Consider the following 57,671-nt stretch of genomic DNA (forward strand, 5'->3'; position numbering starts at 1 on the left):
CTCAGGCGATGTCGCCAGATTCAGTTTGCGTGCTGGTATTGCGTTGTTTGCACGTCTTGTTTTGCACTTGTTGGTTAACATTCACTTGTTAAACATCATGGCCGTCATCACGAAGTCCAGCCCCCACACCATCAACGAGGCGATCACCACGGTACGGGTGGTGGCGCGCGAGACGTCTTCCGGCGTCGGGTCCGCATGGTAGCCCTGGAACAGGGCCGTGAACGTCACCGCCACACCGAACACCAGGCTCTTGATGACGCCGTTGAGGACGTCGGCGCGCACATCGACGTTGGCCTGCATCTGCGACCAGAAGGCGCCTTCGTCGACGCCGATCAGCTGCACGCCGACCAGGTAACCGCCGAGCACCCCGACGGCGCTGAAAATCGTCGCCAGGATTGGCATGGCAATCACGCCGGCCCAGAAACGCGGGGCCAGCACGCGCTGAATCGGGTTAATCGCCATCATTTCCATGGCAGACAATTGTTCACCAGCCTTCATCAAGCCAATTTGCGCCGTCAGCGAGGTGCCGGCACGACCGGCAAACAGCAGCGCCGTCACCACCGGCCCCAGTTCGCGCACCAGCGCCAGCGCCACCACCTGGCCCAGCTTTTGTTCGGCGCCGTACGGCGTCAGGGTGATATAGCCCTGCAGACCGAGCACCATGCCGACGAACAGGCCGGAAACGGTGATCAAGACCAGCGAATAGTTCCCAATGAAGTGGACCTGTTCGGAAATCAGGCCGGGCCGCTTCATGGCGCCCGGCGACACCGCCAGCAGGCCGCAGAACGAGCGGGCGGCAAAGCCGACGCTGGCGACCGTTTCGCGCGCGTACGCGCCAACGCGGGCGAGCCCGTTGCCGACGAAGGCGGCGATCATGCGCGGGCTCCCAGACCGAGGTCGTCGTCGAGCGATTTGCCGGGATAATCGAAGGGCACCGGACCGTCCGGGGCGGCGTTGACAAACTGCATGACGTACGGGTCGGTCGAGACGCGCATCTCGGCCGGGGTGCCGCGCGCCACGATTTTGCCGGCGGACATAAAATAGACGTAATCGGCGATGGCGAAGCACTCCTGGACATCATGCGACACGAGGATCGAGGTCGAGCCCAGCGCATCATTGAGTTTGCGGATCAGGTTGGCGGTGACGCCCATCGAAATGGGGTCGAGGCCGGCGAACGGCTCGTCATACATGATCAGCTCGGGATCGAGGGCGATGGCGCGCGCCACTGCAACGCGGCGCGCCATACCGCCGGAAATTTCCGATGGCTTTAACTTGTGGGCGTTGCGCAAGCCGACCGCGTTCAGTTTGAGCAGCACCAGGTCGCGGATCAATTCTTCCGGCAGATCGGTGTGTTCGCGCAGCGGGAAGGCGACGTTGTCAAACACGTTCAGGTCGGTGAACAGGGCGCCGAACTGGAACAGCATGCCCATCTTGCGACGCAGCCGGTACAAGGCGTCGGTCTCGAGTTCGTGCACGATCTCGCCGCCGACTGCCACGCTGCCCTTGCGCGGACGGATTTGCCCGCCGATCAGGCGCAGCACGGTCGTCTTGCCACAGCCGGAACCGCCCATGACGGCGATCACCTTCCCACGGGGAAAGTCCATGTGCAGGTCAGACAGGATGACGCGCTCTCCATAGGCAAATTGGAGATCGCGGATTTCGACGAGGTTGCTCACAGGCATATTCGGTATTTGGCAATGGCGTATTGTAGTGCAGAAAGGTCAATCCTTGCTGACCCGGGGTCAACTCAAGCCTGGCTCAGTGGCACAGAATACAACACTACTGAACGACGGGTCAGATAATTTGCTGCGCAAGTCGCTGTTTATATTGATTATTTGTCCAGCCCTGCCCTCCAGCGCTGCCGTATGCCAATGCTACACGTATGTATGTAAATGCGCGAAGCGCGCCCTTTGGTGGCGTCAGACTGTACTTTACAGAAAATTCGCGGCGCCTCAGCGCAGGCTGGACGCCGGCCGCAGCGGCAGGGCCACCGTGAACACCACTTGCGGATTGTCGTAACGGTAGGCGAGCACGCCACCATGGCCGTGCACGATCTGATGGGCGATATACAGACCGAGGCCCATGCCGCGGCGGTTGCGCGAATTGTTCAGCGAGGTGTGCTTGAATGGGTCGAACAATTTTTTGGCGAGCGCCGGCGCGATCGGCACGCCGTGGTTGCGCACCGTCAGCACCGCCTGTTCGCCGATGGTGTGCAGGCTGACCTGGATCGGTTTGCCCAGCTCACCGTGATGGCGGGCATTGCTCAATAAATTGGCCAGCACCTGCACCAGGCGGTCGGCATCGGCCAGCGCCGGCACCGGCGCCGGGATGTCGAGTTCGAAGTGCGCCCCCGGGTGGGCGGCGCCCACTTCGTCCACCAGTTCCGACACCACCTCGTGCAAGGCGACGCTGGTCGGATTGATCCCCAGGCCGATGCCGCCGTTTATGCGACTCATGTCGAGCACATGGCCGATCAGGCGTTGCATGCGGTTGCTCGACGACTGGATGCGCCGCCCCAGCGGCGCCGGCGGCGAACCCCGCTCAAGCAGGACGCCTGCCATGGCAATGGCTTGCAAGGGATCGCGCAGGTCATGGCCCAGCATGGCCATCAGTTCGGTACGGGCACGGTCGATTTCGGCATTGCGCGCCGCCACCGAACGGCTCAGTTTGGCAAGCAGCTGGCCGGCAATGGTGAGCGCGGTGTCGTTCCACGGTTCGGCACGGCCGCGCACGGTTTCGCGCCACTCATTGAACGAGCCGCGCGGGGTCAGCCGCGGACCGAGCGGACCGTGCGCCACCACCTTGTCGGGCTTGCCGGCCCAGCGCACCTGCTCGATCTGTTCACGTCGCAAGGCCACCATCACGCCCTGGGTGCTGGCGTCAAACGACATGGCCAGCATGCCGGCCCAAGTGCCCAGCTGCGCGCGCAGCGGCTGCGGCCACTGGTCGAGCGAGGTATATTGGTACAGCACGCCGCCGTCGGCTGGCAGCGCTTGCACGATGGCCGTGGCCACTGCGACATCGAGTTCGCCGTGGATGGTCAACTCGCCCAGTTGCGAGACGATCAGGGCGTCCGCTCCCAGCGTCTGGCGCAATTCATCGGCATAGGCGTCGAGGGTGGCGATGACGTTGTCGTCCTCGCTGATCGCCGCCAGCATGCGCGAACCGAGTTCGGCGGCGCGCTCGATCAGCGCCGCTTGCGCCCTCGCTTCGAGCGTCTGCACGCTCGAAGCGAGCACCTGGGCCAGCACATCGGTGGCCATGCGGATCGAATACGGCACCTGGCGTGGCGTGCGGTGATGGCAGGCGAGCATGCCCCACAGGCGGCCATTGACAACGATCGACACGCTCAGCGAGGCCTGCACGCCCATGTTCTGCAAATATTCGACGTGGATCGGCGACACGCTGCGCAGTACGCTGTGGCTCATGTCGACAGCGGCGTCGCCCTCGCGGCCCAGCACTGGCACCGGCTGGTAGCCGACATCGGCGATCAGCCGCAAGGTGTTGAGCAGGTACAGACGGCGCGCCTGGTCCGGAATATCGCTGGCGGGATAGCGCCGGCCCAGATAGGCGTCGATGCTGTCGACCTTCGATTCGGCCACCACGTCGCCGCTGTCGTCATGGCGGAAGTAGTAAGCCATCACGCGGTCGAAGCCGGTCAACTGGCGCACTTGCTGCACCGCCATGTTTAACAGGGCGTCGATCGAGGTTTGTCGCTTCAGGCGGTCGATGGCGGCGTGCGCCTTGAGGGCGAACGAGGCGACCACATCGGAACCGACCGCACGCTGCTCGAATTCGATCAGCAGGCGCTGACGATGGCCGTGCACGATGCAATCGAATTCGCGCGCGCCGATGAATACTTCGCAGGCGCTCGGCAGCGCTTCGCCGTCGACCATCTCGGCGGCGACGTCGTGCAATGCCGCGAGGGTGTCGCTAGGTAAGCCGAGCGCGCTGGCCGCCGCCCCCAGCACAGGCATCACGCCGATCAGTTCGTTGGCATTCGCACTCCAACCCAGCAAGGCCTGCTGGTCGTCGAACACCAGCAGGGCACCATGCGGCTGCACCAGGCCGGGAATGTGAATGGGCTCATCGGCGCAATTGGCCAGGTTCAGGTTGGCGCACGTCATAGCGCCGCCGGCCAGCACCACGGCGCGAGCGGGACGATCATTAACAACAGGTCTGGCGCTCGTTCCATCGATCCTCGGCATGGTGTCAGCGGGGATCAATCAGATTCATCCGGCCACCGTCTATCAACACGCATCCTAACATACGGTGTAACAATCTTGCCGTACGTTGCCTATGGATAACGAATTCGCGCCACACATTTGCGACACATGCGCGACACATTCACGACACACTATCCGGGCATCGCGACACATTTGAGTATCCATCAACCATGCCTTGACTGCCGCTGCAGCGGCGCCGCGCAAGCTGCAATAGTTTAGTGGCTCAATGCCCCCGTCAGGCCGGCTACACCGGTAACAGGGGGCGCCTGTCAGCGCGGCAGATTCGAGCTTCCCATCAAAAATTCATCGACGGCGCGTGCGCACTGGCGCCCTTCGCGGATGGCCCACACCACCAGCGACTGGCCGCGGCGGACGTCGCCGGCGGCGAATACCTTGGGCACCGAGGTGGCGTAGCAACCGTCGCCGTCGGTGCTGGCGCGGGCGTTGCCGCGGTTGTCCTTGTCGACGCCGAAGGCATCGAGCACCTGTTGTACGGGTGATACAAAGCCCATGGCCAGCAGCACCAAGTCTGCTTTCATTTCGAACTCGGAATCAGGCACTTCGCTCATCTTGCCGTCTTTCCACTCAACCTTGCAGGCGATCAGCTTGTCGACCTTGCCATGCTTGCCTTCAAAGCGCTTGGTCGCCACCGCCCAGTCGCGCTCGCAACCTTCTTCGTGCGAGGACGAGGTGCGCAGCTTGGTCGGCCAGTACGGCCACACCAGTGGCTTGTTTTCCACTTCGGGTGGCTGCGGCATCAGTTCGAACTGCGCCACCGAGGCGGCGCCGTGACGGTTGCTGGTGCCGACGCAGTCGGAACCGGTATCGCCGCCGCCGATGACGACAACGTGCTTGCCGCTGGCTTTGAGCTGGTCCTTGACCTTGTCACCGGCATTGACCTTGTTTTGCCAGGGCAGGAAATCCATGGCGAAGTGCACGCCCTTGAGTTCGCGGCCCGGCACCGGCAAGTCACGCGGCTGCTCGGCGCCGCCGGCGATGATGACGGCGTCGAATTCCTTGCTCAAATCTTCGGGAAAAATGGTGTTCTTGGCCCAGTTGTTGACGCTGGCAGGAAAATCCTTGCCGATCAGGGTGCTGGTTTTAAAGACCACGCCTTCGGCTTGCATCTGTTCGATGCGCCGGTCGATGTGCGATTTCTCCATCTTAAAATCGGGAATGCCGTAACGCAGCAAGCCACCGACGCGGTCGCTTTTCTCAAACACGGTGACGGCGTGCCCCACGCGCGCGAGTTGCTGGGCAGCGGCCAGCCCGGCCGGGCCGGAGCCGACGATCGCCACTTTCTTGCCCGTCAAATGCGCGGGCGGCTGCGCTACCACCCAGCCTTTTTCCCAGCCCGTATCGATGATCTTGTGCTCGATCGACTTGATGCCGACGGCGTCGTCATTGATGCCAAGGGTGCACGCCGATTCGCACGGCGCCGGGCAAATGCGACCGGTGAATTCCGGGAAATTGTTGGTCGAGTGCAGGTTGTCGAGCGCGGCCCGGTAATTGCCGTGATACACCAGGTCATTCCAGTCGGGGATGACGTTGTTGACGGGGCAGCCCGTGTTGCAAAACGGGATGCCGCAATCCATGCAGCGCGCTGCCTGCAGTTTCGCTTCCGGGTCGGACAGGTGCAGCACGAACTCCTGGTAATTCTTGACGCGCTCCTGCGCTGGCAGATAGCCCTCGTCCTGGCGCTTGAATTCCATGAAACCGGTGATTTTTCCCACGATAAATCCTTGTCTTATTGTTGAGTACGCAAGCGATGCGGCGCAGTTAAGCGACAGTTACGCCAGGCAGTTGGGCCGCAGCGCTAGCGCCATCGACTTTCTCGGCAGCTTCCTCCATGCTGCTGTTGTGCATCTCTTCGAGCGCGCGCTTGTAGTCGGTCGGGAACACCTTGACAAACTTGGCGCGGGCATCGGCCCAGTTATCGAGCAGGAAGCGGGCGCGGGTGCTGCCCGTGTGCTTGAAATGGCGCTCGATCAGGCGCTTGAGGATGGCTTCATCGGATTCGCGCGCGGCGCCACGGCTCTGGCTGTGCCAGCCGGCCACATCGCCCTGCTCCTTGCTCGCATGGACGCGTTCGAGGTTGACCATGGTCATATTGCAGCGCTTGTCGAACTCGTTTTTCGGATCGTACACATAGGCGACACCGCCCGACATGCCGGCCGCAAAGTTGCGGCCCGTTTCGCCCAGCAGCACCACGGTGCCGCCCGTCATGTATTCGCAGCCATGGTCGCCGCAACCTTCAACGACGGCGGTGGCGCCCGAGTTGCGCACGGCAAAACGCTCGCCAGCGACGCCATTAAAAAACGCTTCGCCGGCGATGGCGCCATACAGCACCGTGTTGCCGACGATGATGTTGTCGACGGCCCAGCCACGAAATTCGGTGTTCGGCCGCACGATGATGCGCCCGCCCGACAAGCCCTTGCCGACGTAATCGTTGCCTTCGCCGACCAGGTCGATGGTGATACCGGCAGCGAGGAAGGCGGCGGCCGATTGCCCGGCGGTGCCCTGCAACTGAATGTGGATGGTGTCATCGGGCAAACCGGCGTGACCATAGCGCTTGGCCACTTCGCCCGACAGCATGGTGCCGACGGTGCGGTTGACGTTGCGCACGGGAGAAATGAACGACACCCGTTCGCCCTTTTCCAGCGCGGCCTTGGCCTGGGCGATCAGTTTATGGTCGAGTGCCTTGTCGAGACCATGTTCCTGCGATTCGGTGTGGTAAATCGACTGCCCTTCCTGCACCGGTGGCTGATAAAAAATATTGCTGAAGTCCAAGCCCATGGCCTTCCAGTGCGAAATCGCCTTCGACTTGTCGAGCAGGTCGGCGCGGCCGATCAGTTCGTCATACGTGCGGATGCCCAGCTGCGCCATCAGTTGACGGGCTTCTTCGGCAACAAAGAAGAAGTAATTGACGACGTACTCGGGCTTGCCGGCAAACTTGGCGCGCAGCACCGGGTCCTGGGTGGCCACGCCCACCGGGCAGGTGTTCAGGTGGCACTTGCGCATCATGATGCAACCTTCGACCACCAGCGGGGCCGTCGCAAAACCGATCTCGTCGGCGCCCAGCATGGCGGCAATGACGACGTCGCGGCCGGTTTTCATCTGGCCATCGGCCTGCACCCGGATGCGGCTGCGCAAACCGTTGAGCACCAGGGTTTGCTGGGTTTCCGCCAGGCCCAGTTCCCACGGCGTGCCCGCATGTTTGACGGAAGACAGTGGCGACGCCCCGGTGCCGCCGTCATGGCCGGCGACCACCACGTGATCGGCCTTGGCCTTGGTGACGCCGGCGGCCACCGTGCCGATGCCCACTTCCGAGACCAGCTTGACGGAAATCGACGCCCGCGGATTGGCGTTTTTGAGATCGTGAATCAGCTGGGCCAGGTCTTCGATCGAATAAATATCGTGGTGCGGCGGCGGCGAAATGAGGCCGACGCCGGGTACCGAAAAGCGCAGGCTGGCAATGTATTCCGACACCTTGTGGCCGGGCAGCTGGCCACCTTCTCCGGGCTTGGCGCCCTGCGCCATCTTGATCTGGATCTGGTCGGCCGAGTTGAGGTATTCGGCGGTCACACCGAAGCGGCCGGACGCCACCTGCTTGATGCGCGAGCGCAGCGAGTCGCCATCCTGCAGGGGAATGTCGACGGCAACATTGTGGGCGCCGATGACGGAGGCCATGGTCTGGCCCTGGCGGATTGGAATGCCTTTCAATTCCTGGGTATAGCGGGCCGGATCTTCGCCGCCCTCTCCCGTGTTCGACTTGCCGCCGATGCGGTTCATGGCAATTGCCAATGTGGCGTGCGCTTCTGTCGAGATCGAGCCGAGCGACATGGCGCCGGTGGCAAAGCGCTTGACGATATCCTTGGCCGGCTCGACTTCATCGAGGGGGATCGCCCTGGCCGGGTCGAGCTTGAACTCGAACAGGCCGCGCAGGGTCAGGTGACGGCGCGTCTGGTCGTTGATCAGCTGGGCGTACTCTTTATAGCTACTAAAATTGTTGGCGCGGGTGGCGTGCTGCAGCTTGGCGATGGCGTCCGGCGTCCACATGTGGTCTTCGCCGCGCACCCGGTAGGCATATTCGCCACCGGTGTCGAGCGCTTCGGCCAGCAGCGGGTCGTTGCCAAACGCCAGATTGTGCAGGCGCAACGCTTCTTCGGCCACTTCGAACACGCCGATCCCTTCCACGCCCGAAGCGGTGCCGCGGAAATATTTGTTGACCAGCGATTTGTTCAAGCCCACCGCTTCAAAGATTTGCGCGCCGCAATACGACATATAGGTCGAGATGCCCATCTTCGACATCACCTTCATCAAGCCCTTGCCGATGGCCTTGGTGTAGTTATAGATGGCTTTTTCTTCCGACATGTCGGCGCCCAGGCCGCGCGCCAGTTCGGCCAGGGTTTCCATTGCCAGGTAAGGGTGCACCGCCTCGGCGCCGAAGCCGGCCAGCAGGGCGAAGTGGTGGGTTTCGCGGGCCGAGCCGGTTTCCACCACCAGGCCGGTGGAGGCGCGCAGACCACGGCCCACCAGGTGCTGGTGAATGGCCGAGGTGGCCAGCAACGCCGGCATGGCCACCTGTGCCGACGACACGGCACGGTCAGAAATAATCAGGATGTTGTGGCCCGATTTGACGGCATCGACCGCTTCCGCGCACAGCGAAGCGAGCGATGCTTCGATGCCATCCTTGCCCCATGCCACCGGATAGCAGATATTCAATTCGTAGGACTTGAACTTGCCGCCCGTGTGGGCGCTGATATTGCGCAGGCGCACCATGTCATCAAAGCCCAGCACCGGTTGCGACACTTCCAGCCGCATCGGTGGGTTGACGTTGTTGGTGTCCAATAAATTCGGCTTGGGGCCAATGAAAGAGACCAGCGACATCACCATCGCTTCACGGATCGGGTCGATGGGCGGGTTGGTGACCTGGGCAAACAGCTGTTTAAAATAGTTATATAAAGGTTTGAGCTTGTTCGACATCACGGCGAGCGGCGAATCGTTGCCCATCGAACCGGTCGCCTCTTCGCCCAGCATAGCCATCGGCGCCATCAGAAATTTGATGTCTTCCTGGGTGTAGCCAAACGCCTGCTGGCGATCGAGCACCGAGGCCGGTGCCTGCTCGCCCTGGGCCGGCAACTGGCGCGCACGGTTGTGGGCCAGCTGGCTTTCGGCCAGCTTCAGTTCGCCCAGCTTGATGCGCACCGAATTGATCCACGCTTTATACGGCTTGGCGTTGGCGTACATGTCCTTGAGTTCTTTATCGTCGATGATGCGGCCCGCTTCGAGGTCGATCAAGAACATCTTGCCCGGCTGCAGGCGCCATTTCTGGATGATCTTCGATTCGGCGATCGGCAGCACGCCCGATTCGGAAGCCATCACCACCAGGTCGTCGTCGGTGACGATGTAGCGCGCCGGCCGCAAGCCATTGCGGTCGAGCGTGCCGCCGATGTGGCGGCCATCGGTAAACGCCATCGCCGCCGGGCCGTCCCACGGCTCCATCATCGAGGCGTAATACTCGTAGAAGGCTTTACGGTTGTCGTCCATCAAGGTGTGGTTTTCCCACGCCTCGGGGATCATCATCATCATCGCCTGGGCGATCGGGTAGCCGGCCATGATCAACAGTTCGAGCGCATTGTCGAAACAGGCGGTGTCGGACTGGCCTTCATAAATGAGGGGGAACAGCTTTTGCAGGTCTTCGCCCAGCACGGCAGATTTCATCACCCCTTCGCGCGCGCGCATCCAGTTGAAATTGCCCTTGACGGTGTTGATTTCGCCATTGTGGGCGATCAGGCGATACGGGTGCGACAGCGGCCACTCGGGGAAGGTGTTGGTGGAAAAGCGCTGGTGCACCAGCGCCAGCGCCGAGATGCAGCGCGGATCTTGCAGATCCTGGTAGTACACCCCGACCTGGTCGGCCAGCAGCAAGCCCTTGTAGACAATGGTGCGGGCCGACATCGATGGCACAAAGAATTCTTTGCCGTGCAACAGTTTTAAGGCCTGGATGGCGTGACCGGACGATTTGCGGATCACATACAGTTTGCGCTCGAGGGCGTCGGTGACCATGATGTCGGGACCGCGGCCAATAAAAATTTGGCGAATCACCGGTTCCTTGGCGCGCACCGTGGGCGACATTGGCATCGCCTCATCGATGGGCACATTTCTCCAGCCCAGCACGACTTGCCCCTCGATGCGGGCGGCGCGCTCGATCTCTTGCTCGCAAGCGATGCGCGAGGCGTGTTCTTTCGGCAAGAACACCATGCCGACCCCGTATTCGCCGGGCGGTGGCAGTTCGACGCCCTGCTTGGCCATTTCGTCGCGGAAAAACTGATCGGGAATCTGGATCAGGATGCCGGCGCCATCGCCCATCAGCTTGTCGGCGCCAACGGCACCCCGGTGATCGAGATTTTTCAGGATCAACAGACCCTGTTCAATAATCGAATGCGATTTGTTGCCCTTGATGTGGGCAATAAAACCGACGCCGCAGGCATCGTGCTCGTTGGACGGGTCGTACAAACCTTGGGCAATCATCGAACTCTCCACAGCTTTTGAACAGGTGAAGATGGACCATATCGCAACGCAGCAAAAAATTCAAATAGAAAAATTAGGGTCGGAGTCGAATTAAAACCAATTTTTAACCTAAAATAATTAATTGGGGACAGAGTCAGCAGGTGCTGTGACCCGGGGTTTCGGCGGCCGCCCGCGCCGCGCTGGCAGGACCTGGCGCTGCGCATTCTTTTGCAAATCGGCCTTGAAGGCGGGCGAGCCGAGCGGCCAGCCCTTGAGCACGCACGCTTCGATGTCGCTGATGGTGGCGCTGGTCAGGCCGCGTTCGCTCAAGGCTTTCCACGCCGCTTCGCGCTGGAATGGCGTGTTGCCCAGGTCCCACAGCAGGCGGTGATCGGTGACCAGGGCATCGATGCCGAGGCCGGCGTGCTGGCCCAGGCTCGACCACGGCCAGGCGCTGCCGTCGGCGTGCAGGCCGGCGCGCCGCGGCGCATCTTCGATGTACAGGCTGCACGGCAGCAGGTAGGCGGCCGCTTCGACCACGGCGGTTTTAAAACGGCCGCCGAACAGGGCGCCGCTGCGCGCGTATTTGGCGTTGTACCAGGGGACATAGTAGCGGCCGCAGCGCTGCAGGCAGGTGGCCAGGCCAGCGTCGTCGCCGGGCGTGGCCAGCAGCAGCACGCGGTCGGGCAGCAGCGCATAGGCGTGGATGGCCACCTTGCACAGGCGGGCGCTTTGCTGCAGCCACTGCAAAAACTGGCGGTAATCGTCGGGCGCGCGAAACAGCGGCTGACTGTCGTTACCGTGTTGAAGAATAAAATGGGGCTGGTGCGGAACGATCAGCCGGGGCAGACGGGCCATGGTCGGGGAGCATCGTAAAACCCCATTGTAGCGGGCCTGGCCGACTCTGTCCCCGATTTTAAGAAAGCGCCGCTACGACAGGCTGAAGCCGGCCGATAAACTGTAGCCTTCGCCGTAGGCGCTGCGCAGCGGCAAGTCCTGGCCCAGGCCCGAGCGCGCTTTCTTGCGCAGGCGGTACACCAGCATGTCGACCCGGCGGCTGGCGTCGGCTTCATCGCCGCCCATGCCGGCGACGATCACCTGGCGCGGCACGGCGCGCGTGTTGATGGTCAACAGGTGCAGAAAATTGCACTCTTTTTCGGTCAAATCGATGACCGCGCCCATCAGCTCGAGCTGGCGCGCGCTGACGCGCAAATTCCATTTGCTGGGAGGAAAAGCGGGTTCTTGCGGCCGCACCCGGCGGTCGAGCGCCTCGATGTGGGCGGCCAGTTCGGGAAACTTGATCGGCTTGCTCAAATAATGGTCAGCGCCCAGCTGCAGGCCGAGAATGCGGTTGTCGAAGGCCACCCGGCCGGTCAACACCAGCAAGCCAATTTCCGGGTACAGCTGGCGCATGCGCGGGATCACCGTAAAACCGTCCTCGTCCGGCAGACCGAGGTCGAGCACCACCACCGCAGCGGGCGTCTTGGTCAGCGCCAGCCACATATCGGCGGCCGTGGTGGCCAGCCCGACGTCATGACCTTGCTCACGGAGGAATTCCGCCATGTCGTCGGCGTAGTCGCCGTTGTCTTCAACGATCAGAATCTGGGTCATGGGTTTGCCGATAGTTCATTGGACATTAACCATGGACAATTTCGATGCCCACCGCCAACTTAGTGTTTGTTACCGGAATTATCACTGCTGGGACCGGCTGTGGCAACCTCTTTCCCTGTTACAGTCCGAACCGGCAAGCAAATACGAAACGCCGTGCGCGCGCCGCCGTCGTTGACGACCTGCCGCTGGTACTCGATGACGCCGCCATGGACTTCCACCACCGAGCGCGCCATGTACAGGCCGAGGCCGGCCCCCGCCAGATGGCCGGCGTTGCTACCGCGCACATGCTTGCCAAATACTTGCTGTTCTTCGCCAGCCGGCACGCCGGCACCGCTGTCGTGCACCGCCAGCACGATGGTGTCGCCGCGCACGCTGCCCAGCAGGGCGATCGGCTGGTCGGCCGGGCCGTACTGCAAGGCATTGTCGATCAGCACGCGCAAGACCAGCCGTAATCCCTGTGGTTCGCCGCGCAGGCTGTCGGGCAGCTTGCCCAGCTCGAGGGTGACCGTGCGGCCGCTGGCGCGCACCCACTGCGCCCCTTCTTCGAGCAGGCGGCGCGGGTTGACGCGGTCGCTGCGCGCCACCGTGCCGCTGGCGGCGACGACGTCGGGCGACAAGTACTGCTCGAGCATGCCAATCATTTGATCGACCGCGTTGGCAATCTTGCGGTAGCGGTCAAGGGTGGCCTGATCGGCTGCCTGGCCGGTCACCTGCAAACGCTGGATGGCGCCATCGATGGTCGACAGCGGGGTGCGAAATTCGTGGTTGAGCATGCTGGCAAAACGGCGCCGGCCCGCTTCGTGCTCGCGCCGCTGGGCGACGTCGCGGACCACCCCGACCAGGGCGGCGGCGTGACCGGCAGCGTCGAAGGTGAAGGTGGAAATGATCTCCAGCGGCACCTTGTGACCGCGCCGGTGGGTGATTTCCACTTCGCGCACCAGTTTATTGGTACCGCCGCCATTGTCCCCCTTGCCAGTGCCATCGACCAGGCGTGCCAGCCGCAGCTGCCAGCCGGCCATCAGCCCGGCCAGCACGGCAGCAGCATCCGACATCGGATCGCACCACTCGGCGCTGCTGTACCCGGTCAGCGCCGCGCAGCCAGCGCCCATATAACGCACGGCGGCGTCCGGCAGGGCGACGATGAAGGCAATGTCGCCACTCAGTTCTGCGATGGTTTGAAACGGGTCGGGCGCGCAATCGACAGCCAGCATGCGTTATTCCTAGTCTTCGAGGGGGGCAAAAATGGCTTGCAAGTCTTCCTGCGTGAGCACCAGCTTGTTCGCTTCGCCATCGGCCAGAATCGATTGCGCCAGATCCTGCTTTTTTTGCTGCAGCAGCTGGATTTTTTCTTCCAGCGTGCCCTTGGCGATCAATTTGTAGACGAACACCGGTTTTTCCTGGCCGATGCGCCAGGCACGGTCGGTGGCCTGGTTTTCCGCCGCCGGGTTCCACCACGGGTCATAGTGAATGACGGTGTCGGCCGCCGTCAGGTTCAGGCCGACGCCACCGGCTTTCAGACTGATCAGGAAAATCGGCACCGCGCCCTGCTGGAACGCCGCCACCTGGGCAGCGCGGTCTTTGGTGTCGCCCGTCAGCAGCGCGTAGGGAATATGGCGGGCGTCGAGTTCTTCCTGGATCAACGCCAGCATGCTGGTAAATTGCGAAAACACCAGGATCTTGCGGCCCTCTTGCAACAGGTCGTCGACCATCTGCATCAGGTCGATCAACTTGGCTGACGGCGATTCTTTCTTGCGTGCCGGCAGCGCCTTGACCAGCCGCGGGTCGCAGCACACCTGGCGCAGCTTGAGCAGCGCTTCGAGGATCACGATCTGGCTGCGCGCCACGCCCTTCTTGTCGATCTCGTCGCGCACTTTCTTGTCCATCGCCAGGCGCACGGTTTCATACAAATCGCGCTGGGCGCCCGACAGTTCCACCTTGCGCACCATTTCGGTTTTTGGCGGCAATTCCTTGGCCACATTGTCCTTGGTACGGCGCAATAAAAACGGCCGGATGCGGCGGTTCAGCAAGGTGCGCCGCAAGGGATCGTCCTGCCGCTCGATGGGGTGGCGGAACTGGCTGTTGAAGGTTTTTTCATCGCCCAGCAGGCCCGGCAGCAGGAAATGGAACTGCGACCACAGTTCGCCCAGGTGGTTTTCCAGCGGCGTGCCGGTCAGGCACAGGCGGTGGCGCGCATTGAGCTGGCCGGCGCTCTGCGCTGCCTTCGAGCGGTTGTTCTTGATGTAATGCGATTCGTCGAGGATGACCAGGTGATAGCTGTGCTGGCGCAGCTTTTCTTCGTCGCGCGGCAACAGCGCGTAGGTGGTCAGGATGATGTCGCAGTCATCGATGCGGTCGAACAGGTCGAGCCGCTCCTTGCCCTGCAACAGCAGCACGCGCAAGCCGGGGGCGAAGCGCGCCGCTTCTTCCTGCCAGTTGGTCATCAGGCTGGTGGGGGCGATCACCAAGGCCGGGCTGGTCAGGCGGCCCGCTTCCTTTTCCACCAGGATGTGGGCCAGGGTTTGCACGGTTTTGCCCAGCCCCATGTCATCGGCGAGGATGCCGGCCAGGTCGTATTCGCGCAAAAACTGCATCCAGGCCAGGCCGTCGGCCTGGTAGTCGCGCAGGGTGGCGCGCAGGCCGGCCGGGGCGGGCACTTTTTGCACCGAGCCGAACAGGCTGAGCTTGCGCCCGGTCTCGCGTAACTGGGCGCCGCCGTGCCACTCGAGGTCGGCGCCGCGCGCCAGTTCTTCGAGGCGGGCAGCGTCCAGCGTCGACAGCCGCACACGGTTCTTGATCTTGTCGCTGAAATACAGTTCGCCCAGCGTGGCCAGGATCGGTTTCAAACGGCCCCACGGCAGCGCCACCCGCATGCCGTCGGCCAGCGGCGCCAGCATCTGGTCGGTGTCGGCATGGGCGGCCAGCACATCGGGATCGAAGTCGCTGGGGGCGTTGCGGATCAATTGCACCAGCACGGGCAGCAGCGGCACCCGCTTGTGGTTGACCACGATGCCCAGCTCCAGCTCGAACCAGGCATTGTTCGCCTCGGCAGGCTGGTCGATTTCGGCATACCAGTGGTCGACCGCCACCACGTCATACCGATAGTGACGGGCCCGCTCGATACGCCAGCCAGCCGCCTGCAGTGCCGCGAGGTCGGCCCCGGCGAAGCGGATCCAGTGCGCCTGTGATTCGAGCTGGACGGCGCCAGCCAGGCCATTTAAAGGTGCCGTGGCGGGCTTGCGGAAGCCCAGCGCTTTCAAGGCCGCCAGCGCGGCGCCTTCGGCCGCACTGTTGCGGGCGATCACTTCGGTGACCTCGCCCAGCTGCCGCACCACGCGCTGGTCGGGGTCGAACGACACCCGCTCACCGTCATAATCGAAAGACAGCACGGCGACGTCATGCCAGCGCTGGGTGGCGCCCTCGGCCAGTTGCACACTGTCGAGCTGCAGCCAGGCTTGCGGTATGACATCGTCGCGCAGGCGCTGGGTCAGTGGCTGCGGCAAGGGCATCAATTGTTGCAAGCCGTGCGCCAGCAACAGTTGCGATACCCGTTTCTTGTCGCTGCCGGTCAACACCGGCGCCTGCGCCACCAGCGCCTGCAGTTCGGCCAGCGAGATGTCGACGCCACCGCGGTTGAGCTCGAGCGGGCCGCATGACAGGTTGTCGATATACCACGGGGGATCGGTGGGCAGCATGTAATCGATCTGGTCGGCGGCGCTATGGGTGGCGCCGAGTGGCGGCTCGACCTGCCAGCCCAGGCGCGCGCTGCGGCCTTCGTCGCGCCACACCAGGTTGGCCTTGCGTACCGCGCCCGCCTGCAGCGGATAGACCAGGCCATTCGCCATGTCTGGCCAGGAATTTGCCCACAATAATTTGTCTTGTTCTAACAACATTTGTAGCAGGATGGCGCCGATCTTGCCTTTCGGTTCCGTTGCGGTGCTCGTTTGCGAGGCGCCGCTGCGCATGGCGATAAAAAAGCGCACCAGGTCTTCATCGTCGCCCTGCAGATAGGCGGGCGGTGCCGACAGCAGGGAAAACACTTCGCTCACCGGGCTCGCTGCCGCCACTTCGCCATTGGGCCGCAAACGCGCCTTGCACAGGCACAAGGCGACGTGACGGCCGCCACTGGTGGGCGCCAGCACATAGACGAATTTGTACTGGACCAGCTTGGGGTCCTTGACGTCGACATTGAGCTTGGGACGGGGGTGGGCAGCGGCGTCGACCCGTTGCAGCCAGCCGGCCACGGGCGCCGCCAGGGGCGCGCCGCCCGGACTGGCAGGCATGAGCGACGCCGGTGCCACTGACGCTCCGCCAGGGGTATCGCGCCGGGCATCCATGCTGTCATCGCGCCGTACATCCGAAGTGTGCATCGTTCTTTGCATTCCGTATCAAAAAAGATAAGACGCGACATTATGCGCCATCCTGCCCGCAGGCGTCGGGACAGCGGCGGTCGCCGTTGAAAGCGCTGGGTAGTTACATTTGGCAGCGGCCGTCTGACATCATCGCCTGAACGGCCCGGTAAAACAAGCTGGCGATACAGCGACGGCGCCGCAAGCTCGCAGTGGCCCCCGCCCTCCGGGCCGCGCCCTCCCCTTGATAAAAGTGTCTCTATATTTTCCGTGAATAATTTAGTAACTGGCAGTTAGCTGTCGGAATAATTTATGCCATATGCAAGCGTAATATTAATAAAAAGTTAATTTATTGAATCGATGGCTTTTATTTTTTTGGCACATTTTTTGCTCCCTCTGCCAGGCGGCACTTTCCATTTCACTTCAAGGATGACGACGGTGAAACACTATTTATCACGCATGATCGGCGCCCTGGCGCTGCTACTGGCCGCGGCGCAGCCAGCGCTGGCAACCCCGATTGCGGTGGGCAGTCAGTTAAGTACCGGCAGCACCCTGTATGTGGTCGGTGGCGACGGCTCGGTGGCCAATGCCAGCGGACTCGATTTCGCCCTGCCCGGTTCGCCCAGCCCGGACATGGCCGGCATTCTGACCGGGTATGCCGGCACCGGTGCCCTGAACGCCTATGTCTGCATTCCCAACGTTGTCACACCGTGCGGGACCATTAATGACATTTTGTCGTTTGAGGATTTCACGGCGGACGGCAACTTTATCATCGCATCCGACCTCTTTTCTTTTAGCCTGACGGCGCCGCTGACGGTGACCCGGGTGCCTGGCAGCGACACCGCCGCCGCCGCGTTGATTCTCTCTGGTAATGGCATTTTGTATTTTGCCGGCTTTGACCCCACCGCTGCCCTGTTCACGCTGGTGACCCTGAATAACACCGATGGCGCCACCACCTATTCGGCCACGCTGTTTTCGACCGGCACGGCATCGGTGCCGGAACCAGCGTCCATCTGGCTGTTCGGCCTGGCCGGCGCACTCTGGCTGCTGGGGCGCCGCCTCAAGTCGGCGTAAGACTGCACGGTGCCGGCAGCCTGCCCGGCAGATTTTTACGCTGTCGGGCGGCAAGCAGGTGTTCACTTCGCTGCATAGCCGGTATCATCCTGCCTCGACTTCCAGGATGTGCCCATGCTCCCTTCCATTGAACAACGCCTCGCCGTAGAACTGGCCGCCAAACCGGTCCAGGTCGCCGCCGCCATTGCCCTGCTCGACGAGGGTGCCACCGTGCCGTTTATTGCCCGCTACCGCAAGGAAGCCACTGGCGGCCTCGACGACATCCAGCTGCGCCTGCTGGAAGAGCGCCTGCGCTACCTGCGCGAACTCGAGGAGCGGCGCGCCGCCATCATCGGCTCGATCACCGAGCAAAACAAGATGACCCCCGCGCTGCTCGAGCACATCGCCCACGCCGTCGACAAGACCCGGCTGGAAGACTTGTATTTGCCATATAAACAAAAACGGCGCACCAAGGCGCAGATCGCCATCGAAGCGGGCTTGCTGCCGCTGGCCGAGGCACTGCTGGCCGACCCCACGCTGCTGCCCGAAGCGGCCGCCGGCGCCTATCTGCGGGCCCCCTTCAGCAGTGACGACGGCAACAATCCGGGCGTGCTCGATGCCAAGGCCGCGCTCGACGGTGCCCGCCAGATCCTGATGGAGCGCTTTGCCGAAGACGCCACCCTGCTGGCCGCCCTGCGCGAGTACGTGCGCGAACATGGCGTGGTGCAGTCGAAAGTGGTGGAAGGCAAGCAGGACGAAGGCGAGAAATTTGCCGATTATTTTGATTACGCAGAAAACCTGGCGACGCTGCCCTCGCACCGCGCGCTGGCGCTGTTGCGCGGACGCCGCGAAGGGGTCCTGGACGTCATCCTGCGGCTCGACACCGAAGTGGAAAAGCCGAAATGGGATGCCCCGCTCAATCCGTGCGAAGGGCGCATTGCCGCCCGCTTCGGCATCAAGAACGGCGGCCGGCCCGCTGACAAATGGCTCAGCGACACGGCGCGCTGGACTTGGCGCGTCAAAAGTTTTATGCACCTGGAAACCGAATTGATGGGCGCGCTGCGCGACAAGGCCGAACTGGACGCCATCGACGTGTTCGCCCTCAATTTGAAGGCATTGCTGCTGGCCGCACCGGCCGGACCGCGCGCCACCATGGGCCTCGATCCGGGCCTGCGCACCGGCGTCAAGGTGGCGCTGGTCGACGCCACCGGCAAGGTGGTCGATACCGCCGTGATCTATCCGCACCAGCCAAAAAACGACTGGGATGGCGCGCTCCACCTGCTCGGTCAGCTGGCCGCCAAACACCAGGTGTCGCTCATTTCGATCGGCAACGGCACTGCCTCGCGCGAAACCGACAAGCTGGCGCAAGACTTGATCAAGCAGCGGCCGGAACTGAAACTGACCAAAATTGTCGTCTCGGAAGCAGGCGCCTCGGTCTACTCGGCGTCCGAATTTGCCTCGCGCGAACTGCCCGACATGGATGTGTCGCTGCGCGGCGCCGTGTCGATTGCGCGCCGCCTGCAAGACCCGCTGGCCGAGCTGGTCAAGATCGATCCGAAATCGATCGGCGTCGGCCAGTACCAGCACGATGTCTCGCAGTCGCAGCTGGCGCGCGCGCTCGACGCCGTGGTGGAAGACTGCGTCAACGCGGTCGGGGTCGATGTCAACACGGCCTCGGCGCCGCTGCTGGCGCGGGTGTCGGGACTGTCGGCCAGCGTGGCGCAAAGCATCGTCAGCTACCGCGATGCGAAAGGCGCGTTCGCTTCGCGCGCCGCCTTGAAAGCGGTACCACGGCTGGGCGACAAGACCTTCGAACAGGCGGCCGGCTTTTTACGCGTGATGGGCAGCAGCAATCCGCTTGATGCCTCGGCGGTGCACCCGGAATCGTACCCGCTGGTGGAAAAAATCCTCGCCGACGTCAAGCGCGACATGAAGACGCTGATCGGCGACATTGCCCTGCTCAAGAGCCTGCAGCCAGCGCGCTACGCCGACCAGCGTTTCGGCGTGCCGACCGTCACCGACATTTTGAAAGAGCTGGAAAAACCGGGCCGCGATCCGCGCCCGGAATTTACCACCGCCACGTTCAAGGACGGCGTCGAAGCGCTGCGCGACCTGCGCCCCGACATGATTCTCGAAGGCGTGGTGACCAACGTCGCCGCCTTTGGCGCGTTTGTCGACATCGGTGTCCACCAGGATGGCCTGGTGCACATTTCGGCGCTGTCGAGCACGTTTGTGAAAGATCCGCACACGGTCGTCAAAGCGGGCCAGGTGGTGCGCGTCAAAGTGCTGGAAGTCGATGAAAAGCGCAAGCGGATTGCGCTGACCATGCGGCTGACGGACAGCGCGCCGCAACCGGGCGCCAAGGTCGAACAGCGCGGCGACCGTCAAGATGCCAAGCGGCTGGCGCAGCACCAGGGCAAAGCGCCGGCCGTCGCCAGCGACAGCAGCATGGTGGCGGCGTTTGCCAAACTGAAGCGCTGATCTGCGCCCTATTGCCAGCCGACCGGCGCGGTCGGCGACCCCCGTCAGCAATTTCTTATAAAATGCGGATATCACATCAAAATTTACCCGAGGCAGCCATGAGCGATGTACAAACCTGGATCAAAGAAACCGTCAACAGCACCCCCGTGGTGTTGTTCATGAAGGGCACTGCGCAATTTCCCCAGTGTGGCTTTTCCAGCCGCGCCATCCAGATTCTGAAAGCCTGCGGCGTGCAAAACATTGCCACCGTGAATGTGCTGGACGACCCGGAGGTGCGCCAGGGCATCAAGGATTTTTCCAACTGGCCGACCATTCCCCAGCTCTACATCAAGGGCGAATTCATCGGTGGTTCGGACATCATGGATGAAATGTTTGCTTCCGGCGAACTCAAAACCCTGATCGATGCCTGATCCACGTCCGCGCCGGCTGGTCATCGCCATCACCGGCGCCACCGGCGCGGTGTACGGGGTGCGCCTGCTGCAGCTGCTGCAGGCCAATCCCGCCGTGGAAACCCACCTGGTCATTTCCGACGCCGCCAACCTGACTTTGCACGAAGAAGTGGGCATGCAGCGGCGCGAAGTGGAAGCGCTGGCCGACGTGGTGCACCGCAACCGCGACGTCGGCGCCGCCATTGCCAGCGGCTCGTTCCAGTCCGATGGCATGATCATCGCGCCGTGTTCGATGAAAACCCTGGCGGCAGTGGCGCTGGGCCTGTCGGATAATTTGATCGCGCGCGCCGCTGACGTCGTTCTCAAGGAACGCCGCCGGCTGGTACTGATGGTGCGCGAAACGCCCTTTAACCTGGCGCACCTGCGCAATATGACGGCCGTGACCGAAATGGGCGGCATCGTGTTCCCGCCACTGCCCAGCTTTTACCAGCATCCCGCCTCGATCGACGAAATGGTCGACTACAGCCTGGCACGGGTGCTCGACCTGGTCGGTGTCGATCATGCGCTGGCGCCGCGCTGGGCCGGCATGAAGGGCGCTGCCGACCCGGTCGACGGCTAACGGCGCGCTGCTGCGCTGGCTCAGCGCTTTTCTGCGTGCCAGCTTTCCGCCTGTTTCAATTCCTTTGCTTCTTCTACCATCCGGCGATGCTGGATGCGCTTGCGCATGACCTCGGCGTGCTGGGCGGCCGTCATCGGTGGCACGGTCATCAAGTCTTTAAGCTGGGCAGTGTTGCTGTAATTGCTTTTCATAGGGCGGCGGAATCCTCGGCAGCGTGGTGAACAGGATAAACAGCGTTCGAACGATTATGGCCCGATTGCCGCCTTTGTGCTGCCCTTTTCGTGTCCTGGACGGACGCGCCTGCACCCGCCATCGCAGCGGCGTGCTGGCAGCGTGTGCAAGGCAGCCGGCCAACGCAGAAACCCGCCCTGCATGAGGCATGCGGGCGGAATCGGTTCACTACGGGAGAAAAGGTGCAGCCGCTACGGTCCTATTGGCGCGGCGCCGTGAAATACCTCGGGCTATTTCTGATAATTGATGCGCACCAGCATGCGAATAAATTCGCGGGCGATTTGCCGGTGGTGCTCGTCGAGGCGTTGCAAGTCGGCGATCAACTTGACGTCGGCCGACTCAAATCGCGAGGCGCCATTGGTGGTCTCGCCACTGGGCGAGTTGCCGTCGGCGCCGCCAAAGCGCAGCCACTCGGCGGGCACGCCGAGCCACTGGGCGATCATGCGCAGTTTTTCCTGGGTGGGAATAGCTTCGCCAACCAGCCATTTGCGCGCTGCATGCACTGTAATCGGCCTACCGTCGAAGCGAATGTTAAATTCGCGTGCCAAGCGGGTCGGGCTGTCTGGTGAATAATGGGCGTTTTTCAGTGCCTGTTGTAGCCGTACACTGAAACTTTCCCGTTCGTTTGATGAATTCATGGTCGGCACTATTTCATGCAATGGGATGAAAGTCAGTCTCTTGACTGATGAGACTGATCGTGACAATCGTTCTGCGACGATGTAACAATCATCCGAGTATATACCGGGTAGTGCCTCAACTACGAGGAATGTCACGCATATTATGGACAGAAGTGCGTTAATTGCGTGCTTTGGCGCTCTGCAAGCGGGCCAACGGCTATCTGCTGACGCCAAATCGAAAAATGCCGTCGTTGTCGCGCTGGCGCTGAACCCGCCCCTGCGCCCATAAAAGGTGCAGGTGGGCCAGCGCTTCACCCAGCGCGAAGCTCAGCTGGTGGGCATCGAGCGGGCGCCGAAACATCAGCGGCACGATGTCCATCGCCGATTGCGGGGTGCCACACGCGGCAAGGACTTCGGCCAGGCGCGCCGCATGGTGCTCGAGTAGCTGGACGATGCGCGTGTGCAAGCCGCGAAACGGCCGCCCGTGCGAGGGCAGCACCAGGGTGTCGTCTGGCAAATCGGCAAAGCGCGCCAGCGAATCGAGATACAGCTGCAGCGGATTGGCGTCCGGTTCAACGGCAAACACCGACACATTCGTCGAAATGCGCGGCAGCACCATGTCGCCCGAGATCAGCACCTTGAGCGCCGCGCAATACAGCGACGCGTGTTCGGGCGAGTGGCCAAAACCGGTGATGACGCGCCACTGGTGCGCGCCGATGGTGACGAGGTCGTCATGCTGCATGCGGGTGTAGGCCAGCGGCACGCTCGGCACCAGCGATGGAAAATAATGTTTGCGCGTTTCCAGCTGCGCCGTCAGCGCCACCCCCGTCAAGCCGTGGCGCTGGAAATGCGGTACGGCGCTGCTGCCATCGACCCCGGGCAGACCGGCCGACATCATGCGGCCAAAGCCATATTCGCCGGTGGTGATCCAGAACGGCGCCGCAAAGCGCTGGCACAGCCAGTCGGCCAAGCCGATGTGGTCGGGATGGCAGTGGGTCGCCAGCACCCGCCGCAGCGGCCGTCCCGCCATCGGCCCCGTGAACAGCTGTTGCCAGGCGGCGCGGCTGGCATCGCTGGCAACGCCGCAATCGACCGTCGTATAACCCTCGCCATCGTCGAGCAGCCACAGGTTGATGTGGTCGAGGGCAAATGGCAGCGGCATGCGCAGCCATGCCAGGCCGGCCACCAGGGGCACGGCGGCGGCGCTGGCCGGCAAGGTCTCGCCGAAGGGATAATCAAGCTGGGCTTCGAGTGCGTTCATGGCGCCTTTCGTCAGGGGGGCAGATCGCGCTACAATGAATTCGCGTTGACGTTGACGTAAACGGAAAGCGGCGCGGACGCCCCATTCTAAGTCATTGTGCCCATCACTGATTTCATCCCATGCCTACCTACTCCATCGCCGAACTGGCGCGCGAATTCGACATCACCGCGCGTGCGATCCGTTTTTACGAAGACCACGGTCTGCTCGCCCCCAGCCGCGAAGGCGCCGGCGGGCGCAGCCGGGTGTACACGGCGCGCGACCGCACCCGCCTCAAGCTGACGCTGCGCGGCAAGCGGCTGGGCCTGACCCTGGCCGAAATCAAGAGCATCGTCGACATGTACGAATCGCCCAAGGACACGGTGGCGCAAATGCAGCGCTTTCTCGGCGTGCTGGCGCACCAGCGCGACACGCTCGAACAGCAGCGCGCCGACATCGAAGTGGCGCTGGCCGAAGTGACGGCGCACGAAGAGGAATGCCGGCGCATGCTCGCTGGCGCCAGCGCCGGCGATATCAATTAGACATTGCCTGACATTGATCGTCTGAGCTTCATCGTTTGACGCATACCGCTTTACGTTTACGTTAACGTCACACCGGCGTATGATTTCGCTTCACCCCTTTTTTTAACGAATTGCGCGAGGACGACATGCTGCACCTGCCAGGCTTGACCTTTGATCATGGCGAAGATATCGCCGCCTTGCGCGAGGCTGTGCAACAGTTCGCCGCCGCCGAAATCGCCCCGCGCGCCTACGAGATCGACCGCAGCGACCAGTTTCCCATGGACCTGTGGAAAAAAATGGGCGACCTCGGCCTGCTCGGCATCACCGTCGGCGAAGAATACGGCGGCGCCGGCATGGGCTACCTGGCCCACATCGTTGCCATGGAAGAAATCTCGCGGGCGTCGGCCTCGGTCGGCCTGTCGTACGGCGCCCACTCGAACCTGTGCGTCAACCAGATCAAGCGCAACGGCAGCGAAGAACAAAAGCGCCGTTATTTGCCCAAGCTCATTTCCGGCGACCACATCGGCGCGCTCGCCATGTCGGAGCCGAATGCCGGTTCCGACGTCGTCAGCATGAAGCTCAAGGCCGAACTGAAGGGTGACCGCTGGGTGCTCAACGGCACCAAGATGTGGATCACCAACGGCCCCGATGCCGACGTGCTGGTGGTGTACGCCAAGAACGATCTGCAAGCGGGCCCGCGCGGCATGACCGCGTTTATCGTCGAAAAAGATTTTAAGGGGTTTTCGATTGCACAGAAGCTCGACAAACTGGGCATGCGCGGCTCGCACACGGGCGAACTGGTGTTCCAGGATTGCGAAGTGCCGGTGGAAAACGTGCTGGGCGGCCTCGGCAAGGGCGTCAACGTGCTGATGTCGGGCCTCGATTTCGAACGCAGCGTGCTCTCCGGCGGCCCGCTGGGCATCATGGCCGCCTGCATGGATGCGGTGGTGCCCTACGTCCATGAACGCAAGCAGTTCGGCCAGGCCATCGGCGAATTCCAGCTCATGCAGGGCAAGCTGGCCGATATGTACTCGACCATGATGGCGTGCAAGGCGTATGTCTATGCGGTCGGCCAGGCGTGCGACCGCGCCACCTCGCCCGAGCAGATCCGCAACCTGCGCAAGGACGCCGCCGGCGCCATCCTCTACAGCGCCGAAAAGGCCACCTGGATGGCCGGCGAAGCCATCCAGACGCTGGGCGGCAACGGCTACATCAACGAATATCCGGTCGGCCGCCTGTGGCGTGATGCCAAGCTGTACGAAATCGGCGCCGGCACCAGCGAAATTCGCCGCATGCTGATCGGCCGCGAACTGTTTGCTGAAACCAAATAACCGGCGGCAGCCGCATGCCCAGGCCGTGAAAGTGTACCGCCCATGACCGAAGCCGCGTTTCCCAAACTGCTGTCGTCGCAGATCGCCTTCGACATCGCCCGCGCGATCGTCGATGGCTTCGACAAGCACTATCGCCTGTTCCGCGCCAGCAGCCAGGCGGCCAGACAGCATTTCGAGCAGGCCAGCTGGCAAGCGGCGCAACAGGCGGCGCGCGCGCGCATCGATTTCTATGACCAGCGCGTGCACGAATGCGTGCAGGCGCTGGAAGACGAGTATTCGGACGACGACCTCTGCGACGCCGTCTGGCGCCAGACCAAGCTGCATTACATCGGCCTGCTGTCGGACCACAAGCAACCGGAGCTGGCGGAAACGTTTTTTAATTCAGTCTGCTGTAAAATCTTGCACCGCAGCTATTATCACAACGACTTCATCTTTGTGCGCCCGGTGGTGTCCACCGAGTACATCGAAACCGCCGAGCTGCTGCCCACCTACCGCGTGTATGCGCCGCAGCAAGATGGCTTGCACGCCACTTTGCGCCGCATCGTCACCAATTTTCAGCTGGCTTGCCCGTTTGCCGATCTCGATGGCGACATCGCCCTGGTGGCCGAGCGCCTCGCGGTCATGCTGGGGGCCGATGCGCTCGAGCCCAATTGCCACTTTCAGGTGCTGTCGAACCTGTTTTATCGCAACAAGGGCGCGTATATCGTCGGCAAGGCCGTCAATGGCAACCGCGACTACCCGTTTGTTGTGCCAATCGTCCACGACGCTGGCCGCCTGTGCCTGGACACCGTGCTCGATCAGCCCGCGCATATCTCGCTGCTGTTTTCGTTTACGCGCGCCTACTTTCAAGTCGATATGGAAGTGCCCTCGGCCTATGTGCAATTCTTGCGTGGGCTGATGCCGCGCAAGCCAAAGAGCGAGCTGTACACCATCCTCGGCCTGCAAAAACAGGGCAAGACCCTGTTTTACCGCGATTACCTGCAACATCTCAAACACACGGCCGACTGCTTTGAAATTGCCCCCGGCATTCGCGGCCTGGTCATGCTGGTGTTCGCCCTGCCCTCGTTCCCCTACGTGTTCAAGGTGATCAGGGATTTTTATCCGCCACCGAAAGAGACCACGCGCGCGCAAATCAAGGAAAAATACTTGCTGGTCAAACACCACGACCGCGTCGGCCGCATGGCCGATACGCTCGAGTATTCGAATGTCGCCTTTCCTCTTTCCCGCTTTTCGGAAGCGCTGCTGGCCGAATTGCGGCAATCCGCGCCCTCCCAGCTGGAAATCGACGGCAAGCAAATCATTATTCGCCACCTGTACATTGAAAGACGGATGGTGCCGCTCAATATGTATCTGGCGCAGGCGGAAAAGTCTGGCAACGACGCCCGGATCGAACACGGCGTGCGCGAATATGGCGACGCCATCAAGGAGCTGGTGACGGCGAATATTTTTCCTGGTGATATGCTGTACAAGAACTTCGGGGTGACGCGCCAAAACCGCGTGGTGTTTTATGACTACGACGAGATCGAAACCATTACGGATTGCAATTTCCGTGATATCCCGCCCGCCCGTAACGAAGAAGACGAGATGGCGGCCGAGCCGTGGTACACGGTCGGCCGCCATGATGTTTTCCCCGAACAATTCGGCAGCTTTTTGCTCGGCAACGCCAAGATCCGCCGCTTTTTCCTCGCCCACCACGCCGATTTGCTCACGCGATCGTTCTGGCAGGCTTGCAAGCAGCGCATCGTCGACGGCCATGTCGACGATCTGTATCCGTATCCGCCATCGATACGCTTTTCCAGGCAGCGGCGGGCCGCGGGCCGGCCGGTATAAACGCCGCCAGGCCCGGCGATTTTTTGTATCTTACTTTTATTTTGGAGATCCACCATGCATGATCCAGTCGTAATCGTCGGTGCCGCGCGCACCCCCATGGGCGCCTTTCAGGGCGATTTTTCTTCCAAAAGCGCCAATGAGCTGGGCGCGGTGGCCATTGCCGCCGCCGTCGAACGCAGCGGCATCGACAAGCATTTGATCGAGCACGTGTATTTTGGCAATTGCCTGATGGCTGGCCAGGGCCAGGCGCCCGCGCGCCAGGCCATGATCAAGGCTGGCTTGCCGCTGTCGACGGGCGCGGTGACACTGTCGAAAATGTGCGGCTCGGCCATGCAAACGACCATGATGGCGGTCGACTCGCTGCTCGCCGGCAGCGCCGAAGTGATTGTCACCGGCGGCATGGAATCGATGACCAACGCTCCCTACCTGATCCCGAAAGCACGCGGCGGCTACCGCATCGGCCACGCCATGATGTACGACCACATGATGCTCGACGGTTTGGAGGACGCCTACAGCAAGGATGAAAAAACCGGTGGTGGCCGCTCGATGGGCACCTTCGCCGAAGAATGCGCCATGCAATATGCGTTCACCCGCGAAGCGCAAGATGCGTTCGCCATTGAATCGGTCAAGCGCGCCCAGGCCGCCAGCGCCGATGGCAGCTTTGGCTGGGAAATCGCCGCCGTCACCGTCAGCAGCCGCACTGGCGACACCGTCATCGACAAGGATGAAGGTCCGGCCAAGGCCCGCATCGATAAAATCCCTTCCCTGCGCGCCGCCTTCAAGAAAGACGGCACCATCACCGCCGCCTCGTCGTCGTCGATCAATGACGGCGCCGCCGCCCTGGTGCTGATGCGCGAATCGACCGCCACCCGGCTTGGCTTGACGCCGATCGCCCGCATCGTCGGCCAGGCCTCGCACGCGCAGGAACCGAACCTGTTCACCACGGCCCCCATCGGCGCCCTGCAAAAGCTGATGAAAAAAACTGGCTGGACGACGCAAAGCGTCGACCTGTTCGAAATCAATGAAGCGTTTGCCGCCGTGCCGATGGCCGCCATGCACGATCTCGACATCCCGCACAGCAAGGTCAACATCCACGGCGGCGCCTGCGCGCTCGGTCACCCGATCGGCGCCTCCGGTGCCCGCATCATCGTCACCCTGCTGGGCGCCCTGAAAAAAACCGGCGGCAAGCGCGGCGTCGCCTCGCTGTGCATTGGCGGCGGCGAAGCGACGGCGATGGCCTTCGAGATGGTGTAAGCGATGCCGACCGCTCTGATCATCGGCGCCTCGCGCGGCATTGGCCGCGAGCTGGTGCGCCAGTATCTCGCTGACGGCTGGCGCGTGATCGCCACCGCCCGCACTGAAGCACAGCGCGCCGCACTCGAGGCGATCGGCGCGGTCGGTTTGCAGATCGACGTCACCAGCGCCGAATCAGTTGCCAGCCTCGGCTGGCAACTGGACGACGAAAAAATCGACGCCGCCTGGCTGGTGGCGGGCCTGTATGGCCCGCGCCACGATGGCTTTCCCACCGAGCTCGAGTTCGACGACGTCATGCACACCAATGTGCTGGCGGCGATGCGCGTGCTGCCACTGGTGGCGCCGCTGGTGGCGGCGGCGCGCGGCCGGCTGGCGGTGCTGTCCTCGCGCATGGGATCGATCGGCGAGCGCAGCGCGCCGAACGGCAGCCTGTACCGGGCCAGCAAGGCGGCCCTCAATTCGGTGCTGAAAGATAGCAGCCTCATCTACGGCCCCGAGGGCGTCCTGTGCGCCGCCTTTCATCCGGGCTGGGTGCAGACCGACATGGGCGGAGCAGATGCGGCCTTGAGCGTGCAGGACAGCGTGAGCGACCTGCGGCGCACCCTGGCAGGCTTGATGCACGCTGACAACGGCGGCTTTTTTAACCACGATGGCAGCCCGATCGGCTGGTAATGGGCAGCATCACATCAAAGCACGACACCGAAGGACACCATGATTCTCAATGATGAACAGCAAATGATTCGTGACACCCTGCGCAGTTTTGCGCAGGAGCGCCTGGTGCCGCAAGCGGCGCGCTGGGACCGGGAAGCGCATTTCCCCAGGGAAGAGCTGGCCGAACTGGCGGCGCTGGGGGCGTTTGGCGTGGCGGTGCCTGAACAATGGGGCGGCGCCGGGCTCGACTATCTGTCGCTGGCGCTGGTGCTGGAAGAAATTGCCGCCGGTGACGGCGGTACCTCGACCATCATCTCGGTAAATAACTGCCCCGTCTGCAGCATCGCCATGATGTACGCCAGCGATGCGCAAAAACAGCAGTGGCTGCGTCCGCTCGCGCAAGGGACCATGCTGGGCGCGTTTGCGCTGACCGAGCCGCATACCGGCAGCGACGCTTCGGCGCTGCGCACCACTGCCAGCCGTGACGGCGATTTTTATATCCTTAACGGCAGCAAGCAATTCATCACCAGCGGCAAGCACGGCGACGTCGCCATCGTCATGGCGGTGACCGACAAGGCCGCCGGTAAGCGGGGCATCAGTGCCTTCTGGGTGCCGACCAATTCTCCCGGCTACATCGTCGCCGGCGTCGAACACAAGATGGGCCAGCACTCGTCGGACACGGCGCAAATCCTGTTCGACCAGTGCCGCATCCCGGCAGAGAACCTGATTGGCGTGGAGGGGCAAGGCTATAAAATTGCCCTGTCCGGTCTCGAGGGCGGCCGTATCGGCATCGCCTCGCAGGCGGTCGGCATGGCGCGCGCCGCATACGAAGCGGCGCTGGTCTACGCGCGCGAACGCGAGAGTTTTGGCCGCCCCATCTACGAGCACCAGGCGGTGCAGTTCCGGCTGGCCGACATGGCCACCCGCATCGAAGCGGCGCGCCAGCTGATCTGGCACGCGGCGTCGATGAAAGACGCCGGCCTGCCCTGTCTGAAAGAAGCGGCGATGGCCAAACTGTTCGCTTCCGAAATGGCCGAGCGCGTGGTGTCGGATGCGATGCAAGTGTTTGGCGGTTACGGTTATGTCAGCGATTTTCCCATCGAGCGGATTTACCGCGATGTGCGGGTGTGCCAGATTTATGAGGGCACCAGCGATATCCAGAAAATCCTGATCGCGCGCGCGCTGTAAGGGCACTGACCGCAAGGGGAACCGGCACGCGCAGAGCGCGCTGCCTGTCGCATGCCTGCCAGCTTGCAAGGCGTTCACCGGCCAGCGAGCGGTTCCCTCACAGCGCATGCCCGAGTCGCAGCTCCAGTTGCGCGCGGTAAGTGCGGCTGACGCGAGCGCGCCCGCCATGCTTGAGCGTCACCTCGAACTCGCCGTGCGTCAGTGCTTCGAACGCGAGCACGCTGTCGATATTCAAGATGGCCGAGCGGTGCACGCGCACGAAACGCGCCGGGTCGAGCCGGGCAGCGAGCGCGCCGAGCGGCGCCCGGTACAGCAGCACAGCGCCGCCCACGTGCAGATTCGCATACACGCCATTGCCGTCGATCCAGTCGATGTCGGGCGCGCGCACCATGCGCGTGACGCCGGCGGTCTTGATGGCCAGGCGCTCAAGGTAGGGACGCGTCGGCACGCCAAGCGCCATCGTGGCGACCGGCGTCACCACGCCTGCGGCACCGACGCTTCCCATCATGCGCAGCACATGCTCGCTGAACGCCTCCATGCGCTGGCCCGCCAGACGCGCCTTGGCCCGCGCCAGCGCCGCCTCCATCCGCTCATCGCTGAACGGTTTGAGCAGGTAGTCGAGCGCGTTCGCTTCGAACGCGCGCACGGCGTGCTGGTCGTAGGCGGTGACGAACACCGCCAGCGGCATGGCGTGCGCACCGACGGCGGCGACCACCTCAAGCCCGTTCAGCTCGGGCATCTGGATGTCGAGGAACACCAAGTCGATGGGCGCGGCGCCGATCTGCGCCACTGCCATCCGGCCGTCGCTCGCCTCGAGCACGCTGCCGATATCGGCATCGCGCTGCAGCAACTCGATCAGGCGGCGGCGCGCCGGCGGCTCGTCGTCGACCACCAGTACGGTCAATGTGGTGTTCATGGCGTTACTGCTCCTGTTCCAGCAAGCGCAGTGGCCAGTGCAGCGCCACCCGCGTGCCGCCGCCAGCGCGCTCGCTAACGCGCAGCGCGCCGCCGTCGCCATGCAGACCGAGCACACGCGCGCGGGTGATCGACAGGCCCAGTCCAGACGACGCCTCGGCCGACCAGGCCGGCGGCAAACCAACACCGTCATCGACGACCTCGACGTGCAGGCAGCCGCCGCGTGCGTGAGCGCCGATCACCAGGCGGCCGCCACCGGCGCGCGGCCCAATGCCGTGGCGGATGGCGTTCTCGACCAATGGTTGCAGGAACAGGTTGGGCACCGCCGCGCGCAGCACGGCAGCGTCGATGTCGAGTTGCACGTCAAGGCTGTCACCGAAGCGGATGCGCTGGATCGCCAGGTAGTGTTCGAGAAAGGCCAGCTCGTCGGCCAGTGCAATTTCGCTCTTTCCATTGAGCGCCAGCGACATGCGCAGCAGCTCGGCCAGATGCTCGATCATGCTGCGGGTGAGGCGGGCGTCGATCGATACGTGCGCCGAGATGGTGTTGAGGGCGTTGAACAGGAAATGCGGATCGAGCTGCATCCGCAGCGCCTGCAGGCGCGCTTCGGCAAAGCTGCGCTCGAGCCGTTCGAAGCGCAACTGGTCGGCCAGGTAGCGGCGATGGTAGAGATAGGCGTGGCGGGCGCTGACGATCATGCAGTAGACCAGAAACGCCCAGGGATACAGGCCGCCCATGGCATCGCCGAGCACGGCGACGAGCGTGCGCGGGGCGCGCGCGGTGCTGCCCAGCAGCGCTTGCAAGAGGGCGTACAGCAGCACGTACAGCAGGGTCACCAGCAAGCCAAGTGCAAGGTGGACGGCCAGGCGCAGCAGCAGTTGTTGGTGGCTCAGGGGAAGCAGGTGGTCGGCGAGCATGATCAACGGCGTCAACAGCGCCCACGCCCACCACTGCGCCAGCGCATCGAGCAGGGTGGGCCACCACGGCAGCCCGGTCGCCAGCCGGGGCAGCGTAAACAGCACGGCCACCAGGGTCCAGAACACGACAGCAAAGCACAGCGCGCGCGCAGCCCTGCGCCATACCGGGGGTGGCTCGATTGCTGTCATGGCGGTCGTTCGCTCCTGTTGTGGGTGGGCGCTGCACGCCGGGTGCGCAGCGCCGTCCGGGTCGTCACATTGCCGGTGTCGCGGGCGTCAGAACGACGCCGTCGACGTCGTCCAGGCGCATTTCAAAGCCCCAGCCGTAATGGCCGCGTCCGTGCAAATCATTGCTGATGGCCATGATGATCTCATTCTTGCCGGGTTTCAGGGGCAAGGCAAACACGCCATTGTCCAGCGTCATTCGGGCCAGCGGCGTGGTCCGCGCCGTGGCCGGATAGTAAAAATTTTTGCCCGCATAAACGGGGGCGCCATCGGCGAAGATCCATACCTGGCGGGCGAAGCCGAGCGCCACCTGTTTGGTCTGCGCGCGGGTCGAGGTGATCGTCGTCTTTAGCCAGATCAGGTCGATGTCGCCGCGCGGCGTGCCATGGTGGCGGCTCAGGTTGACAAAACCTTTGCGTTCGGCGGCAATGCTGTGCCACGGCGCCGCCAGCGGCATCCGGGCCAAGGCCGCCTCGACGCCGAACGCGATATGCGAGGCCGGCGACAGCTGCCAGTGTCGCACATAGCGCGGATCGGCAGCGGTCGGATCGGGCGCCGCGGTGGGCACCAGCCCTTCGACGGCGTCCGGCGTGATCACCAGGTTGGCGTAGCTGGCGTTGCCGCGCAACTGCAGCTGGCCGCTGGCCGAGTCGCTTTCGAGCTGCCCTACCTGCAGCGACGGCGTCGCCTCTGCGTTGACGAAGACATTCATGCGCTTGCCCGACACCACCAGCTTGATGTGATTCCAGCCGTGCAGATGGACGGGCGCACTGGCCTGGTATTCGGGGTACACATCCCATTGCACCTTCTCTTGCACCACCGGAGCGTACTGGATGCATTCGACCGAGCCAGGGCACGCGGGAGAGGGGCGCAGGTAGACGTATTCGGCGGTGGCCGGGTCGCGCTGGTGGAACCAGATGCCCGAGGTTTCCTGCTCGTCGCCATCCTCGTTGATGTCGTATTCGATGGTGCCGTCGGTGAAGATCAGGTCCTTGAGGATGGCGCCCCCGCCCTTGACGGTCATCATGCCATGGGCGCTGCCTGCCATGCTGGTAAAGATAAGCTCGCCGTTCGCTTCCCAGCGCTGCGCTTCCATGTCGATGGCGTGGACGGCGGCCGCCGCTGGAAATGGCAGCCCCGCCAGAGCCAGCGCTGCCAGCGCAGCGCGCGCCGACGACGAGAAAGACGACGGCAAGACCGTATTGTGAACCATGATGGCTGTGCTCCGCAGTGTGCCTTTGCAGGCGAGGACGCCATTATTGGTCACCGCCGGCGGCGCCATCAAACTATGTGACCAGCCGGCCGGCACCGGTCACCAGGCGGCTCCAGCGGCAGCTGAGGCGGTCGGCGCAGCCGCGCGCCTGCATCAAACAGTGGCGTGAACGGCGCCGATAAGAGCGGCGGCTGCGCGCCCGATTGGTGCTTACTCGCTGATCACGCGGATCTTGTGGACCACCAGGGACGTCTGCAGCGCGTCGTCGTCGGTCATGGCAAACGATGGCGAGTCAGACTGGCCCCGGTACGACGGCAGGCCGGGACGGCGCATCTGCACCGACGCATCGGTGCCATCGAGGGGGGCCGCTTGTTGCGGTGCCGGCAGCGCCAGCGCCATGACGCCAGCGACCAGGCTGGCAACCGCCAGCAGCACCGTCGGCAAATCTTTTACGCGATGAAGTTTCACAATAAATCCTGACAGAAAAGGGAACGACGCTAAAGTTTCTGGCAGGAATGTATCACCGCGTTTTGTCGGTACCTATCGTAGTTACTTTTGGTAAAAGTATGTGTTGCAAGTTTGCAGCATCTTACACCCGGCATCGCGGCGGCTGTTTGCCGCGCGCACTCTCGCAAGGTAGGGCTTTGCTGCGAATTTCAGCAACTCCCGGTAAATCGTCGTTCCGCGCTTGCCGTGCTTCAAATGAATCGCACGCAGTCGATGGCGCATTGATTCGTTGCGCTCGTGCGGCCGCGCTGAGCATGCGGCGACGACCGGTCGCGCCATCCTCGACCGCGGATCGCTGCCTGGTGCTTGGCTGGCCCGCAATCTTGCATCACATCGTTGAATCAGCCTTGCAAAAAGCCCACTTCGCCAGTAAACCGCTGGCCATGTCCATGGCGGGCACTCCCCGCAGATGCCATCAATGAGCAGGGACGGCAAGTTGATTATGTCGAGAAAATTTACACCAATAAATAATTTTACTTGTAAGTAATTGATTACATTGACTCAAAATTACAGGCATGCATATTGCTTAAGTAACTTTTAAAAAAATACTCGTTAAAAAATATAACGAATCGCCCCTGCCAAACTAAGGAAAAAATGAAAGCACTTTTGAAACGCACCGTCTTCACAGCCGCAACGATCGCCGCATTTCTGGCACCGTTCGTAGCGGCCACTTCGGCATCGGCACACACCGTGGCGATTGGCTGGAGCAAAGGCGCCACGGTCGGTTCAGTCAATCTCTTCATGGGATCGTATCACTTTGATAACACTGGAGACGGTCCGAATTTCGAAGGATCTGCGCACCTGATTGGCCCTGCGGGCTACGACGTTACCCTGCCGTTCACAACGTCGTACACCACGGGCGCCCTGCCAGCAATCTTGCCGGTGTCGAACGTACAGTTTTATTCGGGTTATTCTTTGAGTAGCATCAACTCGTGGGAAGCAGTCACGATTGCAGGACTGAGCACTGCCGGATTGTATAAATTTTCGTATTCGAATATTGTCAATGGGTCCGCGCACTGGTCCCCGTTCAGCACCACCACTTCGTTCAGCCTGACCGCCGCCGACTTCGCCGGCGGCGGTACCGATGTCGGTGGTACTGTTCCAGAGCCTGCCTCGCTGGCCCTGCTCGCGCTGGGTCTCGCAGGATTGGGATTGAGCCGCCGCAAGAGCTAAGCCCATCTTGGCCTGAGCGCCTAGAGTCGTGGCCGGTGGCGCCACGGCCACCGCGCCTGGGCAGAACACGGTGCGTTTGCGCCGTGTTGAAACAGGCTTTCCATCCAAGCAGACAGGGGCGTCGTTTCTTTGTCACTTGCGCGATGGTGGAGCCACCAGAGCGACGAGTCAGCCGCCTGATCTTTTGCCGAAAGGTTGCCAGCGCTGTCCTCGACACCGCGCTTGACCACGGTTTTCTTGGACGGCCACCAGCCATTTCCAAGAGACTCCCGGCCAAACGCCCTGTCGCCGCACTGTTTGATGCGTTGACCGTCCAGTGCCGCCCGTCGTAAAAGCTTCGCGGCGGATGGGCCGCTCGCCTTGCTTGGCAGCGCTTTCTATCCGCTCCGTGGACCCCGGTTCGCCGTCTCGCCCCACGCTTACTTTCCACGGTGAGTCACCCTGCCGCAGTTGCGCTTCACTGCGCTCACTGTGGCCAATTCACGGCGGGACTTGCACCCACAAGAGTGCGCCCATGCTGGGCGCACATAAAAAAGCCGGATCGCAATCCGGCTTTCAGCCGCGCCGCGCCGCCTTGTCGACGAGGTTGGCGCGCGTTGCACGACAGTTACTGGGTGATCACACTGACCTTGTCGACCACGAAGGACGTTTGCAGTGACGAATCTTCAGTCATGGCAAACGACAGCGTGACGGTCTGCCCCTTGTACGGCAGCAGGCTAAAGGTGCGGATCTGGTAGCCGCTCGCCTGGTTGACGTTACTGTAGGTGGCCAGGGTCCCAAGCACGGTACCGCTGCTGTTCTTGACGGTGACAACCAGCTTGTCGTATGCCGTCGTGCCGGTTTCAGCAGTGTCGATGTGCAGGGCGAACGACAGGGTGGCCGCCGTCGCCGTCGATGGAATGAGCACCGCCTGCGTCAGCGTTTCGGTTGACGTCGTACCGTTGCCGCCCAGCCAGGCAAAGCGGCTGCCGTCGTAGGCGCTCTGGCCGGCGAAGGCGCCGATGGCGCCGGTGGTGCCGGCCCAGCCCGTGGTGCTGGACTCGAAACTGCCGTTGGTGACGCGCTCGGTGCTGCCACCGGCCGCCGCCACCGTCAGCGTCGCTGCGGCGCTGGTGGCGGTGGTGGGGGTGGTGGCCGAATCGGTCACCTTGACGCTGAAGGCAGCGCCATTGTCGGCCGTCGTCGCCGTCAGGCTGTAGCTGGCGGCGGTGGCGGCGCTGATGCTGGCGCCGTTGCGCAGCCACTGGTATTTGTAGGGCGCGGTGCCACCACTGGCGGTGACGGCAAAGCTGGCAGTGGCGCCGGCGGCAACCGTCACGCTGGCCGGATTGGAGCTGATCGTCACGCCGCTGCCGCCACTTTCGGCGACGTCGGTACCGACATTGATGGCGGCATACGCGCGCTGCACGGCAATGGCTTCTTTCGAGCCGACCCCGTACAGTTCCTGCGCCGCCGCCAGCACCTTGCTGCGGGCGTCCGCGTAGTTGGTCGACGCCGTAAATTTGGTGGTGGCCGCCTTGAACCAGATCCGGTAAGCCTTGTCGTTGCCGATGCCGGTCATGGCCAGCGGCGCCTGGGTCAGGTAAGAACTGTAGTAATCGCTGCTGCTGGTGGCGTTCGACCCCTGCGAGAGGAAATAGAACATGCGGTTATTCGGACCTGACGAATAGTGGACGTCGAGGTTCTTGATGGTGCTGCTCCAGGCATTCGGGCTCGAACCATCCTTGCTCGGCTTGTACAGCCAGCGCAGCGGCGTGCCCGTCTTGGAGATTTCTTTGCCGGTCATCCAGTCGTTACCGGCCGGGATCAGCGTGCCGGTGCCGCCATTGCGGGCATACGCTTCGACCATTTCGCCGTTGATGTCCGAACTCGATTCGTTCAAGCCACCCGATTCGCCCGAGTAGGTCAGATTGGAGGTGGCGGCGGTGACGCCGTGGCCCATTTCGTGACCGATGACGTCGATCGCCCCCAGGCTGTTGAACGAGGAACCGTCGCCGATATACATGCAGCGGCAAGTATCGTCGTAGTAGGCGTTGTCGTAGGCGGTGTTGACGTGGGCGGCGATATAGGTGGCCGTGTTATTGCCGTCGAGCGATTGCCAGCCCAGGGTGTTCTTCAGCATGTCGTAGGTATTCATCAAGCCCCACAGGGCGTTGACGGCGGCAGTCTGGCCATTGGCGTTGACGGTGGAACCGCCGGCAATGTACTGCTGGCCGTCGCCCCAGGTATTGGTGGTATTGGTATAGATGGCGCCGGCGGTGGTGCCGTGGTTGGCATTGGTAATGGCCATGCCGCCGTAAGTACCGCCAGTACCGCGCGTGGTGTCTTTCATGGAATAGGTGCTGCCCGACAGGGTCGTGCTGATCGGCACGGTGCCGTTGTACTGGCTGTAGCCGGTGCCGATCACGGTATGCAGCGCCGACCATTGCTTGAGCACGCGACCGTCGACGGCGCTGATGATGGTGTCGTGGAACACGGGGCGCTGATTGGCGGTGATCAGGCGCGTCTTGACCAGGTAGGCCAGTTCGTACCCCGTCACTTCATCGACCAGGTCCAGCGCGTTGAGCTGGGCCTCGGTCTTGTTGACGGCGGCCGCCACCCGCACCTGAGAAACGATGGGATAGACGATCAGCTCGGCATTCGTCTTGGCCGCTTCGCCGCTGTAGGGGCCGATGGCATTGGTGACGCGGGCGATGGCGTCGGCTGGCGTCAACGACGGCCGCGTATTAAAACTGGCGAAGCGGCCAGCGGTTTTTGCGGCGGCGCCATGGCCGAGGCCCGTGCGCCGTTCGGACACCGACTCGCTGACGATTTTGCCAGCATCATTGGTGACCACCACCGATTCCGACTGAAACACGCGCACGCCCTTGTAGGTGTGGGCCAGCCGGCTCACGCTCGAACCGCGCACGCCGGGGTGAAACGCTTCGAGCGCATAGCCATGATCACTGTCGAGACCGCGCTTGGCGTGGCTGGCGCTGATCTTGGCGACGACGGCGCTGGCCGCACTGGCACTGCGCGCGGCGACCAGGCTATCGGCGCCATTGACCCCGTTATTGCCATCGACGCGGGCGTCGGCGACCGGACCGTTCATCAGTTGCGGGCCAGCCAGTGCCTGGCTGCCTAGCAGCAGCGGCAAGGTGGCGAGCGTGGTGGCAAGCAGGGTTTTGCGTAGTTTCATGGGTGCTCCGTCGTTGTTAGAGTGAATCGACCTGGTCGCACGGTCGCCAGCGCTTATTCCATACCCGCCGCCGTGTCGAAAAATGACCATAATCGCCTCGTTTGGCCAAGTCAAAAAACTCATCAATTTGGACGGTTTGCCGATAAATGTTCAGTTCTAGACATTTATGTCGATGATTGTTCGACAATGCAGCGATGTCACCATTGAATGTTTGTTGATGACAGTCAATTACTGCTGTCTTTATGTACATACAAATGCGCGCCACGATGGATTGACTGTGGTCAAACTGCGACGATTTTTAAAATCATTATGCAAATTGATTACAACGGTTTTAGCGTGGTTTGCGTTTGATATATGTCAGATGTTTTGTATAACTAATAATTCGCCGAATATAATTCCAAATAAATCGCACCCTTAGTTTCCTCTGAGACATATATGCATGTCCCATGCCGGGGTCTTTAAATTTTACAAATTTCGCCATCATTTTCACAAAAACCCCTTGCCGATTCGATTGCATTTTTCGCCGGCGACGGTCTACACTCGTTAAAAATTTACACAAGATATGTGGCCCCAGCCGCGTCAGGAAGTCGGATCACCATGCGATCGATCGCCCATAAAGTGGAGCAATATGTGTCGGAGTCGCCGTTTTTGACGGAGGGCATTGCCACCGGCTTGCTCAATCTGTCCGAACTGGCGCGCCAGATGCGCCCGCGCCTGGAGTCCGAGATGTGGAAGCCGGTCGGCCAGGCCGCCGTGGTGATGGCGCTGCGGCGCATTTCCGAACGCCTGCCGCAACATGGCTTGTCGCAACCGATCGTGCTGGCGCCGCGGCTGGGTGAATTGACTACGCGCGCCGATCTGACCATTTCCACCTTCCGCCTGTCCGACGGCAGCACCGAATGCCAGCGCCACCTGCTGGCGCTGGCCGAACCGCATGACGGCGCCTTTGTGTCGGTCACCCGCGGCGTGCACGAGATGCTGGTGGTGTGCAGCGGCACCCTGCTGCACCTGGTCGAGCAGTCATTTAGCGAAGAACGCCTGCTGGCGCGGGTCGAGTGCCTGACGGCGCTGACCCTGCGCCTCAATCCGGAAACCCGCAAGACCCCCGGGGTCTATCATGCGGTGCTGAGAAAACTGGCATGGGACAAAATTGCCGTGGTCAACATGATGTGCACGTTTTCCGAACTGACCATCCTGCTCGAACAGTCACAGGCGGGGGCGGCGTTTTCGGTGCTGTCGAAAATCGTCGGCCATGAAGTGCAAGGTCGGCTGACCTAAGCGCCTTGCAGCGGCTAACTCACCGCCGGCTCGAGCAGGGTAATTGTCTGGCGCGCCGTGTCGACGGTGGCGCGCAGCCCCACCGGCACGGTGAACTGGTGGCGGATGTGGCCGATCGAATAGCCGCTCACTGCCGGGATCGACAGCGGCTGCAGGTGCAGGTCGAGCGTCTGCTCGAGCGTCAGCGACACGTCTTCCGGGCCGGCGCCGCAATTGTCGCAAATGCCGATGATGACGGCGGCGGCGTGGCGCAAGCCCAGCGCCAGGTCGAGCTGGGTCAGCCAGCGGTCGATCCGGTACGGCGCTTCGTTGACATCCTCCAGATACAGCAGGCCGTCGCGAAAATCCGCTGCATACGGGGTGCCAGCGAGCGCCGCCACCATGCTCAGATTGCCACCAATTAAGCGCCCCGTGGCGACACCGCCATGCACGGTGCGAATGGCGTAATGGGGCTCGCTGGCAGCGCGCACCGCGTTGTCCTTCGCCATCGGAATGGTGTACGTGGGCGCCGGGTCCATCAGCACCGCCAGCATGTGCTCGGTGGTGTAGGGCGACAGCGTCGAGCTGGCCACGGGCCCGTGAAAACTGACCAGGCCGGCGTGGCGCAGCAATGCCAGGTGCAGCACGGTGATGTCGGAGTAGCCGAGCAGAATTTTCGGATGGGCGCGGATCAGCCGGTAGTCGATGCCGGTCAGCAGAGAGATGGCGCCGGAGCCGCCACGAATGCACCAGATCGCCTTGACAGCGGCATCGGCGAACATGGTGTGCAAGTCGTCCAGCCGCTGGCGGACCGAGCCGGCGTAATTGCCATGCACGGCGCGCAGGTGGCGCCCGAGGGCGACCCGAAAGCCGAGGCCCTCGATGGTGGCGACCGCCTTGGCAATGGCGTCGTCGCTGGTGTGACCGGACGGCGCGATCAGGCCGATCAAGTCGCCTTCGCGCAGGCGCGCTGGTTTGATCAGTGGCATGGGGTGAGCAACATGGCCAGGGTGGGTGGCGGGGGCACGGCCGTCAGCAGCGGCCGGCATGGCGGCGCCCGTCAGCACGGCAGCGGCAAGGGCGCCACCGAAGCGGCGCCGGCTGGGAACTGCATTGACCATGGGTCCCCGCAATCATGTTATGAAATAAATTGTAAACAAAAAAGCGGCGGCACTGCCTCGCAGTCCGCCGCCCCTGACCCCTTGCGGTCAGATCAGAATGCGTACTTCGCTTCCACCGTCAGCGTGCGACCGCGCGGATCGGCCACCCGTGGGTCCCAGCCGGCGCCGACGACTTCGTCGACGTTGTGGGCGGTGAACGGTGGATCCGTGTTGAGCAGGTTGAGCACGCTAGCGGTCAGCGTCAAGTTTTTAAAGCCGGTGTACGTGGTCGACAGATTGTACGTGAAGTAGGCATCGACCTTCGGATTGAAGCCGGCCGGCGGGGTCGCCTTGCCGCCGTCGGGCAGCTGGTCCTTGTAGCCGGACGAGAAGTTTTGCGACAGCACGCCACTCCAGTCACCATTCGCCAGCGTCAGGCTCGAACGGGTTTTCCAGCGCAGGTACAAATCACGGGTGAAGAACTGGCCGACGTATTCCTTGTACGGCTGGCCGGCGATCTCGGCAAACTTGAAGCTTTGCGTGTAGGTGGCGTCGACGGCGGCGGTCCACTTGGTGCTGTCGACGCTGCCATTGCCGCGCAGGCCGATGTCGGCGCCGCGCGTCTTGCTGCCCGCAGCATTGATCCAGCCCGCTGTCACATACGAAATGGTGTTGTCGGGATTGCGGATGATGTTATTCGACAGCAAAACGGCATTCTGCAACACCACTTGCGGCGTACGGTTGAGGATCTTGTCTTTCGAGTTGATTGCCCAGTAATCGATCGATGCCGAGAAGTTGCGGAACGGCTCGATCACCATGCCGATGCTGCCCTGCTTGGACGTTTCCGGTTTCAGCAACGGGTTGCCGCCGGTGAAATAGGACAGGCGCGGAATCGCGCAAAACGCCGGATTGTTCGGGTTGGTCGGGCAATAAATCGGATCGGTCACGCCATTTGGCAATTCCTGGAACAGCTGGGCCGAATACAGCTGGGTAAAACTCGGCGCCAGGAAACCCTTGCTGGCCGAACCACGGAACAGCAGGAAGCTGGCCGGTTCAAAACGGAACGAGGCCTTCGGGTTGGTGGTGGCACCGATCACGCTGTAGTGATCGCGGCGCACGGCCAGCTGCACTTCGAGCGATTTCACGACCGGCACGATCAGCTCGGCATAGAAGGCCTTGATGTCGCGCGTGGCGGTGTTGAGCGCCGCATTGCCGGGCGAGAGCAGGATGGTGGTGGCGTCGACGTCCTGGGCAAAGCCGTAGCCTTCGCGGCGCAGATCCATGCCGACGGCGGCGGACAGGGCACCGGCCGGCAGCTGGAACAGTTCGCCGGAAATATTGGCGTCGAGCTGGGTCAGCGTGGTGCGGCCGTGCTGGAAGTGACCGCGGAACTTGGTCGCTTCGGTGGCGGCGATGGCGGCCGGGGTCTGGCTGCCGTCGACCGAGAAAGGATTGATGACGCCCGAACCCATCACTTTATAAAATGGCAGGGTGTAGACATAACCATCGGTGAGGTCGGTAATGGTCTTGCTGTAAGCGCGCGACAGGCCGGCGCGGTAATCCCACTTGCCGACACTGCCTTCGAGGCCAACCAGCACGCGCGCATTGTCGGTGGTGTTTTCCTGGGTACGGTCACCAATGATGTTGGCGCGCCATTTATAGATGATCGGCTTGGTCTTGTCGAAGGTCGAGATGTACGGCGACAGATCCTGGTAATAGGCGCCGCCCACCGGGTAGGCGTTGCCGTTCGCCAGCGACGAGGAAATCTGCAGGGGCGTCAGTTCCGACGTCACCCGTGCGCGCGAGGCGAGCACTTCGACGAAGGCGCGCGTGTCCTTGTTGAACTGGAACACCGTGCGGCTGAGCGCGTTGATCCGCTCGACCGGTGGCGCCATCACATAGTCGCCGCCGTAGTCGTAGGCGCAGGAATTGGTGGTGCGCAGCGGCGAGGTGGTGTTGCGCCACAGGTTGACGTTGTACTGCGACATGCCAGTCACCGTGTTGCACTTGCCCTGAAAACTGAGGGGATTGGCTTGCAGGTACAGGGTCGGGTCGCCCGGCAGCTTGTAGTTGGTGCCGAGCGCGGTGCCGGCGCCGGTGAGCTGGTTGGCGTACGGGGTGCCGGTGGTGTCGGGCGACAGGCCGCGCGAAGGCTGGTAACCGTTGGCGAAATCGCGCTGGCTCGATGCCAGTTTTTCATTCTTGTCGACGGTGACGCTGAGCATCGAGTTGAAGCTGTCGGTATCGAGGTTGCCGCGGCCGATCAGCAAAGAGGCGCGCTTCTGGGCGCCGCCCCCCTGCTGGGTGAACGAGCCGGTGCCGGAGACTTCATTGCCGACATAATTGGTGCGTAAAATAAAGTTGATGACGCCGCCGATGGCGTCGGTGCCGTAAATGGCCGACGCGCCGTCTTTCAGGATCTCGACGCGAGCGATGGCGCCCAGCGGGATCGCATTGAGGTCGACTGCCTTGCCGCTGCCGCCGTGGGTGGCGATGCGGCGGCCGTTGAGCAGCACCAGGGTGCTGTTGGGGCCGAGGCCGCGCAGCGAGGCGAACGAAGCGCCGCCGCTGACGCGGTCGGCGTCCGCGCCAAACACATTGTTGCCGGAGGTAGCGTTGTCGGCGCCGGTGCCGTTTGCCGAAATCGTACGAATGAGTTGCTCGGCGCTGGTGATGCCCTGCTTTTCCATGTCTTCAAAGGTGATGACCTGGATCGGCAAGGCGCCTTCCTTGGCGATCCGCTTGATGCTCGAACCGGTGATCTCGACACGCTGCATCGATGGCTGTGACGGGGTTTCCTGGGCGGCGGCGGGGCCGACGGCACCGATCAATGCGATCAGGTAGGCGAGTTTCTTTAACTTCACGACGGTATCTCCTAGAGTGCTTGCGCGTTGCCCTCCCCAGCGGGGAAAACATGGTGTTGATGCGTAATGTCTTTGCATTACGTTAATGTGACAAATTGAGAGTAAGCGCTGGCGCTTTGCCCCTGCTAATGAAATATGCGGGTCAAGCCATAACTTTTTGGAATGCGGCGTGCACCCCGGCGTGCACCCATTTGGGTAAATCGTTTGCGCGCCCTAGCGAGAAGGGCTAGCCACTTTGGTGCGGGTGCCTGTAGCGACATCCAGATACCGCCAGTTGGTGAACTCCACCGGGTGGCGCTTGTAGTTTTTAAGCCACGGTTGGGTCAGGTCGGCGGAGATCACATGGGTCAGCGGCACCCATGGATTGTAGGCCGCAATGAGCGCGTTCATCTCCCGGTACAGTTGCTGGCGCTGGGGAGAATCGCTGAGCGTTCGCGCCTGTTCGTAGCGGATGTTGTAGGCCGGAAGGTTAAAGCGGGCGTAGTTGGCACGCCCGCTGTTGGGGCCGTACAGCAACTGGTAAAAATTCTCGCCATCGGGAAAATCGGCGATCCAGTTACTCTCGAACATTTGCACGGTACCGAGGCGTGACGCCTTGATGATTTCCGTCTTCTTGTCGGTAATGAATTGCACGCGCAAGCCGATGGCATTTAAATTTTTGCGCCACAGTTCGTCGCGCAGGCGGCCACCGGCGGTCGCTTCGCTGTGCATGCGCAGGGTCAGCGCGGTGTTGGCGGGGGTGCGCCGAAAGCCATCGGCATCGCGCTGGCGGTAGCCGTAGCGGTCGAGCAGCGCATTGGCCAGGCCCGGATCATAGGGTACCGGGCTGCGGTAAGCCGGGTCGTAACCGAGCACATTCGGCGGCAGCGGCGACTGCGCCTTGATGGCGAACCCTTTTTTCAATACCCCGATGTCTTCGATGCTGTTGTAGGCCAGCGCAATGGCGCGCCGCAGCGCCAGCCGGTCCTTGCTCACCCCGCCCAGCACGGGGTCGTCCATGTTCATCCACATGTAATAGGTTTGCATCACCGGGAAGCGGTACAGCGTGATGCCGCGCGCCGCCAGCGCCGGTTTGAGCTGGCCGCGCTGGATCACCATGTCGGTCATCGATTCGGGCACTTGCTCAAGATAATCGTACTGGCCATCCAAAAGGCCCAGCATGCGGCCCTGGAATTCTTCGGCGATTTTCACTTCAACGCGGTCGACCAGCGGCAGGCGCTTGCCGGCGAGCGCGCGGGCGATCGCCTGATCGGCGGCAGTGACTGGCTGCGCACTGGTGCCAAACACGGCGCTGGAGGCGGGATTGGCCAGTAGGGTGATGGTGTCGCTGCGCTTCCACTGGCCGATCATGAACGGCCCGGTGCCGACCGGATGGTTGCCGACCTGGTTCGGATACGCCTCGACCACTTCGCGCGCCACCACGCTGGCGGCTGGCGTGGCCAGATAAAACAGGAAATTGCTGTCGGGCGCTGCCAGGGTGATGCGCAGGGTATAGCGGTCGGGCGCGCTGAGGCCGGCAATCGGAGTGCGGTAGCTAAAGCGCTCGCGCAACTGGTCGTCGCCGGCGATCTTGCCTTCGAATAAACTGAGCCAGGGCGAACGGATGGCCGGATCGTACAGGCGCGTCAGGCTGTAGACATAGTCGGCCGCCGTCACTTCGCGCGGTTGACCTTGAAACGCCGGGTCGCTTGTAAAGTAAATCCGCGGGCGAATTTTAAAGGTGTAGATCAAGCCATCGGCGCTGATGGAGGGCATGGCCACCGCCGTGTTTTGCCGCAGCGCCACCGGCCGCGCCAGGTAGTCGTAACGCAGCAGCGGGTCGAACAGGTTTTCCAGCAGGCTCAGCGAAGCGGCATCGGACGCCACTGCCGGATCGAGCGCCGTTTCGCTGGTCGACAAAAACAGGTGCAGCGTTTTCTCGGCCGCGTGGGCGGCGCCGGTCAACAGCATCAGGGCAGCGAAGTGTTTCAGTTTCATGACAGTTCCACGGGGTTCGGCGCCATCATAAGCGAAAGGCGGACGCGGCGGCGAGGCGTTTGCGTGCGTTGACAGATAACTTTTAGGCATGGCCAGCCGGCATAGTTTCATCATGGGCGCCGGCGCTGCGCCTATACTCTCGCTGCACGGCCGTGCTGATGCACGGGCTCAGGCATGTGCTCAGGCATTTGCTCACCCTCGTGCTCACCCTTGTGTTCCCCCTCAGGTAAACAGCGTATGGCTCTCAATTACATCTGGTGCGGCTTTTTTATTGTCGGCTTCATTGCCGCCGTCGGCCAGTGGCTGTTGCTTGGCGACACCGACATTTTCAAGCGCATCATCGACGGCACCTTCGATTCGGCCAAGATGGGCGTGATGGAGATCGCCCTGCCGCTGGCCGGCGTCATGACCTTATGGCTGGGCATCATGAACATCGGCGAAAAAGCCGGCGTGGTCGGCTGGCTGGCCAAAATCATCGCACCGTTTTTCTCCCGTATTTTCCCGGACGTGCCGCGCGAACACCCGGCCACCGGCCACATGGTGATGAATTTCTCGGCCAACCTGCTCGGCCTCGACAACGCCGCCACCCCGTTCGGCCTGAAAGCGATGGAGAGCCTGCAAACGCTCAATCCCGTCAAGGACACGGCCAGCAATGCGCAAATCATGTTCCTGGTGCTGCACACCTCGGGCCTGACCCTGATCCCGCTGGCGATCATGGCGCAGCGCTCGATCCTGGGCGCAAAAGACCCGTCCGACATTTTTATTCCCTGCCTGATCGCCACCTACGTCGCCACCGTCACCGGCATCATTGCCGTCTCGATCCGCCAGCGCATCAATTTGCTCAACGGCGTGGTGCTGTCCTGGCTGGGCGGCATGACGGCGGCAATTGCGCTGATGATCTGGTACTTCACCAATTTTTTGAGCAAGCAGGACATCGAACTGTTCTCGAAGGTGTTTGCCAACCTGGTGCTGTTTTCCATCATCATCGTGTTCATCGTCGCCGCCCTGCGCAAGCAGGTCAACGTGTACGAGGCGTTTATTGAAGGGGCCAAGGGCGGCATCCAGACCTCGCTGACCATCATCCCGTATCTGGTCGGCATGCTGGTGGCGATCAGCGTATTTCGTAACGCGGGCGTGCTCGGCTACATCGTCGACGCCATGAACTGGCTGTTTACTATGCTCGGCATCAACACCGACTTCACCCCGGCGCTGCCGACCGCGCTGATGAAACCGCTGTCGGGCAGTGGCTCGAAAGCGATGATGATCGATGCCATGAAAACCTATGGTGTCGATTCCTTCGTCGGCCGCCTCGCCTGCGTGTTCCAGGGCTCGGCCGACACCACGTTTTATATCGTCGCCCTGTATTTCGGCTCGGTCGGCATCCGCAAGACGCGCTACGCGATTGCCTGCGGCCTGATCGCCGACCTCGCCGGTATCATTGCCGCCATCTTTGTTGCCTACCTGTTCTTTCATTAATTGACAGGAATTCCCATGCTGCTTCGCCTGCTCGCTGCCGCCGTGCTGCTCACCTGCCTGCCGATCACGCAGGCGCAGGCGCAGTTGCCAGAAGTCGTCGCCAGCAAGATGGTGGCCAACAATATTCCGTTCGACGCCATCAGCGTGCTGGTGGTGCGCAACGATGTACCGCTGGTGTCGTTCATGGCCGAGCGCCCCATGCAGCCAGCCTCGACCATCAAACTGCTCACCACCCTGGTGGCGCTGGAAACGCTCGGTCCCGTGTTTCGCGGCCGCACCGAACTGCGCAGCAGCGCTGCCGTGCTCGGCCACACGCTGCAGGGCGACCTGGTACTGCGCGGCGGCGCCGACGCCGATTTCAGCGCAGAAGTGCTGCTAAGCATGCTGCAAACGCTGCGCAACCAGGGCATCGAGCGGATCGCCGGCAATCTGCTGCTGGACCGCTCGCTGTTTGCCCCCAGCCGCAGCGACGTCGGCGTGCCGCCCTTCGATGACGCGCCCGAAGCGTATTACAACGTCATCCCCGACGCCCTGCTGGTCAACAAAAACATGCTGCAGCTCGACCTGCGTTCGAACGGCAGCGCGCTGCGCCTGGCGCTGCAGCCGCAGCTGGACAACGTGGTGCTCGATGCCGACATGCGACTGGTCGACGGCGACTGCGCCAAGTGGGACGACGGCTGGCGCCCGCCCGAGGCGCTCACTGGCAGCGATGGCAAGATCAAGGTGCTGCTGCATGGCAGCTTCCCGAAATACTGCGCAAAAAGTTACAGCATCAACATCGTCGACCGCCAGCACTATGTCGACCGCCTGTTCCGTGCCAGCTGGCGGCGGCTGGGCGGGCGTTTCGATGGCGCCGTCAGCGAGGCGAGCGCGCCAGCCGACAGCGTGCTGCTGGCCGAGCACGTCGCCCGCGCCTTGCCGGAGATCGTACGCGACACCAACAAGCTGTCCGACAACGCACTGGCGCGCACCCTGTTTCTCAGCCTCGGCGCGCTGGAAAGCGACCCGCTGCTGGGCAGCCGGCCGCTGCCCCCGTCGGCGGACACCACGTATGTCAGAGCCGATGCTGCCGTGCGCAACTGGCTGCGCCAGCACGCCATCAACGACGCCGGCATGGTGCTGGAAAACGGCTCCGGGCTGTCGCGCCTCGAGCGCATCAGCCCGGCGCAACTGGGCGCCGTGCTGCAGGCCGGCCTGCGCAGCGACTGGGCGCCAGAGTTGATGGCCAGCCTGCCCATCGTCGGCGTCGATGGCACCATGCGGCGGCGTTTAAAGGACAGCCCGGCGGCAGGACATGCGCGCATGAAAACCGGCACCCTGACCGGGGTGGTGGCGGTGGCCGGCTATGTGCGCGACAGCCGCGGTCAAACTTGCGTGGTGGTGGCAATGATCAATAGCGATCAGGTGAAAAATGGCAAGGGAAGTGCGGTGCTCGATGTGCTGGTCGACTGGGTGGCACGGCTGCAGTGAGGCGGCTGGAGTGATGCGGTGCGGCGGGCAGCAGGGCGACTGCTGCCCGCAGGGTGCTTGTGGCAATTTTCTGTACCAGCTAAATGACCCGCGCATACGACTGCCGCACCCGATCGCGATCGCCGCAATCGTAATGCCACCACTCCGTCGAAATCCCCTGAAAGCCCGCCTGTGCCATGGCATCGCGCAGCAACTGGCGGTTGCCAATCTGACCGACTGTCAGCACGCCCCGTTCCACCATCACCGCTTCCAGCGCCGGATGCGACGCCGCCGTCAAATCATCAAAGCCGGTTCCCATATCGAGTTCCACGCCGTGCTGGTCGACGATGGTCACATCGAGCGCCATGCCGAACGAGTGGATCGAGCCGCGCTCCGGTGCCGCCAAATACATTTGCAGGTCGGTGCCGGCCAGCGCATCCCACAACTGCTGCTGCACGCGCTGCGGGCGCAGGGCGTCGAGCACCAGGATGCGGTGGCTGGGCGCACGCGCGGCCAGATAGGCGACCACGGCGTCGAGCGCGCTGGCGGCATCGGCGTGCAGCCAGGCGCAGTCATGCGGTGAATACAGGTCGCGGCCGACAAAATTGTCGAGGCCCGCATAGCGCAAGTCGATGTCGATGCCGGCAATGCTCGACAGGTGGCGAAAACGGCCGCTGGCAGCGAGGGCGTCGATCGGGATGGGACTGTTCATGGGACTAGGCGGACGTGAGACAGGCGCGCGCAGCGGCGCCGATGCTGTTGGCCAGTTCGCGCGCGCCGTGCGACAGCGGTGCGTGGCTGGCCGTTAATAAAAATAACTGGACGGGAATTTCCGGCGTCCACACGCGCCGTTCGATCTTGTCCAGCCCGGAGGCGGCGGTGAACGGATCGACCACCGCCATGCCGGCGCCCGCCTCCACCAGCGAGCGGGCGATCTGGTAGGTTTGCACCACCGTGTGAAACAGCGGCAGCACGCCCGCTTCCTCGCAGGCATTGACCACCAGTTCACCGAGCGGATCGTTGTCGGCGTGACCGATCCATTCGCCGGTCAACTGTTGCGGCGTAAATGGCAAGTGGCGTTCCGCTGCGCTCCAGCTGCCGCGCCTGGCGATTGCCATCATCGGCCCTGCGGCAATCGCTTCGGCGACGATGCCCGGGTGGCGCGGGTCTTGCAGCGACAGCGCCAGGTCCGCTTCACCGAGCCGCAATGTATTGACGATCTCGCTGGTATGAAAGGTCGCCAGCTCGCAGCGTGTGCTGGGAAACTGCCGGCGCCACGCCGACATCGCTGCCGGCAACACGCTGATCGCAATGGTCGGCGTCGCCACCAGCCGGATGGTTTCCACGACGCGTCCCTTGAGGCTGGCGGCGAGCCGGCGGATGCCCTGTAAATCGCGATGCAATTTTTCCGTTTCGATGAACAGGCGGTGCGCTTCCGGCTTTGGATAGAGCTTGCCACGCACGCGCTCGAACAGGGGCATGCCCAGCTGCAGTTCGGCATGCTGGAGCACCTTGGTCACCGCCGGCTGCGAGATGTGCAACACCTGGGCGGCACCACTGATGGTGCCGACCTGCATGATGGCATGAAAGACTTCGATGTGACGCAGACGCATGGACAGTTCCTCGCTTCGGTGGACCGCACCGGGTCCGCTGAGCCCATGAGCATAGCGGAAAAATTCTGGCGCGATGCGAATGACGTTCGGTGGCGGAAACGTGGGACTGGCAGCGCGGGGTGCCAGTCCCATCTACGCTGGCCGCACCGCCGGTTCAGGGAACGCTGAGCGCCGTGGTCATCACATCAAGCAGCGCCGCCGTCTCCGCATCGGGCGTGCCATCGATGAGCGCCGGCCGGTATTTCATCTGAAACGAGATCACGACGTCGCGCGTGGCCGTATCGAGCTCTGCCGTTTGCGGCGTCGCATAGCCGAACTGCGCCAGCCGCTTTTGAAACCAGCCGATGTCGGGCAACTGCGCCAGGTACACCGGCTTGAGCTCGGTGACCCGGGTGGCGTCCGGCCAGCGGATCAAACCGGCCTGCGCCAGCTGAAACCAGGGGAACATGGGACCCGGATCCTGCTTGCGGCCGGGAGCGATGTCGCTGTGGCCCAGGATATTTTCAGGCGGAATATTATTGCGCGCGACGATGTCCTTGAGCAGCACGATCAAGGCATCGATCTGTTGTTGCGGAAATGGATACCAGGTACGCACGCCGTTGGCATCCACGGTAAAGCCGGGGTTGACGATCTCGATACCGATCGAACTGCTGTTGAGCAGGGTGTAATTCTTCCAGTGGGACACGCCCGCGTGATTGGCCTGGCGCGTTTCATCGACCAGCCGGTAGGTGACGGCCACCGCTTCATTGGTCAGCAGGTAATGGCTGCTGACCCCCTGCTGGGTGAGGATTTTGATCGAATTCGGCAGGTCGCTGACGGTGTAATGGACAATCACGAACTTGGCGCGGCTGCTTTGCGCCTTGGCCGACAGCGAACTGTCGATGCGCGGTCCGGACGGGGTGGCGCAAGCGGCCAGCAACAGTAGTGGCAGCAGGGACAGGCACGATTTAACTGGCAAATTTTTCATTTTTTTGATGAGCAGGGGAAGTCGTTGGCCGCCAGCCTGGCGGCGGCCTGGTGGGCATGACCGACAGTGTGGGTCAATTTGATGGTCTCTGGCAAGGCAGCACGCATGGCTGCGCAGATGGCCGGATGCAAGGTGCTGGCGCGACCGCTGAGCACCACCGGCCGCGGGCCGTAGCGTTCGCTCAGTGCCCGCGCCAGCCGCGCCAGTTCGTCACCGGCGCGGTGCAGGATTGCCATGGCGGCGCCGTCGAACGGGGCGCTGGCGGCCACGGCCAGCGCCAGCCGTCCCACCGCACCGCGTTCCTGGCCATACATGAACTGGCGCGAACGGTCCCAGTCGCTGCCGCCGATGTGGTCGAACACGGCGCGCGCCATGGCCGACTGTTGCCAGGCGCCGGGACACGCGTCTTCGCGTCGCCAGATCAGGCGCAAGGCTTCGCGGGCAATCCAGTAACCGCCACCGCCATCATCGAGCAGCACGCCGCGCCCGCCCGCGCGCTGCAAGACGTGATCGAGGTCGATATACGCGCCGATCGAACCGGTGCCGGCGTAGATCAGATAGCCCTGGCCGGGGGCGAAGCTGTCGAGGTAGGCGATTTCGATATCGCTGCAGAGGGTGACGGCGGCAACCTCGACAGACAGCAAGTCGGCCAGCCACGCCTGCAGCTGCGCGCTGTCGCCGCCCAAGCCGGTCAGTCCGGCGCGCACGCGGCGCGGCGCACCGTGTGCCAGCACCGCCTTGCTGAGTTCTTCAACAATGGCGTACACCCGTTTGCGGCCCGCAGCGCTGGCCATTTGCAAGGCGGACAGGCCGGCCACCACGCCTTCGGCCAGCAGCACGCCATCGGCGCACGCCAGCGCCCAGCGCGTCTGCGTGCCGCCGGCATCGATACCGAGTCCCATGCTGTCCTTGCCGTGCGTGTGCGCCATGGCGTCCCTGCTGCCCGAAATATTCAGGATCATACCGAGTGTACGCCGGCATGGGCAGCCCGGGCATAGCGCTTTAATGCGTCAACATGATGAAAAGTTATGAGGTTCGCTAAAGCTGACATGGGACAGCGACCCTGCGGCGCCAGTCCCACTCATGCAATCGTCCAATCATTCAATCATTCAATCATTCAATCAGCCGCGCTATGACGACGCGGCCTATTTCCCCAGCACGGCCAGCGGCGCACTTTCATTGCCAAGACGGTCGACCGCATTGACGAACACGGCATCGGGCGCGCCGAGCCGGGGATCATCGCTGAGCAGCAAATCATCGGTGGCCACCGGCGTCACGGCAAAACGCCACTCGCTGCCGTAGCGGGTCCAGATGGCATAGGCGCTGTTGGCGCTGCCGGGCGCCAGCTTGAGCCGCACGCCGGCCGCTTCGCGCCTGGCGCGCACCTGCGGCGCACCGGGCACCGTCGCCCCCAGCCACGGCGTCGCCGGCACCAGCGCAGGCGCCAGGTAGTGGCCCGCCTTGAGCTGGTCGGCGATGCCCTTGCGGTTGTCCATCAGCGCAGCCATGCTGAAATGCACGTGACCGCTGGCGCCGGGGCGGCTGCGGGTCACCCCAATCTGCTGGACAATTTCGCCAGGCGCATACTCCTTGGCAGGCGCACCGATGCGGCTGGTGAACAGGCCCGGCCAGATGTGGCGTTGCTGGCGGTTCTGGCCGATCCAGTAATCGAGCAGCACGTCATACGCCTGCCCCTTTTGATCGATGGCCCAGTACAGTTGCGGCGACAAATAATCGAGCCAGCCGTTTTGCAGCCACAGTTCGGCGTCCGCATACAGTTTGTCGTACTGGCTAAAGCCGACGATCCCTTTCGGGCGCAGCGCCGGTTTACCCAGGCCGAACGGGCTGATGCCAAACAGCACCCACGATTTTTCATGGTGAATGCCAGTGTACAGACGCTCGATCAGGGTATTGACGTTCTGGCGGCGCCAGGCGGCGCGCTCGAGTTTGCCGCCGTCGGCCAGATAACGCTGCCACGACGGGCCGTCGGGAAAATCGACTTCGTTCTTGCCGGTGCTGCTCTCGAGCGCCAGCGCTTCGCCGGCGGCGCCAGTGGGCTCGATCGGGTAAGGATAAAAATAATCGTCGATGTGGACGCCATCGATGTCGTAGCGGCGCACCACGTCGAGCACGACGTCGACGGTTTGCTTGACTGCCGCCGCTTCACCGGGGTCCATCCACAAGGCCTTGCCGTAGGCCTTGACGATGGCCGGATTGCTGCGCGAAATATGGTTGCCGGCCACCGCCGACTTCGCCACCGTCTGGCGCGCCCGATACGGATTGAACCACGCATGCAGCTGCAAGCCGCGCGCGTGCGCCTGCGCCACCCAGAACGCCAGCGGATCATAGTACGGCTTCGGTGGCGTGCCCTGCGCCCCCGTCAGGTACTCGGTCCACGGCTCGATGGTGGACGGATAGATGGCGTCGGCGCTGGGACGCACTTGCAGCACGATGGCATTCATGTGCATCGACTTGGCGCGCTCGAGAATGGCAATGGCCTCGGCCTGCTGCTGGGCGCCATTCAGATTCGACTTGCTGGGCCAGTCGATATTGGCCACCGTTGACACCCAGACGGCGCGAAATTCGCGCGGCGCCGGTGGCGGCGTCAGCAGCGCAGTGCCGGGCGCGACGGCAGGGCGGACAGGCGCGCCAACGGCGGGGCCAGCGGTGGCAGGCAGCGGTGGCTTGACCGTGCTGCAGCTGGCCAGCAGGGCGCCAGCGCAAAAAATGGCCAGCGCCAGCGCGCGGCGTTGCGGCTTGAACTGCCGTCGTTGAGAGTTACACTGCACGTCGACTCCTGGAAATGAATGCCATGAGGCGCAGAGCATAAAGCAAGCGCACCATCGATGGCGCCCGCGCGCGCTGCGCGAGAAGTACCGGTTTACTTTTTGCCGAAGCCGGCATCGATGTGCACCAGCGCCGCCATAATAAAGGCGGGGATCGTCATCAGGCAGACATACAGGAAAAAATGCTGGTAACCGAGCAGCTCCTGCATTTTGCCGCTGATCATGCCGGGGATCATCATGCCGAGTGCCATCAGGCCGGTGCAGATGGCGTAGTGGGCGGTCTTGTGCAGGCCGTCCGACACCATCATCATGTACAGCATCATGGCGGTAAAGCCGAAGCCGTAACCGAACTGTTCAAGCGCCAGCGCGGCGCTGATGAACAGCAGGCTGTGCGGCTGGGCGCTGGCCAGGTAGACGAAGACCAGGTCGGGGAGGTGGACGGCAAACACCATCGGCCACAGGCAGCGTTGTAAGCCCAGCCGGGAAATGAGCACGCCACCGGCCAGCCCGCCCACCGTCAGCGCCAGCACGCCGACGGTGCTGTATGCGATGCCGACCTGGGCAGTGGTCAAGCCGAGGCCACCCGCGGCCAGCGGATCTTTTAGAAACGGCACGGCCAGCTTGAGCAGCTGCGCTTCACCGAGGCGGAAGGTCAATATAAAACCGAGGATCAGGCCGATATCGGGTTTTTTGAAAAAGGCGGCGAAGCTGGCAAAAAAGGCGTGCAGGGGATCGCTGCCGGCAACGCTGGGGACATCGGCCGCCGGCCGCGGCAGCGCCAACCGGTGGTACAGCGCGAGGGCGACGAACATCGCCGCCAGCACGCCGAACACCACCGACCAGGCAAAGCCGACGTCGCCCGTGCGCTCGGACAGTTTGCCGGCCAGGTAGACCAGCCCGCCCTGCCCGGCCAGCATGCCGCAGCGATAGAAAGTGCTGCGCACGCCGACGAAGGCGGCTTGCTGCGACTGGCGCAGGCCCAGCATATAAAAGCCGTCGGCGGCGATATCATGGGTGGCCGAGCTGAAGGCCATCAGCCACAACATGGCCAGGCTCATCTGAAAGAACGCGGGCAACTGCATGGTCAGTGCCACCAGCGCCAGCGCCGCGCCGATCAACAGTTGCAGGCTGACGATCCACCAGCGCTTGGTGCGGAACATGTCGACGAAGGGCGACCACAGGGGCTTGATCACCCATGGCAGATACAGCCAGCTGGTGTACAGGGCGATGTCGGTGTTCGACACCCCCATGTCCTTGTACATGACCACCGACAACAGCATGACAACGACATACGGCAGGGCCTGGCCGAAATACAGCGACGGCACCCATCGCCACGGATTGCTTGCCACCTCAGTGGCGGGTTTGCTTTGCATAACACTTTCACGGAATAACGCGGACACGCGATGATACGCACTGGCGGCCGCTGGCGCGGGGCAACACCCGCTTAATGTGCCAGCGCCTGGCGCACGCTGCCGCCCGCCGCATCGAGCCGGGCGCGCGCCAGCGCCACGCTTTCCTGCTGCCGCAGGGCGACGATGGCTACCTTGACGTGAAAATTGCACTGCTCCAGCACGGCGCGCGCGGCCATCTCGTCGGCACCGGTGGCGAACATGGTCAGTTGCACGGCACGCCGGACCAGCTTGGCGTTGGTGGGTTTCAGGTCGACCATCAGGTTGCCGTACACCTTGTGCAGACGCACCATCAGGGCCGTCGAAAACGTGTTTAAGGCCAGCTTTTGCGAGGTACCCGCTTTCAGCCTGGTGCTGCCAGAAATAATTTCCGAGCCGGTATCGAGGGTGACGCCAATATCGGCCTCGTTGGTCAGTGGCGCATCGACATTGTTGGCAAAGCCGACCGTCAGCGCGCCCACCGTGCGCGCCGCGCGCAGGGCGCCCAGCACATACGGAGTGGCGCCGGAAGCGGCCAGCAGCAGCACGATGTCGTTGGCGGTGGGCGCCGCTGCCAGCAGGTCGGCGGCCCCCTGTTCGAGGTCATCCTCGGCCCCTTCGACGGCGACGAACATGGCGCCGGCACCGCCCGCCAGCAGCGCGATGGCGCGCTCCGGCGGCCAGGAAAAGGTGGGGTAGAGCTCCACGCTGTCGAGCACGCCAAGGCGGCCCGAGGTGCCGGCCCCCACATAGATCAGCCGGCCGCCCGCTTCGATGCGCGGCAGCGCCGCCGTCACTGCGGCGGCAAGGCGCGGCGCCGCCAGGCGCACGGCGCGCACGGCAGCCATCTGGTCGTCGATCAGGGTGGTGACCAGCTCGGCGGTGGGATATTGGTCGAGTTCGGCGTGAGCGGCGGACGGCGTTTCGGTTTTGAGCATGGCGTTCTGACGGTGCGGGGATGCCGTCAGTGTAAGCCTAAGCAGGGGCCGCTTCCCATGAAAGGGTGGGCCGCGGGCATTCCGCGAGGTTATGCGCGTGACCACTATGCACGGCGCATCTCCGCCACAAAATCGTAATAATCATTGCGGCAATACGAATGGGTCAGTTCGACCGCCTGGCCCGATTCGAGGTAGCCAACGCGGGTAATGAACAGCACCGCCTGCCCTGGCGCGATACCCAGCTGGCCGGCCAGCGTGGCCGAGGCGTTGATGGCACGCAGGTGTTGCAGGGCGCGCACCGGCAGGTGGCCGCTGTGCGCCAGGTGTTCATACAGCGAGCCGCCGACCGCTTGCGGGCGCGGCAGCATGGTTGCCGGAATCACGCTCACTTCATAGGCCATGACGACATCGTCGGCCAGCCGCAGGCGCTCCAGGCGCGCCACCCGCGCGTGCGGTGACAGGCCCAGGCTGAGCTGCTCGTCGGCGCTGGCGCTGACGATGGCGCGCTGCAGCCAGCGCGAGCGCGGCCGGTAGCCCCGTTGCAGCAGTTGCTCGGAAAAACTCGACAGGTTCGACAGCGGCTGCTCGATGCGCGGCGCAATATAGTTACCGGAACCGCGCCGGCGCACCACCAGCCCTTGCACCACCAGCTGGTCGATCGCCTTGCGGGCAGTGACCCGCGACACCGCCAGCTGTTCGGCCAGCAGGCGCTCGGAGGGCAGGGCCTGGTCGACCTGGTAGCGGCCGGCCCGCACATCATCGATGAGCTTGCGTGCCACCTGCATGTAAAGGGGCGAGCTGTCGTGCTGGCCAGCATTGGCCTGGGGGGGGGTGACGGGGGCGGGCATGGACGACTTTCGGTAAAACGGACAGCGCACCTGCACAGCATATCAAAAAGTTATGCGGCGCTCACCGCAATTCATTGGCAGCCGCCCCCATCTGTCCGTATCCTGACTCATCGCCCGCCTTGCCGGGTCTACCCTGGAAAGCGAACCCATGCGCATCTCGAGGCGAACCATGCTGGGACTGGCACTAGTGGGCGCGGCCCATCCGCTGCTGCGCGCGGCCCCGGCCGGGTCGGCGGCGGCGCGCAGCGCCATCGACAGCAGCACCGACGACGCTCTCGCCGCCATCGCCGCCGACCCGGCCTGCGCACTGGCCAGCCTGTCGGTGCTGGCGCTCGGCGCCGGCCGGCCCATCTATGAGGCGCAGTTCGGCCTGCGCTCGATCGCGGCGCGCCTGCCCGCCAATGCCGCGACGCTCTACCGCATCGCTTCCGTCTCCAAGCTGATGACCACCATCGGCGTCATGCGCCTGGTCGAACGGGGCCAGCTCGACCTCGATGCCGACGTCGCCCGCTACCTCGGCTTTAGCCTGCGCAACCCCCACTTTCCCGCGCGCGCCATCACCTTGCGCGCCTTGCTGACGCATACCTCCTCGCTGCGCGACGACGGCGGCTATGCGTGGCCGCTGACGACCACGCTGGCGACGGGCCTGAACAGCGATGGCATCTGGGCCAGCAATGCCGCTGCCGGCGATTATTTCAGTTACTGTAATCTGGGCTGGGGCGTGATCGGCACCATCATGGAGCGCGTCAGCGGCGAGCGCTTCGACCGTTTGATGGCGCGCC

The 57,671-nt window shown here is 63.0% G+C and carries 43 protein-coding genes and 1 pseudogene (1 of these 44 cut by a window edge); 15 read left to right on the plus strand and 29 right to left on the minus strand.

What is annotated here, in order from left to right; all coding sequences use genetic code 11:
- Positions 1 to 81: 81 nt before the first annotated feature.
- The 9 genes from mlaE to ACP7BZ_RS13515 all read right to left on the minus strand — a co-directional run bounded on the left by mlaE (position 82) and on the right by ACP7BZ_RS13515 (position 16,717).
- A complete protein-coding gene (mlaE, locus tag ACP7BZ_RS13475; RefSeq protein WP_426113918.1) occupies positions 82 to 876 on the minus strand; it encodes a lipid asymmetry maintenance ABC transporter permease subunit MlaE in 795 nt (264 codons plus the stop codon).
- Entirely contained in the window at positions 873 to 1,676 is an 804-nt protein-coding gene (locus tag ACP7BZ_RS13480) for an ABC transporter ATP-binding protein (protein WP_426113920.1), read from the minus strand. The genes mlaE and ACP7BZ_RS13480 overlap by 4 nt, the downstream gene beginning before the upstream one ends.
- 276 nt (positions 1,677 to 1,952) lie before the next feature.
- The gene (locus ACP7BZ_RS13485; RefSeq protein WP_426113922.1) at positions 1,953 to 4,208 is read right to left on the minus strand and encodes an ATP-binding protein; all 2,256 of its coding nucleotides are present in this window, start codon (positions 4,206 to 4,208) and stop codon (positions 1,953 to 1,955) included.
- Positions 4,209 to 4,495: 287 nt separating this feature from the next.
- On the minus strand, positions 4,496 to 5,959 hold the full coding sequence (locus ACP7BZ_RS13490) for a glutamate synthase subunit beta (protein ID WP_426113924.1): 1,464 nt from the start codon (positions 5,957 to 5,959) through the stop codon (positions 4,496 to 4,498).
- 46 nt (positions 5,960 to 6,005) lie between these two features.
- Positions 6,006 to 10,760 (minus strand): glutamate synthase-related protein, encoded by a 4,755-nt coding sequence (locus ACP7BZ_RS13495; RefSeq protein ID WP_426113926.1) that lies wholly within the window; start codon positions 10,758 to 10,760, stop codon positions 6,006 to 6,008.
- 117 nt (positions 10,761 to 10,877) lie between these two features.
- Entirely contained in the window at positions 10,878 to 11,597 is a 720-nt protein-coding gene (locus ACP7BZ_RS13500) for a transposase (protein ID WP_426113928.1), read from the minus strand.
- Between the two features lie 72 nt (positions 11,598 to 11,669).
- Positions 11,670 to 12,350, minus strand: coding sequence for a response regulator transcription factor (locus tag ACP7BZ_RS13505; protein WP_426113930.1), 681 nt, complete (start codon positions 12,348 to 12,350; stop codon positions 11,670 to 11,672).
- Positions 12,351 to 12,409: 59 nt separating this feature from the next.
- Complete coding sequence (locus tag ACP7BZ_RS13510; RefSeq protein WP_426113932.1) at positions 12,410 to 13,561, minus strand: ATP-binding protein; 1,152 nt, start codon at positions 13,559 to 13,561, stop codon at positions 12,410 to 12,412.
- Positions 13,562 to 13,570: 9 nt separating this feature from the next.
- On the minus strand, positions 13,571 to 16,717 hold the full coding sequence (locus tag ACP7BZ_RS13515; protein ID WP_426113934.1) for a DEAD/DEAH box helicase: 3,147 nt from the start codon (positions 16,715 to 16,717) through the stop codon (positions 13,571 to 13,573).
- A 417-nt stretch (positions 16,718 to 17,134) separates the two neighbouring features.
- On the opposite strand from ACP7BZ_RS13515, the gene ACP7BZ_RS13520 reads away from it, so the two are divergent.
- The 4 genes from ACP7BZ_RS13520 (at position 17,135) to ACP7BZ_RS13535 (ending at position 21,238) form a co-directional block, all read left to right on the plus strand.
- On the plus strand, positions 17,135 to 17,770 hold the full coding sequence (locus tag ACP7BZ_RS13520; RefSeq protein ID WP_426113936.1) for a PEP-CTERM sorting domain-containing protein: 636 nt from the start codon (positions 17,135 to 17,137) through the stop codon (positions 17,768 to 17,770).
- A gap of 114 nt (positions 17,771 to 17,884) precedes the next feature.
- Positions 17,885 to 20,230 carry a Tex family protein gene (locus tag ACP7BZ_RS13525; RefSeq protein WP_426113938.1) on the plus strand — a complete coding sequence of 782 codons (2,346 nt, stop codon included), beginning with the start codon at positions 17,885 to 17,887 and terminating at the stop codon, positions 20,228 to 20,230.
- A 98-nt stretch (positions 20,231 to 20,328) separates the two neighbouring features.
- On the plus strand, positions 20,329 to 20,640 hold the full coding sequence (gene grxD, locus ACP7BZ_RS13530) for a Grx4 family monothiol glutaredoxin (protein WP_426113940.1): 312 nt from the start codon (positions 20,329 to 20,331) through the stop codon (positions 20,638 to 20,640).
- Positions 20,633 to 21,238, plus strand: coding sequence for a UbiX family flavin prenyltransferase (locus tag ACP7BZ_RS13535; RefSeq protein ID WP_426113942.1), 606 nt, complete (start codon positions 20,633 to 20,635; stop codon positions 21,236 to 21,238). Before grxD ends, ACP7BZ_RS13535 begins: the two co-directional genes overlap by 8 nt.
- A gap of 20 nt (positions 21,239 to 21,258) precedes the next feature.
- On the opposite strand, the gene ACP7BZ_RS13540 is transcribed toward ACP7BZ_RS13535, so the two are convergent.
- The 3 genes from ACP7BZ_RS13540 to ACP7BZ_RS13550 form a co-directional block, all read right to left on the minus strand.
- A complete protein-coding gene (locus ACP7BZ_RS13540) occupies positions 21,259 to 21,429 on the minus strand; it encodes a hypothetical protein (protein ID WP_426113944.1) in 171 nt (56 codons plus the stop codon).
- A gap of 270 nt (positions 21,430 to 21,699) precedes the next feature.
- Complete coding sequence (locus ACP7BZ_RS13545; RefSeq protein WP_426113946.1) at positions 21,700 to 22,107, minus strand: hypothetical protein; 408 nt, start codon at positions 22,105 to 22,107, stop codon at positions 21,700 to 21,702.
- A gap of 196 nt (positions 22,108 to 22,303) precedes the next feature.
- The gene (locus tag ACP7BZ_RS13550; RefSeq protein ID WP_426113948.1) at positions 22,304 to 23,347 is read right to left on the minus strand and encodes an MBL fold metallo-hydrolase; all 1,044 of its coding nucleotides are present in this window, start codon (positions 23,345 to 23,347) and stop codon (positions 22,304 to 22,306) included.
- Between the two features lie 119 nt (positions 23,348 to 23,466).
- On the opposite strand from ACP7BZ_RS13550, the gene ACP7BZ_RS13555 reads away from it, so the two are divergent.
- From ACP7BZ_RS13555 to ACP7BZ_RS13580, 6 genes are all read left to right on the plus strand, one after another.
- Positions 23,467 to 23,865 carry a MerR family transcriptional regulator gene (locus ACP7BZ_RS13555; protein WP_426113950.1) on the plus strand — a complete coding sequence of 133 codons (399 nt, stop codon included), beginning with the start codon at positions 23,467 to 23,469 and terminating at the stop codon, positions 23,863 to 23,865.
- Between the two features lie 125 nt (positions 23,866 to 23,990).
- Complete coding sequence (locus tag ACP7BZ_RS13560; protein ID WP_426113952.1) at positions 23,991 to 25,175, plus strand: isovaleryl-CoA dehydrogenase; 1,185 nt, start codon at positions 23,991 to 23,993, stop codon at positions 25,173 to 25,175.
- A gap of 42 nt (positions 25,176 to 25,217) precedes the next feature.
- A complete protein-coding gene (gene aceK, locus ACP7BZ_RS13565) occupies positions 25,218 to 27,005 on the plus strand; it encodes a bifunctional isocitrate dehydrogenase kinase/phosphatase (protein ID WP_426113954.1) in 1,788 nt (595 codons plus the stop codon).
- A gap of 54 nt (positions 27,006 to 27,059) precedes the next feature.
- Positions 27,060 to 28,259, plus strand: a complete 1,200-nt coding sequence (locus ACP7BZ_RS13570) for an acetyl-CoA C-acyltransferase (protein WP_426113956.1) — start codon at positions 27,060 to 27,062, stop codon at positions 28,257 to 28,259.
- Between the two features lie 3 nt (positions 28,260 to 28,262).
- Entirely contained in the window at positions 28,263 to 28,931 is a 669-nt protein-coding gene (locus ACP7BZ_RS13575) for an SDR family oxidoreductase (protein ID WP_426113958.1), read from the plus strand.
- Positions 28,932 to 28,970: 39 nt separating this feature from the next.
- A complete protein-coding gene (locus ACP7BZ_RS13580) occupies positions 28,971 to 30,098 on the plus strand; it encodes an acyl-CoA dehydrogenase family protein (protein ID WP_426113960.1) in 1,128 nt (375 codons plus the stop codon).
- Between the two features lie 97 nt (positions 30,099 to 30,195).
- Here the strand turns inward: ACP7BZ_RS13580 and ACP7BZ_RS13585 are convergent, their stop codons facing one another.
- From ACP7BZ_RS13585 to ACP7BZ_RS13600, 4 genes are all read right to left on the minus strand, one after another.
- Positions 30,196 to 31,014, minus strand: coding sequence for a LytR/AlgR family response regulator transcription factor (locus ACP7BZ_RS13585; RefSeq protein ID WP_426113962.1), 819 nt, complete (start codon positions 31,012 to 31,014; stop codon positions 30,196 to 30,198).
- 4 nt (positions 31,015 to 31,018) lie between these two features.
- On the minus strand, positions 31,019 to 32,119 hold the full coding sequence (locus ACP7BZ_RS13590; RefSeq protein ID WP_426113964.1) for a sensor histidine kinase: 1,101 nt from the start codon (positions 32,117 to 32,119) through the stop codon (positions 31,019 to 31,021).
- Between the two features lie 64 nt (positions 32,120 to 32,183).
- Positions 32,184 to 33,368, minus strand: coding sequence for a hypothetical protein (locus tag ACP7BZ_RS13595; protein ID WP_426113966.1), 1,185 nt, complete (start codon positions 33,366 to 33,368; stop codon positions 32,184 to 32,186).
- Positions 33,369 to 33,578: 210 nt separating this feature from the next.
- On the minus strand, positions 33,579 to 33,836 hold the full coding sequence (locus ACP7BZ_RS13600; RefSeq protein ID WP_426113967.1) for a hypothetical protein: 258 nt from the start codon (positions 33,834 to 33,836) through the stop codon (positions 33,579 to 33,581).
- A gap of 633 nt (positions 33,837 to 34,469) precedes the next feature.
- Here ACP7BZ_RS13600 and ACP7BZ_RS13605 point away from each other — a divergent pair.
- A complete protein-coding gene (locus tag ACP7BZ_RS13605) occupies positions 34,470 to 35,048 on the plus strand; it encodes a PEP-CTERM sorting domain-containing protein (RefSeq protein WP_426113969.1) in 579 nt (192 codons plus the stop codon).
- A 70-nt stretch (positions 35,049 to 35,118) separates the two neighbouring features.
- Here ACP7BZ_RS13605 and ACP7BZ_RS13610 read toward each other — a convergent pair.
- A pseudogene (locus ACP7BZ_RS13610) lies at positions 35,119 to 35,304 on the minus strand (group II intron maturase-specific domain-containing protein); the annotation flags it as partial.
- 351 nt (positions 35,305 to 35,655) lie between these two features.
- Positions 35,656 to 38,226 (minus strand): M4 family metallopeptidase, encoded by a 2,571-nt coding sequence (locus ACP7BZ_RS13615; RefSeq protein WP_426113971.1) that lies wholly within the window; start codon positions 38,224 to 38,226, stop codon positions 35,656 to 35,658.
- A 597-nt stretch (positions 38,227 to 38,823) separates the two neighbouring features.
- Between ACP7BZ_RS13615 and ACP7BZ_RS13620 the strand changes: the two genes are divergently transcribed.
- Positions 38,824 to 39,504 (plus strand): hypothetical protein, encoded by a 681-nt coding sequence (locus ACP7BZ_RS13620; RefSeq protein ID WP_426113973.1) that lies wholly within the window; start codon positions 38,824 to 38,826, stop codon positions 39,502 to 39,504.
- Between the two features lie 14 nt (positions 39,505 to 39,518).
- Here ACP7BZ_RS13620 and ACP7BZ_RS13625 read toward each other — a convergent pair whose 3' ends face one another.
- From ACP7BZ_RS13625 to ACP7BZ_RS13635, 3 genes are all read right to left on the minus strand, one after another.
- Positions 39,519 to 40,604 carry a S66 peptidase family protein gene (locus ACP7BZ_RS13625; protein ID WP_426113975.1) on the minus strand — a complete coding sequence of 362 codons (1,086 nt, stop codon included), beginning with the start codon at positions 40,602 to 40,604 and terminating at the stop codon, positions 39,519 to 39,521.
- Positions 40,605 to 40,696: 92 nt separating this feature from the next.
- Positions 40,697 to 43,447, minus strand: a complete 2,751-nt coding sequence (locus ACP7BZ_RS13630; RefSeq protein ID WP_426113977.1) for a TonB-dependent receptor domain-containing protein — start codon at positions 43,445 to 43,447, stop codon at positions 40,697 to 40,699.
- Positions 43,448 to 43,660: 213 nt separating this feature from the next.
- Positions 43,661 to 45,424 carry an ABC transporter substrate-binding protein gene (locus ACP7BZ_RS13635; protein ID WP_426113979.1) on the minus strand — a complete coding sequence of 588 codons (1,764 nt, stop codon included), beginning with the start codon at positions 45,422 to 45,424 and terminating at the stop codon, positions 43,661 to 43,663.
- Between the two features lie 237 nt (positions 45,425 to 45,661).
- On the opposite strand from ACP7BZ_RS13635, the gene ACP7BZ_RS13640 reads away from it, so the two are divergent.
- The gene (locus ACP7BZ_RS13640) at positions 45,662 to 46,900 is read left to right on the plus strand and encodes a nucleoside recognition domain-containing protein (protein WP_426113981.1); all 1,239 of its coding nucleotides are present in this window, start codon (positions 45,662 to 45,664) and stop codon (positions 46,898 to 46,900) included.
- Between the two features lie 15 nt (positions 46,901 to 46,915).
- Positions 46,916 to 48,370, plus strand: coding sequence for a D-alanyl-D-alanine carboxypeptidase/D-alanyl-D-alanine endopeptidase (gene dacB, locus ACP7BZ_RS13645; protein WP_426113983.1), 1,455 nt, complete (start codon positions 46,916 to 46,918; stop codon positions 48,368 to 48,370).
- A gap of 79 nt (positions 48,371 to 48,449) precedes the next feature.
- Here the strand turns inward: dacB and ACP7BZ_RS13650 are convergent, their stop codons facing one another.
- The 8 genes from ACP7BZ_RS13650 to ACP7BZ_RS13685 form a co-directional block, all read right to left on the minus strand.
- Complete coding sequence (locus ACP7BZ_RS13650; protein ID WP_426113985.1) at positions 48,450 to 49,061, minus strand: M15 family metallopeptidase; 612 nt, start codon at positions 49,059 to 49,061, stop codon at positions 48,450 to 48,452.
- A 4-nt stretch (positions 49,062 to 49,065) separates the two neighbouring features.
- Positions 49,066 to 49,962, minus strand: coding sequence for a LysR family transcriptional regulator (locus ACP7BZ_RS13655; RefSeq protein ID WP_426113987.1), 897 nt, complete (start codon positions 49,960 to 49,962; stop codon positions 49,066 to 49,068).
- A 154-nt stretch (positions 49,963 to 50,116) separates the two neighbouring features.
- Entirely contained in the window at positions 50,117 to 50,929 is an 813-nt protein-coding gene (locus ACP7BZ_RS13660) for an N-acetylmuramoyl-L-alanine amidase (RefSeq protein ID WP_426113989.1), read from the minus strand.
- A complete protein-coding gene (locus tag ACP7BZ_RS13665) occupies positions 50,926 to 51,858 on the minus strand; it encodes an N-acetylglucosamine kinase (protein WP_426113991.1) in 933 nt (310 codons plus the stop codon). The genes ACP7BZ_RS13660 and ACP7BZ_RS13665 overlap by 4 nt, the downstream gene beginning before the upstream one ends.
- A gap of 216 nt (positions 51,859 to 52,074) precedes the next feature.
- A complete protein-coding gene (locus tag ACP7BZ_RS13670) occupies positions 52,075 to 53,718 on the minus strand; it encodes a glycoside hydrolase family 10 protein (RefSeq protein ID WP_426113993.1) in 1,644 nt (547 codons plus the stop codon).
- Positions 53,719 to 53,810: 92 nt separating this feature from the next.
- Positions 53,811 to 55,088: an MFS transporter gene (locus ACP7BZ_RS13675; RefSeq protein WP_426113995.1), complete on the minus strand. Its 1,278-nt coding sequence runs from the start codon at positions 55,086 to 55,088 to the stop codon at positions 53,811 to 53,813.
- Between the two features lie 71 nt (positions 55,089 to 55,159).
- On the minus strand, positions 55,160 to 56,041 hold the full coding sequence (locus tag ACP7BZ_RS13680; protein WP_426113997.1) for an N-acetylmuramic acid 6-phosphate etherase: 882 nt from the start codon (positions 56,039 to 56,041) through the stop codon (positions 55,160 to 55,162).
- Between the two features lie 104 nt (positions 56,042 to 56,145).
- Complete coding sequence (locus ACP7BZ_RS13685; RefSeq protein WP_426113999.1) at positions 56,146 to 56,889, minus strand: GntR family transcriptional regulator; 744 nt, start codon at positions 56,887 to 56,889, stop codon at positions 56,146 to 56,148.
- A 148-nt stretch (positions 56,890 to 57,037) separates the two neighbouring features.
- On the opposite strand from ACP7BZ_RS13685, the gene ACP7BZ_RS13690 reads away from it, so the two are divergent.
- A protein-coding gene (locus ACP7BZ_RS13690; protein ID WP_426114001.1) for a serine hydrolase domain-containing protein crosses the window boundary here: on the plus strand, positions 57,038 to 57,671 show its start. The gene runs 701 nt beyond the window's last position; only the first 634 of its 1,335 coding nucleotides appear in the window; its start codon is at positions 57,038 to 57,040; the stop codon falls past the right edge of the window.

Origin of the sequence: Massilia sp. PWRC2, assembly GCF_049896725.1 — a bacterium.
Classification (GTDB): Bacteria; Pseudomonadota; Gammaproteobacteria; order Burkholderiales; family Burkholderiaceae_D; genus JAFCUW01.

Excerpts from the sequence above, each read along its gene's own strand:
- ACP7BZ_RS13545 (WP_426113946.1), bottom strand. The coding sequence starts at position 22,107 with ATGAATTCATCAAACGAACGGGAAAGTTTCAGTGTACGGCTACAACAG.
- ACP7BZ_RS13655 (WP_426113987.1), bottom strand. The coding sequence starts at position 49,962 with ATGCGTCTGCGTCACATCGAAGTCTTTCATGCCATCATGCAGGTCGGC.
- ACP7BZ_RS13620 (WP_426113973.1), top strand. The coding sequence starts at position 38,824 with ATGCGATCGATCGCCCATAAAGTGGAGCAATATGTGTCGGAGTCGCCG.
- ACP7BZ_RS13485 (WP_426113922.1), bottom strand. The coding sequence starts at position 4,208 with ATGCCGAGGATCGATGGAACGAGCGCCAGACCTGTTGTTAATGATCGT.
- ACP7BZ_RS13635 (WP_426113979.1), bottom strand. The coding sequence starts at position 45,424 with ATGAAACTGAAACACTTCGCTGCCCTGATGCTGTTGACCGGCGCCGCC.
- ACP7BZ_RS13625 (WP_426113975.1), bottom strand. The coding sequence starts at position 40,604 with ATGGTCAATGCAGTTCCCAGCCGGCGCCGCTTCGGTGGCGCCCTTGCC.
- ACP7BZ_RS13675 (WP_426113995.1), bottom strand. The coding sequence starts at position 55,088 with ATGCAAAGCAAACCCGCCACTGAGGTGGCAAGCAATCCGTGGCGATGG.
- ACP7BZ_RS13580 (WP_426113960.1), top strand. The coding sequence starts at position 28,971 with ATGATTCTCAATGATGAACAGCAAATGATTCGTGACACCCTGCGCAGT.
- ACP7BZ_RS13535 (WP_426113942.1), top strand. The coding sequence starts at position 20,633 with ATGCCTGATCCACGTCCGCGCCGGCTGGTCATCGCCATCACCGGCGCC.
- ACP7BZ_RS13500 (WP_426113928.1), bottom strand. The coding sequence starts at position 11,597 with ATGGCCCGTCTGCCCCGGCTGATCGTTCCGCACCAGCCCCATTTTATT.
- ACP7BZ_RS13550 (WP_426113948.1), bottom strand. The coding sequence starts at position 23,347 with ATGAACGCACTCGAAGCCCAGCTTGATTATCCCTTCGGCGAGACCTTG.
- grxD (WP_426113940.1), top strand. The coding sequence starts at position 20,329 with ATGAGCGATGTACAAACCTGGATCAAAGAAACCGTCAACAGCACCCCC.
- ACP7BZ_RS13540 (WP_426113944.1), bottom strand. The coding sequence starts at position 21,429 with ATGAAAAGCAATTACAGCAACACTGCCCAGCTTAAAGACTTGATGACC.
- ACP7BZ_RS13660 (WP_426113989.1), bottom strand. The coding sequence starts at position 50,929 with ATGAAAAATTTGCCAGTTAAATCGTGCCTGTCCCTGCTGCCACTACTG.
- ACP7BZ_RS13515 (WP_426113934.1), bottom strand. The coding sequence starts at position 16,717 with ATGCACACTTCGGATGTACGGCGCGATGACAGCATGGATGCCCGGCGC.
- ACP7BZ_RS13615 (WP_426113971.1), bottom strand. The coding sequence starts at position 38,226 with ATGAAACTACGCAAAACCCTGCTTGCCACCACGCTCGCCACCTTGCCG.
- ACP7BZ_RS13595 (WP_426113966.1), bottom strand. The coding sequence starts at position 33,368 with ATGGTTCACAATACGGTCTTGCCGTCGTCTTTCTCGTCGTCGGCGCGC.
- ACP7BZ_RS13560 (WP_426113952.1), top strand. The coding sequence starts at position 23,991 with ATGCTGCACCTGCCAGGCTTGACCTTTGATCATGGCGAAGATATCGCC.
- aceK (WP_426113954.1), top strand. The coding sequence starts at position 25,218 with ATGACCGAAGCCGCGTTTCCCAAACTGCTGTCGTCGCAGATCGCCTTC.
- dacB (WP_426113983.1), top strand. The coding sequence starts at position 46,916 with ATGCTGCTTCGCCTGCTCGCTGCCGCCGTGCTGCTCACCTGCCTGCCG.
- ACP7BZ_RS13510 (WP_426113932.1), bottom strand. The coding sequence starts at position 13,561 with ATGCTGGCTGTCGATTGCGCGCCCGACCCGTTTCAAACCATCGCAGAA.
- mlaE (WP_426113918.1), bottom strand. The coding sequence starts at position 876 with ATGATCGCCGCCTTCGTCGGCAACGGGCTCGCCCGCGTTGGCGCGTAC.
- ACP7BZ_RS13570 (WP_426113956.1), top strand. The coding sequence starts at position 27,060 with ATGCATGATCCAGTCGTAATCGTCGGTGCCGCGCGCACCCCCATGGGC.
- ACP7BZ_RS13495 (WP_426113926.1), bottom strand. The coding sequence starts at position 10,760 with ATGATTGCCCAAGGTTTGTACGACCCGTCCAACGAGCACGATGCCTGC.
- ACP7BZ_RS13680 (WP_426113997.1), bottom strand. The coding sequence starts at position 56,041 with ATGCTCAAAACCGAAACGCCGTCCGCCGCTCACGCCGAACTCGACCAA.
- ACP7BZ_RS13665 (WP_426113991.1), bottom strand. The coding sequence starts at position 51,858 with ATGGCGCACACGCACGGCAAGGACAGCATGGGACTCGGTATCGATGCC.
- ACP7BZ_RS13575 (WP_426113958.1), top strand. The coding sequence starts at position 28,263 with ATGCCGACCGCTCTGATCATCGGCGCCTCGCGCGGCATTGGCCGCGAG.
- ACP7BZ_RS13585 (WP_426113962.1), bottom strand. The coding sequence starts at position 31,014 with ATGAACACCACATTGACCGTACTGGTGGTCGACGACGAGCCGCCGGCG.
- ACP7BZ_RS13650 (WP_426113985.1), bottom strand. The coding sequence starts at position 49,061 with ATGAACAGTCCCATCCCGATCGACGCCCTCGCTGCCAGCGGCCGTTTT.
- ACP7BZ_RS13525 (WP_426113938.1), top strand. The coding sequence starts at position 17,885 with ATGCTCCCTTCCATTGAACAACGCCTCGCCGTAGAACTGGCCGCCAAA.
- ACP7BZ_RS13555 (WP_426113950.1), top strand. The coding sequence starts at position 23,467 with ATGCCTACCTACTCCATCGCCGAACTGGCGCGCGAATTCGACATCACC.
- ACP7BZ_RS13590 (WP_426113964.1), bottom strand. The coding sequence starts at position 32,119 with ATGACAGCAATCGAGCCACCCCCGGTATGGCGCAGGGCTGCGCGCGCG.
- ACP7BZ_RS13605 (WP_426113969.1), top strand. The coding sequence starts at position 34,470 with ATGAAAGCACTTTTGAAACGCACCGTCTTCACAGCCGCAACGATCGCC.
- ACP7BZ_RS13505 (WP_426113930.1), bottom strand. The coding sequence starts at position 12,350 with ATGACCCAGATTCTGATCGTTGAAGACAACGGCGACTACGCCGACGAC.
- ACP7BZ_RS13685 (WP_426113999.1), bottom strand. The coding sequence starts at position 56,889 with ATGCCCGCCCCCGTCACCCCCCCCCAGGCCAATGCTGGCCAGCACGAC.
- ACP7BZ_RS13640 (WP_426113981.1), top strand. The coding sequence starts at position 45,662 with ATGGCTCTCAATTACATCTGGTGCGGCTTTTTTATTGTCGGCTTCATT.